The organism is Streptomyces sp. NPDC059582 (assembly GCF_042735715.1).
Taxonomy (GTDB): domain Bacteria; phylum Actinomycetota; class Actinomycetes; order Streptomycetales; family Streptomycetaceae; genus Streptomyces.
Genome location: NZ_JBHWCC010000057.1, coordinates 1 through 57287, shown reverse-complemented (window position 1 = coordinate 57287; position 57287 = coordinate 1). Strand labels below are relative to the sequence as shown.

Annotated in this window: 51 protein-coding genes; 12 read left to right on the top strand and 39 right to left on the bottom strand. The window is 72.6% G+C overall.

Translation table 11 applies throughout. From position 1 onward, the window contains the following. Nucleotides 1-7 precede the first annotated feature (7 nt). The 9 genes from trpA to hisI form a co-directional block, all read right to left on the bottom strand. Nucleotides 8-844 carry a tryptophan synthase subunit alpha gene (trpA, locus tag ACFV0T_RS34725; protein ID WP_385788240.1) on the bottom strand — a complete coding sequence of 279 codons (837 nt, stop codon included), beginning with the start codon at nucleotides 842-844 and terminating at the stop codon, nucleotides 8-10. Next, nucleotides 841-2127 (bottom strand): tryptophan synthase subunit beta, encoded by a 1287-nt coding sequence (gene trpB / locus ACFV0T_RS34720; RefSeq protein ID WP_385788237.1) that lies wholly within the window; start codon nucleotides 2125-2127, stop codon nucleotides 841-843. Before trpB ends, trpA begins: the two co-directional genes overlap by 4 nt. 110 nt (nucleotides 2128-2237) lie before the next feature. Further along, entirely contained in the window at nucleotides 2238-2411 is a 174-nt protein-coding gene (trpM, locus tag ACFV0T_RS34715) for a tryptophan biosynthesis modulator TrpM (protein WP_385788234.1), read from the bottom strand. A 22-nt stretch (nucleotides 2412-2433) separates the two neighbouring features. Further along, on the bottom strand, nucleotides 2434-3243 hold the full coding sequence (gene trpC / locus ACFV0T_RS34710; RefSeq protein WP_385788231.1) for an indole-3-glycerol phosphate synthase TrpC: 810 nt from the start codon (nucleotides 3241-3243) through the stop codon (nucleotides 2434-2436). A gap of 178 nt (nucleotides 3244-3421) precedes the next feature. Continuing rightward, nucleotides 3422-3868 (bottom strand): DUF2752 domain-containing protein, encoded by a 447-nt coding sequence (locus ACFV0T_RS34705; RefSeq protein ID WP_385788228.1) that lies wholly within the window; start codon nucleotides 3866-3868, stop codon nucleotides 3422-3424. Between the two features lie 96 nt (nucleotides 3869-3964). Next, the gene (locus ACFV0T_RS34700) at nucleotides 3965-4213 is read right to left on the bottom strand and encodes an HGxxPAAW family protein (protein WP_385788225.1); all 249 of its coding nucleotides are present in this window, start codon (nucleotides 4211-4213) and stop codon (nucleotides 3965-3967) included. A 213-nt stretch (nucleotides 4214-4426) separates the two neighbouring features. Then, nucleotides 4427-5077: a TIGR02234 family membrane protein gene (locus tag ACFV0T_RS34695; protein ID WP_385788222.1), complete on the bottom strand. Its 651-nt coding sequence runs from the start codon at nucleotides 5075-5077 to the stop codon at nucleotides 4427-4429. 52 nt (nucleotides 5078-5129) lie between these two features. After that, complete coding sequence (locus ACFV0T_RS34690) at nucleotides 5130-6608, bottom strand: anthranilate synthase component I (RefSeq protein ID WP_385788219.1); 1479 nt, start codon at nucleotides 6606-6608, stop codon at nucleotides 5130-5132. Nucleotides 6609-6619: 11 nt separating this feature from the next. Next, complete coding sequence (hisI, locus tag ACFV0T_RS34685; RefSeq protein ID WP_385788216.1) at nucleotides 6620-7012, bottom strand: phosphoribosyl-AMP cyclohydrolase; 393 nt, start codon at nucleotides 7010-7012, stop codon at nucleotides 6620-6622. A 198-nt stretch (nucleotides 7013-7210) separates the two neighbouring features. Between hisI and ACFV0T_RS34680 the strand changes: the two genes are divergently transcribed. Next, nucleotides 7211-7846, top strand: a complete 636-nt coding sequence (locus tag ACFV0T_RS34680; RefSeq protein ID WP_385788213.1) for a TIGR03085 family metal-binding protein — start codon at nucleotides 7211-7213, stop codon at nucleotides 7844-7846. A gap of 63 nt (nucleotides 7847-7909) precedes the next feature. Here the strand turns inward: ACFV0T_RS34680 and ACFV0T_RS34675 are convergent, their stop codons facing one another. The 18 genes from ACFV0T_RS34675 to hisD form a co-directional block, all read right to left on the bottom strand. Beyond that, the gene (locus ACFV0T_RS34675) at nucleotides 7910-9172 is read right to left on the bottom strand and encodes an ABC transporter substrate-binding protein (protein WP_385788211.1); all 1263 of its coding nucleotides are present in this window, start codon (nucleotides 9170-9172) and stop codon (nucleotides 7910-7912) included. After that, the gene (locus tag ACFV0T_RS34670; RefSeq protein ID WP_385788208.1) at nucleotides 9169-10332 is read right to left on the bottom strand and encodes a branched-chain amino acid ABC transporter permease; all 1164 of its coding nucleotides are present in this window, start codon (nucleotides 10330-10332) and stop codon (nucleotides 9169-9171) included. The genes ACFV0T_RS34675 and ACFV0T_RS34670 overlap by 4 nt, the downstream gene beginning before the upstream one ends. Continuing rightward, on the bottom strand, nucleotides 10325-11215 hold the full coding sequence (locus ACFV0T_RS34665; RefSeq protein ID WP_385788205.1) for a branched-chain amino acid ABC transporter permease: 891 nt from the start codon (nucleotides 11213-11215) through the stop codon (nucleotides 10325-10327). Before ACFV0T_RS34665 ends, ACFV0T_RS34670 begins: the two co-directional genes overlap by 8 nt. Beyond that, a complete protein-coding gene (locus ACFV0T_RS34660; RefSeq protein WP_385788202.1) occupies nucleotides 11212-12006 on the bottom strand; it encodes an ABC transporter ATP-binding protein in 795 nt (264 codons plus the stop codon). The genes ACFV0T_RS34665 and ACFV0T_RS34660 overlap by 4 nt, the downstream gene beginning before the upstream one ends. Next, a complete protein-coding gene (locus tag ACFV0T_RS34655) occupies nucleotides 12003-12911 on the bottom strand; it encodes an ABC transporter ATP-binding protein (protein ID WP_385788200.1) in 909 nt (302 codons plus the stop codon). Before ACFV0T_RS34655 ends, ACFV0T_RS34660 begins: the two co-directional genes overlap by 4 nt. Before the next feature lie 521 nt (nucleotides 12912-13432). Beyond that, nucleotides 13433-14689, bottom strand: a complete 1257-nt coding sequence (locus ACFV0T_RS34650) for a helix-turn-helix domain-containing protein (protein WP_385788197.1) — start codon at nucleotides 14687-14689, stop codon at nucleotides 13433-13435. A 188-nt stretch (nucleotides 14690-14877) separates the two neighbouring features. Further along, nucleotides 14878-18333, bottom strand: a complete 3456-nt coding sequence (locus ACFV0T_RS34645; protein ID WP_385788194.1) for a LuxR C-terminal-related transcriptional regulator — start codon at nucleotides 18331-18333, stop codon at nucleotides 14878-14880. Between the two features lie 259 nt (nucleotides 18334-18592). Further along, nucleotides 18593-19531 carry an alpha/beta hydrolase family protein gene (locus ACFV0T_RS34640; protein WP_385788192.1) on the bottom strand — a complete coding sequence of 313 codons (939 nt, stop codon included), beginning with the start codon at nucleotides 19529-19531 and terminating at the stop codon, nucleotides 18593-18595. Between the two features lie 324 nt (nucleotides 19532-19855). Then, nucleotides 19856-21145, bottom strand: a complete 1290-nt coding sequence (locus tag ACFV0T_RS34635; protein WP_385788251.1) for an MFS transporter — start codon at nucleotides 21143-21145, stop codon at nucleotides 19856-19858. A gap of 188 nt (nucleotides 21146-21333) precedes the next feature. Further along, entirely contained in the window at nucleotides 21334-21921 is a 588-nt protein-coding gene (locus tag ACFV0T_RS34630) for an ArsR/SmtB family transcription factor (RefSeq protein WP_385788190.1), read from the bottom strand. Nucleotides 21922-22053: 132 nt separating this feature from the next. Continuing rightward, on the bottom strand, nucleotides 22054-22809 hold the full coding sequence (gene hisF / locus ACFV0T_RS34625; RefSeq protein WP_385788187.1) for an imidazole glycerol phosphate synthase subunit HisF: 756 nt from the start codon (nucleotides 22807-22809) through the stop codon (nucleotides 22054-22056). Next, nucleotides 22806-23210 carry a RidA family protein gene (locus ACFV0T_RS34620; RefSeq protein WP_385788185.1) on the bottom strand — a complete coding sequence of 135 codons (405 nt, stop codon included), beginning with the start codon at nucleotides 23208-23210 and terminating at the stop codon, nucleotides 22806-22808. Before ACFV0T_RS34620 ends, hisF begins: the two co-directional genes overlap by 4 nt. Then, nucleotides 23207-23935, bottom strand: a complete 729-nt coding sequence (gene priA, locus ACFV0T_RS34615; RefSeq protein ID WP_385788182.1) for a bifunctional 1-(5-phosphoribosyl)-5-((5-phosphoribosylamino)methylideneamino)imidazole-4-carboxamide isomerase/phosphoribosylanthranilate isomerase PriA — start codon at nucleotides 23933-23935, stop codon at nucleotides 23207-23209. The genes ACFV0T_RS34620 and priA overlap by 4 nt, the downstream gene beginning before the upstream one ends. Further along, entirely contained in the window at nucleotides 23935-24576 is a 642-nt protein-coding gene (gene hisH, locus ACFV0T_RS34610) for an imidazole glycerol phosphate synthase subunit HisH (protein WP_385788180.1), read from the bottom strand. The genes priA and hisH overlap by 1 nt, the downstream gene beginning before the upstream one ends. After that, entirely contained in the window at nucleotides 24573-24737 is a 165-nt protein-coding gene (locus ACFV0T_RS34605) for a hypothetical protein (RefSeq protein WP_385788177.1), read from the bottom strand. Before ACFV0T_RS34605 ends, hisH begins: the two co-directional genes overlap by 4 nt. Before the next feature lie 3 nt (nucleotides 24738-24740). After that, complete coding sequence (hisB, locus tag ACFV0T_RS34600) at nucleotides 24741-25334, bottom strand: imidazoleglycerol-phosphate dehydratase HisB (RefSeq protein WP_385788175.1); 594 nt, start codon at nucleotides 25332-25334, stop codon at nucleotides 24741-24743. Continuing rightward, nucleotides 25331-26467 (bottom strand): histidinol-phosphate transaminase, encoded by a 1137-nt coding sequence (locus ACFV0T_RS34595; RefSeq protein WP_385788248.1) that lies wholly within the window; start codon nucleotides 26465-26467, stop codon nucleotides 25331-25333. The genes hisB and ACFV0T_RS34595 overlap by 4 nt, the downstream gene beginning before the upstream one ends. An 8-nt stretch (nucleotides 26468-26475) precedes the next feature. After that, nucleotides 26476-27801 (bottom strand): histidinol dehydrogenase, encoded by a 1326-nt coding sequence (gene hisD / locus ACFV0T_RS34590; protein WP_385788172.1) that lies wholly within the window; start codon nucleotides 27799-27801, stop codon nucleotides 26476-26478. A 202-nt stretch (nucleotides 27802-28003) separates the two neighbouring features. On the opposite strand from hisD, the gene ACFV0T_RS34585 reads away from it, so the two are divergent. The 4 genes from ACFV0T_RS34585 to ybaK all read left to right on the top strand — a co-directional run bounded on the left by ACFV0T_RS34585 (nucleotide 28004) and on the right by ybaK (nucleotide 32033). Next, nucleotides 28004-29581 (top strand): oxidoreductase, encoded by a 1578-nt coding sequence (locus ACFV0T_RS34585; RefSeq protein ID WP_385788170.1) that lies wholly within the window; start codon nucleotides 28004-28006, stop codon nucleotides 29579-29581. Between the two features lie 154 nt (nucleotides 29582-29735). Then, nucleotides 29736-30755, top strand: a complete 1020-nt coding sequence (locus tag ACFV0T_RS34580) for a hypothetical protein (protein ID WP_385788168.1) — start codon at nucleotides 29736-29738, stop codon at nucleotides 30753-30755. An 11-nt stretch (nucleotides 30756-30766) separates the two neighbouring features. Next, a complete protein-coding gene (locus tag ACFV0T_RS34575; protein WP_385788165.1) occupies nucleotides 30767-31507 on the top strand; it encodes an LON peptidase substrate-binding domain-containing protein in 741 nt (246 codons plus the stop codon). Nucleotides 31508-31532: 25 nt separating this feature from the next. Next, nucleotides 31533-32033, top strand: a complete 501-nt coding sequence (gene ybaK, locus ACFV0T_RS34570) for a Cys-tRNA(Pro) deacylase (RefSeq protein ID WP_385788162.1) — start codon at nucleotides 31533-31535, stop codon at nucleotides 32031-32033. Between the two features lie 174 nt (nucleotides 32034-32207). Here ybaK and ACFV0T_RS34565 read toward each other — a convergent pair whose 3' ends face one another. The 4 genes from ACFV0T_RS34565 to ACFV0T_RS34550 all read right to left on the bottom strand — a co-directional run bounded on the left by ACFV0T_RS34565 (nucleotide 32208) and on the right by ACFV0T_RS34550 (nucleotide 36131). Further along, nucleotides 32208-32882 (bottom strand): AAA family ATPase, encoded by a 675-nt coding sequence (locus tag ACFV0T_RS34565; RefSeq protein ID WP_385788159.1) that lies wholly within the window; start codon nucleotides 32880-32882, stop codon nucleotides 32208-32210. 34 nt (nucleotides 32883-32916) lie between these two features. After that, nucleotides 32917-33738: an ABC transporter permease gene (locus ACFV0T_RS34560; protein ID WP_385788156.1), complete on the bottom strand. Its 822-nt coding sequence runs from the start codon at nucleotides 33736-33738 to the stop codon at nucleotides 32917-32919. A gap of 92 nt (nucleotides 33739-33830) precedes the next feature. After that, nucleotides 33831-34805, bottom strand: coding sequence for an ABC transporter ATP-binding protein (locus tag ACFV0T_RS34555; RefSeq protein WP_385788153.1), 975 nt, complete (start codon nucleotides 34803-34805; stop codon nucleotides 33831-33833). Nucleotides 34806-34913: 108 nt separating this feature from the next. Beyond that, entirely contained in the window at nucleotides 34914-36131 is a 1218-nt protein-coding gene (locus tag ACFV0T_RS34550; protein ID WP_385788151.1) for an NYN domain-containing protein, read from the bottom strand. 236 nt (nucleotides 36132-36367) lie between these two features. On the opposite strand from ACFV0T_RS34550, the gene ACFV0T_RS34545 reads away from it, so the two are divergent. Beyond that, nucleotides 36368-36529 (top strand): hypothetical protein, encoded by a 162-nt coding sequence (locus tag ACFV0T_RS34545; RefSeq protein WP_385788148.1) that lies wholly within the window; start codon nucleotides 36368-36370, stop codon nucleotides 36527-36529. 102 nt (nucleotides 36530-36631) lie between these two features. Here ACFV0T_RS34545 and dnaE read toward each other — a convergent pair whose 3' ends face one another. Continuing rightward, entirely contained in the window at nucleotides 36632-40171 is a 3540-nt protein-coding gene (gene dnaE / locus ACFV0T_RS34540; protein WP_385788145.1) for a DNA polymerase III subunit alpha, read from the bottom strand. A 247-nt stretch (nucleotides 40172-40418) separates the two neighbouring features. Between dnaE and ACFV0T_RS34535 the strand changes: the two genes are divergently transcribed. From ACFV0T_RS34535 to ACFV0T_RS34520, 4 genes are all read left to right on the top strand, one after another. Further along, complete coding sequence (locus ACFV0T_RS34535) at nucleotides 40419-41744, top strand: DUF2252 domain-containing protein (RefSeq protein ID WP_385788143.1); 1326 nt, start codon at nucleotides 40419-40421, stop codon at nucleotides 41742-41744. Between the two features lie 68 nt (nucleotides 41745-41812). Next, entirely contained in the window at nucleotides 41813-42505 is a 693-nt protein-coding gene (locus tag ACFV0T_RS34530; RefSeq protein ID WP_385788140.1) for a hypothetical protein, read from the top strand. Nucleotides 42506-42570: 65 nt separating this feature from the next. Continuing rightward, nucleotides 42571-43419: a thioredoxin domain-containing protein gene (locus ACFV0T_RS34525; protein WP_385788137.1), complete on the top strand. Its 849-nt coding sequence runs from the start codon at nucleotides 42571-42573 to the stop codon at nucleotides 43417-43419. 114 nt (nucleotides 43420-43533) lie between these two features. Then, nucleotides 43534-45195, top strand: a complete 1662-nt coding sequence (locus ACFV0T_RS34520; RefSeq protein WP_385788134.1) for an alkaline phosphatase D family protein — start codon at nucleotides 43534-43536, stop codon at nucleotides 45193-45195. Nucleotides 45196-45257: 62 nt separating this feature from the next. Here ACFV0T_RS34520 and ACFV0T_RS34515 read toward each other — a convergent pair whose 3' ends face one another. After that, the gene (locus ACFV0T_RS34515) at nucleotides 45258-45848 is read right to left on the bottom strand and encodes a dienelactone hydrolase family protein (RefSeq protein ID WP_385788131.1); all 591 of its coding nucleotides are present in this window, start codon (nucleotides 45846-45848) and stop codon (nucleotides 45258-45260) included. Nucleotides 45849-45953: 105 nt separating this feature from the next. Between ACFV0T_RS34515 and ACFV0T_RS34510 the strand changes: the two genes are divergently transcribed. Further along, nucleotides 45954-47114: a mechanosensitive ion channel family protein gene (locus ACFV0T_RS34510; protein ID WP_385788129.1), complete on the top strand. Its 1161-nt coding sequence runs from the start codon at nucleotides 45954-45956 to the stop codon at nucleotides 47112-47114. A 3-nt stretch (nucleotides 47115-47117) separates the two neighbouring features. Here ACFV0T_RS34510 and ACFV0T_RS34505 read toward each other — a convergent pair whose 3' ends face one another. The 6 genes from ACFV0T_RS34505 to ACFV0T_RS34480 all read right to left on the bottom strand — a co-directional run bounded on the left by ACFV0T_RS34505 (nucleotide 47118) and on the right by ACFV0T_RS34480 (nucleotide 52836). Beyond that, nucleotides 47118-47858 (bottom strand): SDR family NAD(P)-dependent oxidoreductase, encoded by a 741-nt coding sequence (locus ACFV0T_RS34505; protein ID WP_385788126.1) that lies wholly within the window; start codon nucleotides 47856-47858, stop codon nucleotides 47118-47120. Nucleotides 47859-47943: 85 nt separating this feature from the next. Then, complete coding sequence (locus ACFV0T_RS34500; RefSeq protein ID WP_385788124.1) at nucleotides 47944-49530, bottom strand: Na+/H+ antiporter; 1587 nt, start codon at nucleotides 49528-49530, stop codon at nucleotides 47944-47946. Between the two features lie 85 nt (nucleotides 49531-49615). Continuing rightward, nucleotides 49616-50092, bottom strand: a complete 477-nt coding sequence (locus tag ACFV0T_RS34495) for a GNAT family N-acetyltransferase (protein ID WP_385788122.1) — start codon at nucleotides 50090-50092, stop codon at nucleotides 49616-49618. Beyond that, nucleotides 50089-51033: an RluA family pseudouridine synthase gene (locus ACFV0T_RS34490; protein ID WP_385788119.1), complete on the bottom strand. Its 945-nt coding sequence runs from the start codon at nucleotides 51031-51033 to the stop codon at nucleotides 50089-50091. The genes ACFV0T_RS34495 and ACFV0T_RS34490 overlap by 4 nt, the downstream gene beginning before the upstream one ends. Nucleotides 51034-51076: 43 nt before the next feature. Beyond that, the gene (gene lspA / locus ACFV0T_RS34485; RefSeq protein ID WP_385788117.1) at nucleotides 51077-51760 is read right to left on the bottom strand and encodes a signal peptidase II; all 684 of its coding nucleotides are present in this window, start codon (nucleotides 51758-51760) and stop codon (nucleotides 51077-51079) included. A gap of 110 nt (nucleotides 51761-51870) precedes the next feature. Further along, on the bottom strand, nucleotides 51871-52836 hold the full coding sequence (locus tag ACFV0T_RS34480; protein ID WP_385788115.1) for a TraR/DksA family transcriptional regulator: 966 nt from the start codon (nucleotides 52834-52836) through the stop codon (nucleotides 51871-51873). Between the two features lie 599 nt (nucleotides 52837-53435). Here ACFV0T_RS34480 and ileS point away from each other — a divergent pair. Further along, nucleotides 53436-56567: an isoleucine--tRNA ligase gene (ileS, locus tag ACFV0T_RS34475; RefSeq protein WP_385788112.1), complete on the top strand. Its 3132-nt coding sequence runs from the start codon at nucleotides 53436-53438 to the stop codon at nucleotides 56565-56567. The last annotated feature ends 720 nt before the right edge of the window (nucleotides 56568-57287 follow it).

The following is a 57287-nucleotide window of genomic DNA, read 5'->3' as shown; positions in this document are numbered from 1 at the left end:
CCGTACGTCACGCCTGTCCGCGGACGCCCTTCGCCAGGTCGCCCGCGAGCGCGCGGACGGCGTCGAGGCCGGCCGCCTCGTCAGGGGCGTCCAGCATCCGCTTGACGAAGGCCGAACCGACGATCACTCCGTCGGCGAAAGCGGCCACCTCGGCGGCCTGCGCCGCGTTCGACACACCGAGGCCGACGCAGACCGGCAGGTCGGTGCCGGTCGCCCGGGTACGTTCGACCAGGTTCTCGGCCTGGGCGCCCACCGAGGCGCGGGTGCCGGTGACGCCCATCAGCGAGGCGGCGTAGACGAAGCCGCTGCCCGCCGCGGTGATCTCGGCGAGCCGCGCGTCCTTGCTGCTGGGCGCCACGACGAAGACGGTCGCGAGGCCGTGCTTCTCGGCGTGCTCCCGCCACAGCGCCGACTCCTGCACCGGCAGGTCCGGCAGGATCGCCCCGGCCCCGCCGGCCTCCGCGAGCTCGGCGGTGAAGCGCTCGACGCCGTAGCGGTCGATCGGGTTCCAGTACGTCATGACGAGGACGGGCCTGCCGGTCGCCGCGTGCGCCTCGCGCACCGTGCGCATCACGTCGGCGATCCTGACGCCGCCGCGCAGGGCGATGTCGTCGGCGGTCTGGATGACGGGGCCGTCGAGGACCGGGTCGCTGTGCGGCAGGCCCACCTCCACGATGTCGGCGCCGCCGTCGAAGACGGCCTTGATCGCCTCGATGCCGCCGTCCACGGTGGGGAACCCGGCCGGGAGGTAGGCGATGAGGGCCGAACGGCCCTCCGCCTTGGCGGCGGCGAGGGTGTCGGTCAGCAGCTGACCGTTTCCGCCCGTCGGTGCGGTCGCGCTCACTTGGCGTCCCCCTCGATCTCGGCGACGTCCGCGTCGGCGTCCGCGGCCACGTCGGCGTCGGTGTCGTACAGGTCGAAGTAGCGCGCGGCCGTGTCCATGTCCTTGTCGCCGCGGCCGGACAGGTTGATCACGATCAGTCCGTCCGGACCGAGTTCCCTGCCGACCTCCAGGGCGCCGGCGAGGGCGTGGGCGCTCTCGATGGCCGGGATGATGCCCTCGGTCCGCGACAGCAGGCGCAGCGCCTGCATGGCCGCGTCGTCGGTGACCGCGCGGTACTCGGCGCGGCCGATGTCCTTGAGGTAGGAGTGCTCGGGGCCGATGCCCGGGTAGTCCAGACCGGCCGAGATCGAGTACGGCTCGGTGATCTGGCCCTCGTCGTCCTGCAGGACGTAGGAGCGCGAACCGTGCAGGATGCCGGGCTCGCCCGCGGTCAGGGTCGCCGCGTGCTCGCCGGTCTCGACGCCGTGCCCGGCGGGCTCGCAGCCGACGAGGCGGACGCCCGCGTCCGGGATGAAGGCGTGGAAGAGGCCGATGGCGTTGGAGCCGCCGCCGACGCAGGCCACGGCCGCGTCGGGCAGCCGGCCCGCGCGCTCCAGGAGCTGACGCCGGGCCTCGACGCCGATGACCCGGTGGAAGTCGCGGACCATGGCCGGGAAGGGGTGGGGTCCGGCGACGGTCCCGAACAGGTAGTGGGTGTGGTCGACGTTGGCGACCCAGTCCCGGAAGGCCTCGTTGATGGCGTCCTTCAGGGTCCGGCTGCCGGACTTCACCGCGACGACCTCGGCACCGAGCATGCGCATCCGGGCCACGTTGAGGGCCTGGCGCCGAGTGTCGATCTCGCCCATGTAGATGGTGCATTCGAGACCGAACAGCGCGCAGGCGGTGGCGGTCGCGACGCCGTGCTGGCCTGCGCCGGTCTCGGCGATCACACGGGTCTTGCCCATGCGCCGGGTGAGCAGGGCCTGGCCCAGCACGTTGTTGATCTTGTGGGAGCCGGTGTGGTTCAGGTCCTCGCGCTTGAGGAAGACCCGGGCGCCACCGGCGTGCTCGGCGAACCGGGGCACCTCGGTGAGGGCACTGGGCCGGCCGGTGTAGTGGACGAGGAGGTCGTCGAGCTCGCGCGCGAACTCGGGGTCGGCCTTCGCCTTGTCGTACTCGACGGCGACCTCGTCCACGGCGGCGACGAGCGCCTCCGGGATGAACTTGCCGCCGAACGCGCCGAAGTACCCCTCGGCGCTGGGAATTTGACCCTCCGGGTCAGGGAAGAAGTGTTCGCTGGGCATGCCAGTACCTCACGGTGAGTGTGCGGAAAAGACACTGATCGCCGTGGGGGGCGGGGATTGTCGGTCGACTGCGGGCCGTCAGTTTCTTGGCGCGTAGTTCCCCGCGCCCCTCAGGTCGGCCGCTGCCATCGCATGCCGTTCACTTGCCCCGGTTCGTCTCCGATGACGTAGCGGACCCTGCGGCCGTGGACCCGGCGGGCCGGAGCGCGGCAGCCGCGCGGGCGGCAGCCGCGCGCGAGGCGGGCGTACCGGTCCGAGGTCGTGGCGGGGGTCGTCGGAGTCATCGGAGCCAAGCCTACCGGGGTGTCAGTCCCGTCCGTGCCGCAGCGCGGGGTGCTCGCCCGCGGCCACCAGGTCGGAGACCGCGGCCTTCGGGTCGCGGCCGGTGACCAGGGACTCGCCGACCAGGACCGCGTCGGCGCCCGCGTTGGCGTACGCGATGAGGTCGTGCGGTCCGCGGACGCCGGACTCGGCGATCTTGACGATGTGGGGCGGGACCTCGGGGGCGACCCGCTCGAACGTCGAGCGGTCGACCTCCAGGGTCTTCAGGTTGCGCGCGTTGATGCCGATGACCTTGGCGCCCGCGTCCACCGCGCGCTCGACCTCGTCCTCGTCGTGCACCTCGACGAGGGGCGTGAGCCCGATGGACTCGGCGCGCTCGATGAGGGACTCCAGGGCCGGCTGGTCGAGGGCCGCGACGATCAGCAGGGCGAGGTCGGCGCCGTACGCGCGCGCCTCCCACAGCTGGTACGCCGTGACGATGAAGTCCTTGCGCAGCACGGGGATGTCCACCCGGGCGCGGACCGCTTCCAGGTCGGCCAGCGAGCCGCCGAAGCGGCGCTGTTCGGTCAGCACGGAGATGACGGCCGCGCCGCCCGCCTCGTAGTCGGCGGCCAGGGCCGCCGGGTCGGCGATCGCGGCCAGCGCGCCCTTGGACGGGCTGGAGCGCTTGACCTCGCAGATGACCTTGACACCCTCGCCGCGCAGCGCGGCCACGCCGTCCTTCGCGGCACGGGCCTTGGCCGCGCGCTCCTTGAGCTCGTCGAGGCTGACGCGCGCCTGCCGCTCCGCGAGGTCGGCACGGACTCCGTCGATGATCTCGTCGAGCACACTCACGCGAGCGGCCCCCTTCCTGACGGTTGACTCTTCAAGCGGTTGGGGGCTTGCGCCCCGACCCGCCGCTCGAACGGTCGCGATGGGCGAAACCCATGGTCACTGCGATGGTATCCGGAGGAAGGCGTAGGCCTCACATCCGGTTGACGCCGGTCCCGCTACCTGGACGTTCGCCAACCGATCAAGGATGGAGCCGGTCACCGAACGGCAGGTTCCGGACAACGGTGAAGACCAGCAGCAACGCGCCCAGCGTCCACAGCTGGGCCGGCCCGAGGTCGATCCGCAGCGGCCGTCCGCGCACCGCGCGGACCACCCAGACGGTCCACAGCACGGCGAACCCCAGATAGCCGAGCACGGCCGCCGCGTTGTCCTGGAGCGCCGCCAGGAGGTCCCCGTGGACGAAGGCGTGGGCGCTGCGCAGGCCGCCGCAGCCGGGGCAGTAGACGCCGGTGAGGCGCAGCAGCGGGCAGACGGGGTAGTGGCCGGGCTCGTTGGGGTCCACGGCGCCGACGTAGGCGAAGGCGCCCACGACGGCCGCGAGGACGCCGGCGGGTACGGCCAGCCGTCCCGCGGCGGTTCCCGGACGAGCGCTGCGCATCGGCTGGCTGTCGGCGTTCACGCCTCGCATTCTGCCCCGCGCGGGCCCTGGACGCGCGTGAGGGGCGGATCCGCGCCTCACCGGCGTCGGATCCGCCCCTCTACGGCGTACCGGGTGGTGCGGCGCTCAGCTCTCGACGCCCGCCGGCTCGCGGGTCTTGGACTGGACCACGAGGGGGGTCGCCTTCGGCTGGCCCATGCCCATGACGCGCATCGCACCGCCGACGACACCGCCGAAGACGATGATCGCCATGCCGGCCCAGAAGCCCGCCGGCTGCGCCATCACCATGAAGGCGCCGGCGACGCAGAAACCGATGAAGGCGATGATGACACCGGTCCAGGCGGCCGGGGTGTGACCGTGGCTGCTGCCCGCCATGACTTGCTCCTCGTTGCTGTGTACGTGTTGTACGTGTCTGAGTCGGACGCTCGAGGTCCATTGTCCCGTACCCGCACGTCCGCCGTGAGCGGGGGTGGCTCCCGTCCCCTCAATGATTCACCACTTCGCGGCCGGGGGCCGGGATCGGGAACCGGGACCGGGAACCGGCACCGGGACCGGAGGGTGCGGCCCGCCGACCGGCCGCGGGCCCGTCTAGGCGGGTCCGGCGCCGGTCGGGTCCTCGCCCCGGTCCAGCGCCTTCCAGAGGTCCTCCGGCCGGTCGGGATCGACGGCGGGCGCGGCGCGGCGCGGCCGGGGCGTGCCGTCGCGCTCGTAACGGCCGGACATCACGGGCCACAGCGGGCCGTAGCGCAGGGCCAGCAGTCCGGCGAGGAGGATGAGCGCGCCGCCCGCGGCGGTGACGTACGGCCACGCGGTGTGGGTGAAGACGTCCACGGCGGCCGAGGTGTCGCCGGAGGCCTCCGCGGCCTTCTCGTCGAGGGCGGAGCCGTCGGAGGCGCCGAGCAGGGCCGCGGCGACGATGCCGGCGCCGGAGAGCGTGAGCAGCGCGGAGACCAGCAGTCGTCCGGCCTTGCGGACGGCGAACACGGCGACGAGCGCGGCGAGGCCGACTATCGCCAGCGCCGCGGGGACGCCGGTGACGTCGCTGCCCCTGACGGTCAGCGGGAAGTCACCGCCGGCGACCGTCGCGGTGCCCTGCGACCAGCGCTGCCGGGTGGCGAGCAGGGCCACGGCGGCGCCGAGCGACCCGCTCAGCAGGGCGACGGCGAGGCTCCGGCGGCCGGACCGGGCGGGCGCGGCGGCTTGGGCACGAGGGTGAGGAACAGCAGTCACGTAGTCCACTATCGCCTGAACCCCGGGCGAACCGTCACCCGGGGCTCACGTGATCCGCGCCCTACTCGCCCAGCCGGTTCGCCGTGTGCACGGCGCGCAGCACCGCCGCCGCCTTGTTGCGGCACTCGGTGTCCTCGGCGACCGGGTCGGAGTCGGCGACGATGCCGGCCCCGGCCTGGACGTAGGCGGTCCCGTCGCGCAGCAGGGCCGTACGGATGGCGATGGCGGTGTCGGAGTCGCCCGCGAAGTCGAGGTAGCCGACGCAGCCGCCGTACAACCCCCGCCTGGACGGTTCGAGTTCGTCGATGATCTGCATCGCGCGCGGCTTGGGCGCGCCGGACAGGGTGCCGGCCGGGAAGCAGGCGGTGAGCACGTCGAAGGCGGTACGGCCCGCCGCGACCCGCCCGGTGACCGTCGAGACGATGTGCATCACGTGCGAGTACCGCTCGACGGACATGAAGTCGACGACCTCGACCGAACCGGGCTCGCAGACGCGGCCGAGGTCGTTGCGTCCGAGGTCGACGAGCATGAGGTGCTCGGCGCGCTCCTTGGGGTCGGCGAGCAGTTCGTCGGCGAGGGCCTGGTCCTCCTGCGGGGTCGCCCCGCGGTGCCTGGTGCCGGCGATGGGATGGACCATGGCCTGCCCGTCCTCGACCTTGACCAGGGCCTCGGGCGAGGAGCCGACGACGTCGAACCCGTCGAAGCGGAACAGGTACATGTACGGGGAGGGGTTGGTGGTCCGCAGGACCCGGTAGACGTCCAACGCGCTGGCCGTGCACGGCGTTTCGAAGCGCTGCGAGGGGACGACCTGGAATGCCTCGCCGGCCCGGATGCGCTCCTTCACGTCCTCGACGGCCGCCCGGAAGTCCTCGCCGCCCCACCGGGCGCTGTACTCGGGGAGTTCGGACGGCGGGAGCACGGCGGGCGGCTGGACGACCGCGCGGGAGAGATCCGCCTCCATGGCGTCCAGGCGGGCCACGGCGTCGGCGTGGGCGTCGTCGACGCCGGTGTCGAGGTCGTTGTGGTTGATCGCGTTGGCGATCAGCAGGACGGAGCCCTCCCAGTGGTCCATGACGGCGAGGTCGCTGGTCAGGAGCATGGTCAGCTCGGGCAGCCGGAGGTCGTCGCGCCCGCCGGGGCCGATCTTCTCCAGGCGGCGGACGATGTCGTAGCCGAGGTAGCCGACCATGCCGCCGGTGAAGGGCGGCAGGTCGTCCTGGCCCGGGGTGTGGAGGGTCTCGATGGTGGCGCGCAGCGCGGCGAGCGGGTCCCCGTCGACGGGGACGCCGACGGGCGGGGTGCCGAGCCAGTGGGCCTGGCCGTCGCGCGTGGTGAGCGTGGCGGAGCTGCGGACGCCGACGAAGGAGTAGCGGGACCAGGACCGTCCGTTCTCCGCGGACTCCAGCAGGAAGGTGCCGGGGCGCTCGGCGGCGAGCTTGCGGTACAGCGCGACCGGGGTGTCGCCGTCGGCGAGGAGCTTGCGGGTGACCGGGATGACACGGCGGTCGGTGGCCAGCTTGCGGAAGGTCTCGAGGTCCATGGCGGCTGACCCTACTGATCCGCGGCCCGTACGCCGGAATCGGCGTCCGCGACCAGTACGTCCTCGTCGAAGCAGGTCCGCGCCCCGGTGTGGCAGGCGGCGCCGACCTGGTCGACCTTGACCAGGACGGTGTCGGCGTCGCAGTCGAGGGCGACGGACCTGACCCACTGGAAGTGGCCGGAGGTGTCGCCCTTGACCCAGTACTCCTGGCGGCTGCGGGACCAGTACGTGCAGCGTCCGGTGGTCAGGGTGCGGTGCAGCGCCTCGTCGTCCATCCAGCCGAGCATGAGCACCTCTCCGGTGTCGTACTGCTGGGCGATGGCGGGCACGAGTCCGTCGGCGCCGCGCTTGAGGCGGGCGGCGATCTCGGGGTCGAGGCTGCTGGGCGGGGGCGTACTGGTCATGAGTGCCATTGTGCCGCGCGGCGGGCGGTACCCGACGCGGCGTCCACCGACCGGAACGGGCGGCGGGCGGGCGGGTGAGGGGGCCGTCCCGGTGGGCGGCCTCGCGGTGGGCGGAGACGGACGGACGGACCCGGCGGGCGGCCTGTCGGCGGGCGGTGACGGGTGGGCGGACCGGGCGGGCGGTCGTAGGCTGACGGTATGTCGACCTTTGCCAAGCGTGAACGGCTTCTGCTCGCCGACCTCTTGGAAACCGCCGGTCCCGAGGCCCCCACCCTGTGCGAGGGCTGGGTGACCCGCGATCTGGCCGCCCATGTGGTGGTCCGGGAACGCCGCCCCGACGCCGCCGGCGGCATCCTCGTCAAGCAGCTCGCGTCCCGGCTGGAGCGGACGATGGAGGAGTTCGCGGCCAAGCCGTACGAGGAACTGATCCAGCTGATCCGCACCGGCCCGCCGCGCTTCTCGCCGTTCGCCCTGAAGCAGATCGACGAGGCGTCGAACACGGTGGAGTTCTACGTCCACACGGAGGACGTCCGCCGTGCCCAGCCCGACTGGGCCCGCCGTGAGCTCGACCCGGTGTTCCAGGACGCCCTGTGGTCCCGGCTGGAGCGGACGGCCCGGCTGATGGGCCGCGGGGCGCCGACCGGGCTGGTGCTGCGCCGCCCGGACGGCCAGACGTCGGTCGCGCACAAGGGCACGCCGGTGGTGACGGTGACCGGCGAGCCGTCGGAGCTGCTGCTGTTCACGTACGGCCGGCAGAGCGCCGCCGAGGTGGAGCTGGACGGCGACAAGGACGCCATCACCCGACTGCACGAATCCCCGGAGCTGGGTATCTGAGGCGGGCGCGCGGCCCGCGGGGCGGCTCGGTGAGCGGCCCCGCGGACCGGACGCGGCCGGGGGTCACTGCTTGGGCGAGTCCAGGTACTCCTGTTCCGCGGGCAGGGTGCGGGCGTCCTCGACCAGCACGGTGCCGCCGACGGCCTGGGTGTCCGGCTTGGTCACGTAGACGGCCGTGCCCGCCGGGCGGGCCGCGTCGGAGAAGTCCTCCGGGGTGCCGAGGCCGTTGTCCACCGCCTTCTGCGTGCGGTGCGCCTTCACCAGGCCCTCCCGGCTGAGGTCCTTGGCCCGGCAGGCGGCCGTCAGGTCGCGGCCCATCAGCTCGGCCGCGTTGTAGCCGGAGAGGGTGCCCGCGTCGACGAGCTCACCCGGGTACTTCTTCTGGTACGAGGCGACCATCTTCTTGACGGCCGGCAGGTCGGAGCTGACCGGCGGGGCCGCGCTGACGACGTGCAGCATGGCGATCAGCGCGGGCGCCGCCGGGGTCTTGAGCAGCTGCGGGGCGAAGCCGGGGGCGCTGGTGACGACCGGGACCTTCAGCCCGCGCGAGGCGGCGACGCCCACCAGGGAGGCGGTCTGGCTGGGACCCGCGCTGATCAGGATCGCCTTGACCCCGGCCTTGCGCAGGGCGGTGACCTGCGCCGACAGATCGGTGTCGGTGGCCTTGATCTTCTGTCCGACGACCGTGAGGCCGGCCTGCTTCGCGGCCCAGGTGGAGCCCTGCAGGGCGTTGTTGCCGTAGTCGCCCTCGAAGTAGACGTGACCGATCTTGTCGCCCTTGCGCACGCCCTGGGTGCGGGTGAGGAAGTCGACGGCGCGCACCATGTCGATGTCGTACGTGGTGCCGAGCACCTGGACGGCCTGCTTGCCGAGCAGGGAGGCGGCCCAGGCCTGCGGGAAGGTGAGCATGTGGTCGCTTTCGACGTCGTCGAGCAGGGCGGCGACCACGGGCGAGCCGATGACCTGGGGCAGCGCCAGGACGTTCGGGGAGATCTCGGTGTAGGCGGCCACGGCCTTCTGGACGTCGTAGCCGTGGTCGCGGACGACGATCTCGACCTTGCGCCCGCAGATCCCGCCGCCCTTGTTGGTCTCGTCGGCCCACATCTGCTGGGCCTGGACGATGCTCTTGCCGAGGGTGGCGTAGGGGCCGCTGAGGTCGGTGAGCGCGCCCAGTTTGATCGTGTCGGCGGTGACGCCGGGGCCGGTCTTCACCCCGTCCGCGGCGGCCTTCCCGCCAGAGTCGGCGGCCTTGCTGCTGCATCCGACACCGGCCAGCAGCAGGGCGGCGAGGGTCGTGGCGAGTGCTGTGCGTCCCGTGCTGTTCACGAGGTGCGCTCCTTGGGTCGTTGATCCGGTGCGGACGCGGCCGTGGGTGAGGAGGCCGGGGAGGAGGAGTCGGCGGAGTCGGGCCGGGCGGCGGCGTCAACCGGCGAGGCCGGGGGGCCGGTGCGGCGGCGTCGGACCAGCGCGCCGGCGCGCCGGGCGAGTCCGCTGAGCCCGTCGGGGGCGAAGAGCAGGACGAGGACGACGGCGGCGCCGTACAGGTAGCGCGAGGCCTCGGTGGGGCCCACCGCGTGGCCCGGCGCGCCGGGCGCCGCGACCAGCGGCAACTGGTCGGCGTACCGGGCCATGAGCAGCGGCAGCGCGGTGACGAAGACGGCTCCCGCGGCGGCGCCCGCCACCGAGCCGAGGCCGCCGATGACGATCATCGCAAGGTAGTCGATGGACAGGGTGAGGCCGAAGTAGTCCGGCACGATCCTGCGGAAGACCAGCGCGAGCAGGACCCCGGCCAGGCCCGCGTACATGGAGGAGACCACGAAGGCGGCCGAGCGCCGGCGGGCGACCGGGACGCCCAGTACGGCCGCGGCGGTCTCGCTGTCGCGCAGCGCGGTCAGGGCCTGGCCGGGACGGCCGTTCAACAGGTTGCGGGCGGCGAACCAGCCGAGGCCCAGCAGCGCCAGCGCCGGGTACCACAGGCGCTCCTCGGCGCCGAACGGAACGCCCAGCAGGGTCAGTTGCGGATCGGTCGCGGTGAAGGTGAAGCCACCGACGGACAGGGGCGGCACGGACCGGCCGTTGAAACCGCCGGTGAGGGAGTCGGCGTTGAGCATCACATGGTGGCCGAGGAAGACCAGGGCGAGGGTCGCGACGCCGAGGTAGACACCACGCACCCGGCCGGCGACCGGGCTGAACAGCCCGCCCACCACGCCACTGAGACACACCGCCAGTACCAGGGCGAGCAGGGGCGGCAGGCCCGGTCCGGGTTCGCCGGCCAGCCAGACGTATCCGTAGGCGCCGACCGCGAGGAAGAAGGCGTGGCCGAGGGAGAGCTGGCCCGCGGTTCCGGTGAGCAGGGTGAGTCCGACGGCGCCGAGCGCGGCGGCCATCGAGAACAGTCCGACCTGGAGCCAGAACGCGCCCAGGTAGAAGGGCAGGGCGCAGAGCAGGAGGACGGCCGCGACGGCCGCGACGGCACGCCTAGACACGGGCCGCCTCCCGGCTTCCGAAGAGACCCGCGGGCCGGACGAGGAGCACCAGCACCATCACGGCGTACGGCACCACGTCGCCGAAGCCCTCGCCGAGCGCGGAGAGTTCGGACTGGTAGCCGGCCGCCAGCGCCTCGGTGACGCCGATCAGCAGGCTGCCGGCGAGCGCGCCGGGCGGTGAGGCCATGCCGCCGAGGATCGCGGCGGGGAAGGCGTTCAGCGCGATCTGTCCGGTGGTGCGTTCCAGGCCGGGTGCCGGGAAGGCGGCCAGGAAGACGGCGGCGAGCGCGGCGAGCGCGCCGGCCAGGCACCAGGCGAGGGTGCGGATCCGGGCGAGCCTGATGCCCATCAGCGCGGCGGCCTCGTGGTCCTCGGCGGCGGCGCGCAGGGACAGGCCCCACCGGGTGAACCGGAACACGGCGAAGACGGCCGCGATGACGACCACGGACACCAGGATCGAGGCGATCCGGCTGTCGGCGACGGTGACCGGGCCGAGCCGGGTCACGTCGGAGCCCCAGGGGTCGCCCAGGGCGAGCAGGTCCCCGCCGATCCGGCGGGTGAGGTCGGTCATCAGCAGGATGTCGACGCCGATGGTGACGATGGTCAGCACGTGCGCGGCGCTCGGGTCGACGCGGCGCAGCAGCAGCGCGTCGATCAGTCCGGCGGCGGCCGCGGTGGCGAGCACCGCGAGGGCGAGGGCGCCCGCGAAGCCGAGCCGCTCGTGCAGCACGGCGGTCAGATAGCCGCCGAGCAGCAGCAGGGAGCCGTGCGCGAAGTTCACCACCGCCGACGCCTTGAAGATGATGACGAAGCCGAGGGCGACCAGGGCGTAGACCGAGCCGAGGGCGAGCCCGTTCAGCGCGGTGTCCAGGGCGGTGCTCATGCGATGTGCTCCTGGGGGGTGGTCGGGGTGCCGAGGTAGGCGCGGCGCACCTCGGGGTCCTGGCGGACCTGGTCCGGGGTGCCGGCGGCGATCCGGCGGCCGAAGTCGAGGACGGTGACCTCGTCGGCCAGCCGCATGACGATGCCCATGTCGTGCTCCACCAGCAGCACGGACAGGCCCAGTTCGGCGCGGACCGTGCGCACCACCTCGACGGTGCGGGCGCGTTCGCCGGAGTTCATGCCCGCCACCGGTTCGTCGAGCAGCAGCACCCGTGGCTCCAGGCACAGGGCGCGGGCGAGCTCGACCCGTTTGCGGTCGCCGTAGGACAGCAGGGCGACCGGGGTGTCGAACAGGGCTCCCAGGCCGACGAGTTCGGCGATCTCGCGGGCCCGGGCGCGGTGCTCCCGCTGCTCGCGCACGGTGCTGGGCAGGCGTAGGGCGGTCGCCGTGAAGCCCGCGCGGCACAGGGCCTGCCGGCCGAGCATCAGGTTGTCGCCGACGGTGCCCGCCGTGGTGACGATGTTCTGGAAGGTACGGGCGACGCCGAGCAGGGCGATCCGGTGCGGGGGCAGCCGGGTGAGTTCGCGCTCACCGAGCCGCACCCCGCCCTGCGCGGGCCGGCAGAGCCCCGACACGACGTTGAAACAGGTCGACTTACCCGCTCCGTTGGGCCCGATCAGGGCGTGCACGCTGCCGGGGGCGACGGTGAAGCCGACGGAGTCCAGCGCGATCAGCCCGGCGAACCTGACCGTGACGTCGTCCACGTGGAGGGGCGGGGGCGAGGTGCTCATACGGCGCCCTGCCCGTGCGCCGGGGTGTCCCGCTCGTCGGCGGTGGTGGGCCCGGGGTCGGGGTCCGCCGGCTGCGGGGCCGCGTCCTCCCCCAGGTACAGGCGGCGTACGGCGTCGGTCGCGGCCAGTTCGGCGGCCGGGCCGCTGAGGCGCACCTCGCCCACTTCGAGGACGTACGCGTGCTCGCAGAGCGCCAGGGCCATCGCGGCGTTCTGTTCCACGAGCAGGATCGAGGTGCCCTGGCCGTTGATCTCCCGGATCACCTCGGCGATGCGCTCGACCATCAGCGGTGCCAGGCCGAGTGACGGTTCGTCGAGGAGCAGCAGCCGGGGTGCGGCCATCAGGGCCCGCCCGATGGCGAGCATCTGCTGCTCGCCGCCGGACAGCAGTCCGGCGCGCTGCCCACGGCGTTCCGCGAGCCGGGGGAACAGTCCGAAGACCCGTTCGCGGGCGGCCCCGACGACCGCCGGGGCCCGGCGGCCCAGGCCCAGTCCCCCGGCCCGCAGGTTCTCGTCCACGGTGAGTCCGGCGAACACCCTGCGGCCTTCGGGAACCTGTACGACACCGGCGCGCACGGCGGCCACCGGGTCCTGTCCGTTCAGGCGCAGTCCGCCGTAGTGGACGCTGCCCGCGGTGATCGCGCCGCGGTGCAGCCGCAGGGTGCCGGAGATCGAGCGCAACAGGGTGCTCTTGCCCGCGCCGTTGGCGCCGAGCAGGGCGACGGCGCCGCCCGCGGGCACGTCCAGGCGGACGCCGCGCAACGCGGTCAGGGCGCGCCCGTAGGCCACGTCGAGATCGCGCACGCGCAGCACCGACGACCCGTCCGGGGGCGGGTCGTCGGGGGCGGCCGGTCCGCCGGGCAGGGGTATGTCCTGCCGGGCACCGTCCGATGACAGAGAGGGCATCACGACTCCTCGTTCCGCACGACGCGGACATACGGGGGAAGTGGCCCTACGAGAGCACGCGCACCGCGCCGCGTACAGCGTGCGGCGACGGCACAGGACCCGCTCCCAGCCTCGGAGGCGCAGGCTTGTGCCGCTGCCCAGCGACCCGTGCTTGACGCGGCAGCCGGGCGTCCGCTTCGTGTGGTCTCTGATGGGGGTGGGACGCGGGAGGTGACGGCCGCGCATCCGGCGGTGGGACCCGTGGGCCGGCCCGGGGCCGGGGCGCCTGCGTGTCCGGACCGGGGCGCCTGCGTGTCGGGGGCGACGGGCAGGTGAGCCGGGACCGTCGGGGGCGGCCGTGGGTGTCGGCGGGAGTGGGGGAATTGGGGGAGTGGGGGAATTGGGGGAAGTGGGGGAATTGGGGGAAGTGGGGGAAGCGGGGGTGGTGCCGGCCGCGTCGGTGGGGCGCGGCCGGGAATGCGTCCGCTCGGGGCGTCGTCGGGCGTCGTCGGGCGTCGTGGCGGTGGGCCGCCGCGGTGGGGTCAGCTGCCGAGCAGGCGCCGGGCGGTCAGGGCGAGGGAGGTGTCGACGACGTCCGCGGGCCGGGTGAGGCAGCGGCCGGTGAGCTGTTCGAACCGCCGCAGCCGGTTGAGGACCGTGTTGCGGTGACAGTACAGCCGGGTCGCCGCGCGCTGGGCGGAGCCGTCGCTGTCGAGCCAGGCGCTGACGGTGTCCAGCAACAGGTCCCGGTCGCCCGGATCGAGGCTCAGCAGCGGTCCCAGGACCCGGTGGACGAGCGCCGCGCCGAGGGCGGGCGCGGACACCAGCAGCGCCGCCGGCAGATGCTCGTCGAGCAGGACGGTGCCGCCGGCCTCCGGGCAGGCACGCAGCGCGGTCTCGGAGAACCGGCGCGCGTCACCGACCGCCGCGAGGCCGTCCACGGCGCGGCTGATGCCGACCCGGGACCCGACGGGCACGGTCACCCGCTCGACCAGGTCGGCCGGCTCGCCCTCGCCGAGATGGACGATGCCGTGTTCCGCGTCCGCGCCGGTGTGCCAGTGCACCCGCATGCCCGGTGGCACGGACAGCAGCCGGATGCCGGTGTGGGCGGCCGGGTGGGCGGCGGCCACGCTCACCACCGCGTACCTGCCGTGCTCCGGCAGATCCAGTGCGGCGGCGACGTCCGGGAGGTCGGCGATGCGGGTCGTACCGTCGAGGAGGGCGGTGGTCATCAGCCGCTGCCGGTTCTCGCGGCGCCAGGCGAGCTGCCGTTCCACCTGCCGGTAGGCGTCGGCGACCAGGGTGCTGTGCTCGTCGACGAAGTTCCACACGTCGGAGGCCACGTGCACGAGCAGGCGTACGTCGTCCGGGTCGCGCCGCGCGGCCTCCTCGACGAGCCCGCGCCACACCAGGGCTCCGCCGAGCCGGAAGGCGTGCAGCAGCGCGTCCAACGGCAGTCCCTGCTCCGCCCGTTCGGCGCCGATCCGCCAGGAGCAGCGGCGGGCGGCGTCCCGGGACTCTCTGGGGCGCAGCAGCGAGCCGACGTTGTGGCGCAGCGAGCGGTGCACCTCCTGCCACAGGCCGGAGGGGTCGGATTCGAGGGCCGCGCGGTAGGCCGGTTCCTGTTCCTGGAGCACGGCGACCAGCCGGTCGGTGAGTTCGGGGAGGTCGTCCATCAGGACGGCGGCCGCACGGTGCAGCACGGCGAGGGCTTCCGCGTCGACGGAGGAACGCAGGGGCGCAGAGGGGGGCGGCAGCTCGGGCACCACCCGGACACGGGCTCGTACGGCGTTCGGCATCGCGGTCCTCCACCGGGTCGGTTCGCACCGGTGCGCAGCGCGGCGTTCGTCCCCCGCCGGCGGCTCCGGAGCAGTCCTTGGTCCCGAAGGATGGCATACCGTCCGGTCGGTCCCCAGGGTGCGAGCCAAATTCCCCCCAGCGGGCCGCCGCCCGGTGCCCCGCGCCCGTCGCTCCTGGTGTGCCCGGCTCACTCCCGCAGCGGGATCTCGTGCCGTGCCGGGTCGGGCTCCCGGGGAGGCGCGGCGGGCGCGTCCTCGCGGTCGACGAGCCGTGCCAGTTCCATGCGCGAGCGCACCCCGAGGAGGGCGAACACATTGCGCAGATGGTGGTCGACGGTGCGCGGGCTCACCGAGAGCCGCATCGCCACCTCCCGGTTGGTCGCGCCCTCCGCGACGAAACGGGCGATCCGCTGCTGCTGCGGGGTCAGCCGGGTCAGCGGCCCGCCGGAGTCGGCCGCCGCCGGGGCCTCACCGGTGGCACGCAGCTCGGCGCGGGCCTGCTGGGCCCAGGCGCGGGCTCCGCAGCGTTCGAACGCGACCAGGGCGTCGCGCAGCCGGCCCCGGGCCTCGCCCGGCCGTCGCCTGCGCCGCAGCCAGTTGCCGAACAGCAGCTGGGTACGGGCGCGTTCGAAATCGCCGCCCACCAGGTCGTGGCGGGCCAGCGCCTCGGCGTAGCAGGCCTCCGCAGGGTGGGCGCCGGTGCGATCGTCGTCGCCGGGTTCGGCCCTGCCCTCGACGGTCCACAGCAGGGCGCGGCAGCGCGCGAGCAGGGCCGGGGCGGCGGCGTCGATGCGCTGTTCCGCCCAGCCGGCGAACTCGTCGACCACCGCGGGCGCGGCGTCCGGTTCACCGGCCAGGACGGCCGCCTCGACGTAACAGGGCACGGCGAGCATCCGTACCGCGAAGTGGCCGGCGCCCGGACCGGGCCGCACCACGGGACCGAGGCGGGCCGCCGCCTCGGGAGCCCGGCCCCGGCTCAGGTCGGTCCGGGCCAGGGCCCACTGGGCGAGCGTGGCGGCCAGGGTGAGGCCGTGCGCGTCGGCGATGGCCGAGCAGGCGGCGGCATGCTCGGCCACCGTGTCGGTGTCCCCCTCCAGGGACGCGACCAGCGCGAGTACGGCGTGCTGGTGCGCGGCGATGTTGCGCTGTCCCGTGCGCAGGGCGGCGCGCAGTCCTTCCTCGGCGTGCACCCGGGCCCGGAGGTGCCGACCGGCCCGTAACTCGCCGTACGCCAGCCGCTCCAAAGCCAGCGGTACGAGCGTGGCGTGGCCGTGTGCCCGCGCGACGGCGAGCGCCCGTGCGTGCACCCGGCACGCGGCCGCGAGGTCGCCCACGACCAGGGCCGCGGCACCGGCGCACACCAGCAGCCCGGGGTCGCCCGCGTGCTCACCCCGCGCGACGAGCCGGCGGAGCACGTGCCTGCCCCGCGCGGTCCGTCCGCTCAGCAGGTCCGCCATGCCGCCGCGGTACTCCTCGACGAACATCCGCGCCGGCACGGCCGCCCCGCCGCCCGAAGCCCCGCCCAACAGGACGACGTCCCCGGCCCCGCCGAACGACGAAGAACCCGGCGCGCGAGACGCGACCACACCATGTGGACCGACGGCGACGGACCGGCCCCCGGGCCCGGACTGGCCGACGGTACCGGCGGGACCGACGGGACCGGCGGGACCGGCGGGACCCGACATGCCTGCGGAACCGGACCAGTCGGCCCGGCCGAGGGGATCCCCGGGACCGGAAGCACCGTCAGAACCCGACAGGCCGACGACACCGGACCGGACGCCGGAACCGGCAGGACCAACGGGACCAGCAGAACCGGCAGAACCGGCGGGACCGGCGGGACCCGACATGCCTGCGGAACCGGACCGGTCGGCCCGGCCGAAGGGATCCCCGGGACCGGAAGCACCGTCAGAACCCGACAGGCCGACAACACCGGACCGGACGCCGGAACCGGCAGGACCAACGGGACCAACGGGACCAGCAGGACCAGCAGGACCGGCAGGACCAGCAGGACCGGCGGGACCGGACCAGTCAGTCGGGTCCGCCGGACCTGACCGGTCGGCCGGGCCCGCCGGAGCCGACCGGTCGGCGGGCGCCGGGGTGCGGGCAGGCCCGTGCCACGCGGTGATCCGTAGATAGGTCTCCGCGTCGCCCGCCGCCCACGCCGCCTCCAGGCCGGCGAGCAGCGCCGCGTCGGTGCGTGGCGGGTCGTAGGGGGCCATCAGGTCCGCCGCCAGCCGCAGCGCCTCGCAGGCGTCGGCGACCGGGCCGTCCTGTAGTTCGAGCAGCCCGCGGACGAGTTCGGCCCGGCCGCGTACCGCGTCGTGGGCCGGCCACGGCCGGGCCGCGGTCAGCAGCTCGCGCGCCCGGGCCGGTCGGCCGGCCAGCCGGGCGTGGTCCGCCGCGGCGGCGAGCCGCGCGACCCGGGCTCCGTCGTGTTCCGTGAGGACGGCCGCGTGTTCCAGGGCCACGGACCGTTCGGCGTGGGTCCGGCCCGGGTCGTCCTCCGCGGTGGACGCGAGTTCGGCGGCGAGGCGCGGGTCGGGGCCCGGCGCGGCCAGCGCCCGGTGCACCAGGCGCGGCAGCCGCCGCCGGTCACCGGCGAGCGCCAGCGCCAGCAGGGTGTGCGCCTGCCGGCGCCGGGAGCGTGACACCCCGTCATGGACGGCACGGCGCAACGGCTCACCGGCGAACACCACGCGCTCCCCCGCGACGCGCAGCAGCCCGGCGTCCTCGGCCTCGCCGAGCTGCGCGCGGCCGACCCCGGCGGCACCGGCCGCCCGCAGGACGAGGACGAGGTCAGCTCCGTGCCCGTACGGGTCCTGTTCCTGCGCGGCCGCGGCCAGCAGCAGGAGCAGCCGGGTGCCGGGCGGCAGGTCGCCGGGGCCCGCCCCGCAGGCCCGTACCAGGACCTCGGGCGCGACCAGCGGACTCGGCAGCGGCACATCGCCGCCGAGCTGCCGGAGGCTCAGCCCCGCAAGTACGTCGCTCAGCAGCCGCGGGTTGCCCGCCGTCCCGCGGACCAGTTCCCGGCGGACGGCGGGATCGAGGGCGCGCGGAGCGAGTTCGTCCGCCAGGGCGTTCGCCGCGGCGGGGTCGAGCGGGCCGAGCCGTACCAGGGGCAGCCCGGCGAGTTCGTCGTCCGGGCCGCCGCGGGCCGCCGCGGACAGCAGCAGCCCGATGGGGCGCACCGTGTCCAGCCGCCGGGCGACGAATCCGAGGGCCGCGCGGGACGGCCCGTCCCACAGGTGTACGTCGTCCACGCACAGGAGCAGTGGCCGCCCGGCGGCCCGCTCGCCCAGCAGCTCCAGCAGCGCGGCCGGTTCGAGGCCGGCCCCGAGCACCCGCAGGGCCCGCAGCGGAAGGCCCGCGGCTCCGGTGCTGAGCAGGGCGTGCAGTCCGCCGTACGGGATGCGGCGCTCGGCCGGGGTCGCCCGGGTGTGCCATACGGTGCCGTCGTCGAAGCTGCGGCTGACCTGGGCCAGCAGCGCGGTGCGGCCGAGGCCGGGGGTGCCGCTGAGGACGAGGGCGCCGCCGCGGTGGGCCCGCAGGCGGGCCAACAGCGCCGCTACGGCTTCCAGTTCCGCGCTCCGGCCGTGGAGTCTGGGCGGGCGGAGCGGACGTGGGGGGATCTGCTGTCCGGTCACGGCGGTCAGGTTACGACCGCGTAACCGACGGCGGAACCAGGCGCCCGGGAGCCCCGGACAGGCCCCTGAGGGCCGTGCGACCTCGGGAAACGTGCCTGCCGGCCGGGGTTCGCGCTGGGCACGCTCCTACCGGGCGCGAGCCATCCTTGTGCGGCCGCACACGCGACGGCGGCGGCCGCGAGGACGCGGACGCCGCCGTGCGGGGGTGCCGGAGCGAACGATGACGAGCGGTGTCGACGACGGAGACGGTGACGAGGGGTCAGGAGGTGTGCGGGCAGTTGCCCCGGTACTCCTCGATGGTGATGCTCGGCTGGGGCAGCGGGCACAGGAACTGCTCGTAGCGGGTGTCGTTGTCGATGAACCGCTTGAGCCAGGAAATGCTGTACTTCGCGATGGTGGTGTTCGACGAGATCGGCGTGAAGTGCGTCGCGTTGTTCAGCTTCAGGTACGCCTTGTCCAGGGAGCCGGGCAGGCTCTGGTAGAAGGGTTCGGCATGCTGGCCGGCGGGCGCGACGGTGTCGCCGTCCGCGCCGAAGACCAGCGTCGGGGTCCGCACCTCGGGCCAGGTCTTGTCGAGGTCCCACGGGGTGAGCGGGATCGCCGCCTGGAGCGAGGGCCGGGTCTTGGCGGCTTCGAGTGTGCCCCCACCGCCCATGGAGTGCCCGATCACGCCCAGGCGGCTGCTGTCGATCCGGGCGCGCACAGAGCTGCGCTGCGTGAGGTGGTCCAGGGCGGCGAGGAGCTGGCGGCCCCGGCTGTCCGGCTGGTCGAGGGTGGTGAGGGTGTCGATGGTGAAGACCACGAACCCCTGGGAGGCCAGGCGCGGTCCGAGCCAGGAGATCGACGACTGCGTTCCGGTGTAGCCGGGCGAGACGGCCACCGCGCCGAAGGTGCCGTCGCCGGTGGACGTGGGGTAGTAGATGGTGCCCCCGCCGAAGTCGGTGACGCTCGCGGACGACACGGTCGACCGCGACACCGCGTACGGCCCGGTCGCCGCCTCGATGCTCGACTGCGTCGGCGCCGGCCCGCGTTCGTAGGGGTTGTCGGCGGCCTGCGCGCCGACGGTCTGCGCGGTGACCAGACCGCCCGCGGCGAGCAGGGTCGCGAGCACCGCCCGGGTCAGACGCGCGCTGGTCCGGCTCACCCGCGGTCCGCCCGGGGCCGGTTCGCTGTGCAGCTGTGTCTGCTGCTGTGCCATGTGGGGCTCCTCGAATGGAGGGCGCGGCGACGGCCGTGCGGCGGGCCGCGCCTCGTTCGGCTGACAGCGGCAACTGTGCGGCGCGGCTTCGGAGCCACGCATCGGCAGAACCACCGGTTCCGGCAGCCTCAACCGACCACCCGACCACCCGAGCTGCCTGGACCACTCGACCGTCCCCGAGCCCAACCGACCGGACCACCCGACCGTCCGAGGGCCCGACCGTCCGAGCGCCGTGGGATCCGTCAGGACCGGTTCAGCCGGGCAGCGGGGCGCGGGGTCAGCCCGGCAACCGCACGCTGAGCGGTCCCGCGACCGCACGCGGACTCAGCCCGGCAGTTGGGCGCGGCGCAGCGCGCCGGAGCACAGGACGACCACGCCGCCGAGGCCGCAGACCGCCGCGCTGGTGACGAAGACGGGCCCGGTGCCGCACCAGCCGATGGCGGCCGCGCTCACCGGCATGCTGAGCGGCACGAGGCCGAGGCTGACGGTGCCCGCGACGGAGCTGACGCGGCCCAGGTAGGCGGGCTCGGTCTGGGTCTGGAGCAGCGCGCCGCACAGGGCGCCGCTGAGCCCGGCGAGCAGACCGACGAGGAGGGCCACACCGACGGCCGCGGGCAGACTCGGTACGAAGGCGAGCGCGCCGATCGCGACCGAGCCGCACAGTATCGCCGCCGCGGCGACCCGCGCCGCGTGCGGCAAGCGCCCCCGTACGGTCAGCAGCAGGCCGGCGATTCCCGCACCGGCCCCGAACCCGGCCAGCACGGCGCCCATGCCGGAGGCTCCCCAGCCGCGCTGGTCGGCCAGCAGGGTGAGCCCGACGTTCAGCGGTCCGACGAAGCCGAGTTCGCCGAGGGCGATGGCGACGAGAAGCGGCGCGAGGACGCGGTGCCGGCGGATGTAGCGCAGCCCGTCGCGGAGGTCCCGCCAGGGGCTGCCGGGCGGAACCGCCTCCTGGACGACGGTGGAGCCCTGATCCGGATCGGGCGCACCGAGCACACCGGTCGCACCCGACGCACCAATCGCATCAGACGCACCAGACGAACTGGCCGCACCAGACGCACCAGGCACCCCGGCGTCACCCTCGGCACCCGCATCCGTCGTCAGGTCCCTCATCCGCACGGACACCAGCAGCGGCACGGACACCGCGATCAGCAGTCCCGCCAGGCCGAACGCCCCCGCCGCTCCGCCCAGGGCCACTCCCAGGCCACCGAGCGGCGCGCCCACGACGTTGGCGAAGCGGATCGCGAGACCGCGCATGCCCTGGACGCGGGCGAGCTGGTCCCGGCTGGTCACCCGCGCCGGGAGCGCGCCCACCGCGGGCATGAAGACGGCGTCGACGATCCCGAAGACCACGGCGAGCACGACCAGCGGCCACAGTCCGGGGCCGGCCGCGAACAGCACGGCGGCGACCGCGAGGACGGCCGCACAGCGCACGGCGTCGCTGCCGATGACGACCCGGCGCGGCCCGAACCGGTCGGCGACCACACCGCCGCCCAGCATGAGCAGTGCGCGCGGCACGGCGCTGACGGCCATCACCAGTCCGGCCTGGGAGGGGGTCCCGGCCTGGACGGCGGCCCAGGACAGCGCGAGGTAGTAGACGTTGTCGCCCACCATGGACGCGGTGTAGGCACCGAGCCAGCGCAGGACGTTGCCGTCGCGGTGGGCCGGGCGGGAGGTGCCTTCGGCCGGGGCCGCGCGCGTGCCGGTCGCACCAGGCGTGCCGGACGTGGCGGTCGAACCCGGGGCGGTCGTGCCGGGCGTGGCGGTCGTGCCGGGCGTGGCGGTCACGGGAGGTCGTCCTCTCAGAGACGGAACGGGAATCCGTACACGTGCACGGCGACGGACTCGCGCCCTTCGGTGTCGCCGGCGGCCTCGGCCGCCCGGCCCTTCTCGTCGTACTTCCTGACCAGGGCGAGCAACTCCTCGCGGAGTCCGTCCAGTTCCGCCGCGGTCAGCCGGAACAGGGATTCACTGTCGGGGGCGGCGGCGTTCCACTCGGGCCCCCAGGTGGCGCGTTCGTCGAGGTAGCGGCGGTACATCTCGGCGCGCTGGTCGTGGAAGAGCCGGGTGGCCGCCAGGTGCGCCGCCGCCCGGTCGGGCTCGTCCCGGAAGTCCCGGTCGCGGACGGTGACCCCCTCCGAGGAGGGCTGCCACCACCGCTCCCGGCCGTCCGCGCTCTGCGCCTCGGTCTCCTCGATCAGCCCGTGCTCGGCGAGCTTGCGCAGGTGGTAGCTGACCAGCGAGACGGCCTCGTCGACCTGCTCGGCGAGCTGCGACGCGGTCGCCTTCTCCGCCACGCACAACCCCCGGTACAGCCGCATCCGCAGTGGATGCGCCAGTGCCTTGAGCGTGCCCACGTCCGTGATGGGACGGCTCCCCTTGGCTGTCATGCACCCCACCGTAGATACGAAGGAAAAGTTGCGCAACGCATTTTGCGCAACTTCTCTTTCCTATCTGGGCGAAGCGAAGCCCCGGCCACCCAGTGACCGGGGCCGAGCGGGGCGCTCACCCCGAGCGCGCTCTCACCGCACCGGGTGACCCGCCTCCCGCAACGCCTGCTTCACCTCGGCGATCCGCAGATCGCCGAAGTGGAAGACGGAGGCCGCCAGCACCGCGTCCGCCCCCGCCGCGACGGCGGGCGGGAAGTCACCGAGCCGGCCGGCGCCGCCGGAGGCGATCACCGGGACCGTCACGTGCGCCCGGACGGCCGCGATCATCTCCAGGTCGTAGCCGTCCTTCGTGCCGTCCGCGTCCATCGAGTTCAGCAGGATCTCCCCGGCGCCCAGCTCGGCGGCCCGGTGCGCCCACTCGACGGCGTCGATGCCGGTGCCCTTGCGGCCGCCGTGCGTCGTCACCTCGAAGCCGCCCGACGGCGTGCGCCGGGCGTCGACCGACAGCACCAGGACCTGCCGGCCGAACCGCTCCGCGATCTCCCGGATCAGGTCGGGCCGGGCGATGGCGGCCGTGTTCACCCCGACCTTGTCGGCACCGGCCCGCAGCAGCTTGTCCACGTCCTCGGCCGTGCGCACCCCGCCGCCGACCGTGAGCGGGATGAACACCTGCTCGGCCGTGCGGCGCACCACGTCGTACGTGGTCTCGCGATCGCCGGAGGACGCGGTGATGTCCAGGAACGTCAGCTCGTCGGCGCCCTCGGCGTCGTACACCTTCGCCATCTCGACGGGGTCGCCCGCGTCGCGCAGGTTCTGGAAGTTGACGCCCTTGACGACCCGGCCGTTGTCCACGTCCAGGCAGGGAATGACTCGGACCGCCAGGGTCATGAATCCACGGCTCCTCTGAATGCTTCTATTTCCACTTCGACCAGGATGCGCGGGTCGACAAATCCCGCCACGACCAGCATCGTCGAGACCGGGCGCACCGGATCGAAGAGCTCCTTGTGGGCCCGGCCCACGGCGTCGACGTCCCGCGCGTGGGTCAGGTACATCCGGGTGCGGACCACGGACCCGACGTCCAGCCCGAACGCGCCGATCGCCTCGACCGCGCTGGTGAAGGCCACCTTGGCCTGCTCGTACGGGTCGCCCTCCCCGTACAGCACGCTGCCCTTGAAGGAGGTCGTGCCCGCCACCAGGACGCGGTCGCCCGCCGCGACGGCACGCGCGTAACCGAAGGACTCCTCCCAGGGGCTCGCGCTCTGCACCCGCCGTACGGCATCGGACGTCATCGAGACACAGCCTCCAGGGCCTCTTCCAGGGTGAACGCCTTCGCGTACAGGGCCTTCCCGACGATGGAGCCCTCGACACCGACGGGTACCAGTTCGGCGATGGCCCGCAGGTCGTCCAGCGACGACACGCCGCCGGACGCCACGACCGGCCGGTCCGTGGCAGCGCAGACGTTCCTCAGCAGCTCCAGATTGGGGCCCTGGAGCGTGCCGTCCTTGGCGATGTCGGTGACGACGTACCGCGCGCAGCCCTCCTTGTTCAGCCGGTCCAGCGTCTCGAAGAGATCACCGCCGTCGCGGGTCCAGCCGCGCCCGCGCAGTGTCGTACCGCGTACGTCGAGGCCCACCGCGATCTTCTCGCCGTGCTCGGCGATGACCTTGGCGACCCACTCCGGCGTCTCCAGCGCGGCCGTGCCGAGGTTCACCCGGGTGCAGCCGGTGGCGAGCGCGGCGGCGAGGGTGTCGTCGTCGCGGATGCCGCCGGACAGCTCCACCTTGATGTCCATCGCCCCCGCGACCTCGGCGATCAGAGCCCGGTTGTCGCCGGTGCCGAACGCCGCGTCCAGGTCGACCAGGTGCAGCCACTCGGCACCCGCGCGCTGCCAGGCGAGGGCGGCCTCAAGCGGCGAGCCGTACGAGGTCTCCGTGCCGGACTCGCCGTGCACGAGCCGGACTGCCTGGCCGTCGCGGACGTCGACTGCGGGCAGGAGTTCGAGCTTCGAGGCCATCAGAGGGTTCCGATCCAGTTGTTCAGCAGCTGCGCTCCGGCGTCGCCGGACTTCTCGGGGTGGAACTGCGTGGCCCACAGGGCGCCGTTCTCCACGGCCGCCACGAAGGGCTTGCCGTACGTCGACCAGGTCACCCGGGGGGCCCGCAGGGTCGGGTTGTGCGTTTCGAGGGCCCAGTCCTGGACGGCGTAGGAGTGCACGAAGTAGTAACGGGCGTCCGCGTCCAGGCCGGCGAACAGCCGGGAGTCGGCGGGCGCGTCGACGGTGTTCCAGCCCATGTGGGGCACGACCTCGGCCTGGAGCGGCTCGACGGAGCCGGGCCACTCGTCGAGGCCCTCGGTCTCGACGCCGTGCTCGATGCCCCGCGCGAACAGGATCTGCATGCCGACGCAGATGCCCATCACCGGGCGCCCGCCGGAGAGACGGCGGTCGATGATCCAGTCGCCGCGCGCCTCGCGAAGGCCCTTCATGCAGGCGGCGAAGGCGCCGACGCCCGGCACCAGCAGGCCGTCCGCGTTCATGGCCCGGTCGAAGTCACGCGTGATCTCGACCTCGGCACCGGTGCGCGCGAGGGCCCGCTCCGCGGAGCGGACGTTGCCGAAGCCGTAGTCGAAGACCACGACCTTCTTGGGGACGCTCAATTCCACACCTCCAGCCGCACGACACCGGCCACGAGACACATGGCGGCGGCGATGGACAGCAGCACGATGAGGCTCCTGGGCATCTCCTGCTTGACGAACGAGTAGATGCCGCCGGCGAGGAAGAGCCCCACGACGATCAGGATGGCGGACAGACCGGTCATGGGTTAGAGCGCGCCCTTCGTGGAGGGGAGGATGCCGACCGCGCGCGGGTCGCGCTCGCTCGCGTAGCGCAGCGCCCGGGCCAGCGCCTTGAACTGGCACTCCACGATGTGGTGGGCGTTGCGCCCGTACGGCACGTGCACGTGCAGCGCTATCTGCGCCTGGGCCACGAAGGACTCCAGGATGTGCCGGGTCATCGTGGTGTCGTACTCGCCGATCATCGGCGCCATCGTCTCAGGCTCGGTGTGCACCAGGTACGGGCGGCCGGAGAGGTCGACGGTGACCTGGGCGAGGGACTCGTCCAGCGGGACCGTGCAGTTGCCGAAGCGGTAGATGCCCACCTTGTCGCCGAGCGCCTGCTTGAAGGCGGCACCGAGCGCGAGGGCGGAGTCCTCGATGGTGTGGTGGGAGTCGATGTGCAGGTCGCCCTCGGTCTTCACGGTCAGGTCGAACAGACCGTGCCGGCCGAGCTGGTCGAGCATGTGGTCGTAGAAGCCGACGCCGGTGGAGATGTCCGTCCTGCCGGTGCCGTCGAGGTCGATCTCCACCAGGACCGAGGTCTCCTTGGTGGTCCGCTCCACGCGTCCAACGCGGTTCATGCGCTCTGCTCCTTCGGGGGTGCGGGGGTGTCCCCCGCAGAGCCCATTAGTTCACGTACCGCGTCGAGGAACGCGTCGTTCTCTTCGGGAGTTCCGGCGGTGACCCGCAGCCACCCGGGCACGCCGTTGTCCCGTACCAGCACACCCTGGTCGAGGATCTTCTGCCAGGCGGCCCGGGAGTCCTCGAACCGCCCGAACTGTACGAAGTTCGCGTCGGACTCGGTGACCTCGCAGCCGAGCGACCGCAGCTCGGTGACCAGCCGGTCCCGTTCCGCCTTCAGCTGCTCGACGTACTTCAGCAGCGTGTCGGTGTGCTCCAGGGCGGCCAGCGCGGTCGCCTGCGCGACGGCCGACAGGTGGTACGGCAGCCGCACGAGCTGGACGGCGTCCACCACCGCCGGGTGCGCGGCGAGGTAGCCGAGACGCAGCCCGGCCGCGCCGAAGGCCTTCGACATCGTGCGCGAGACGACCAGATTCGGCCGTCCTTCGATGAGCGGCAGCAGCGAGTCGCCGTGGCTGAACTCCACGTACGCCTCGTCGACGATCACCATCGACGGCTTGGCCGCCTGGGCGGCCTCGTACAGCGCGAGCACCGTCTCGCGCGGGACCGCGTTGCCCGTGGGGTTGTTGGGCGTGGTGACGAAGACGACGTCCGGCCGGTGTTCGGCCAGGGCCCGCTCGGCGGCGGCGAGATCGATCGTGAAGTCGTCGTTGCGCGGGCCGGAGATCCAGCCGGTGCCGGTGCCGCGCGCGATGAGCGCGTGCATCGAGTACGACGGCTCGAAGCCGATCGCCGTGCGGCCGGGTCCGCCGAAGGTCTGGAGCAGCTGCTGGATGACCTCGTTGGAGCCGTTGGCGGCCCAGACGTTGGCGAGGCCCACCGGGTGGCCGGAGGTGTCGGTCAGGTAGCGGGCGAGCTGTGTGCGCAGCTCCACGGCGTCCCGGTCCGGGTAGCGGTTGAGGTCGCGGGCGGCCTCGCGCACCCGCTCGGTGATCCGCTCGACCAGCGGCTCGGGCAGCGGGTACGGGTTCTCGTTGGTGTTCAGCCGGACGGGGACGTCCAGCTGAGGGGCGCCGTAGGGGGACTTGCCGCGCAGTTCATCCCGTACGGGAAGATCGTCGATGCCGGTCACGTGCTCGGTCACTTGCCCTCGGGGACCTTCCATCCGAACCTCGCCCGGACCGCCGCGCCGTGCGCCGGCAGGTCCTCGGCGTCCGCCAGCGTCACCACGTGCCGTGCGACCTCGGCCAGCGCGTCCCTGGTGTAGTCGACGATGTGGATGCCGCGCAGGAAGGACTGCACGGACAGGCCCGAGGAGTGGCAGGCGCAGCCCCCGGTCGGGAGCACGTGGTTGGAGCCGGCCGCGTAGTCGCCCAGCGACACGGGCGCCCAGGGGCCGATGAAGATCGCGCCGGCGTTGCGCACCCGCTCGGCCACGGCGGTCGCGTCGGCCGTCTGGATCTCCAGGTGCTCGGCGCCGTAGGCGTCGACCACGCGCAGGCCCTCGTCCACGCCGTCGACGAGCACGATCGCGGACTGCTTGCCCTTGAGTGCCGGGACGATCCGGTCGTCGATGTGCTTGGTGGCCGCGACCTGCGGCTCCAGCTCCTTCTCCACCGCGTCCGCCAGTTCGACGGAGTCGGTGACGAGGACGGCGGCGGCCAGCGGGTCGTGCTCGGCCTGGCTGATCAGGTCGGCGGCGACGTGCACCGGGTCGGCCGTGGCGTCCGCGAGGATCGCGATCTCGGTCGGCCCGGCCTCGGCGTCGATGCCGATCCTGCCGGTGAAGTAGCGCTTGGCGGCGGCGACCCAGACGTTGCCGGGGCCGGTGACCATGACGGCGGGCGGGCAGGACTCGGTGCCGTACGCGAACATCGCGACGGCGGTGGCACCACCGGCCGCGTACACCTCGTCGATGCCGAGCAGCGCGCAGGCGGCGAGGATCGTGGGGTGCGGCAGCCCGCCGAAGTCGGCCTGCGCCGGGGAGGCGAGCGCGATCGACCCGACGCCGGCCTCCTGGGCGGGCACGACGTTCATGATCACGGAGGAGGGGTAGACGGACCGGCCGCCGGGGGCGTACAGCCCGACGCGCTCGACCGGTACCCACTTCTCGGTCACCGCGCCGCCGGGCACGACCTGGGTCGTGTGCGCCGTACGGCGCTGGGCGCGGTGGACGAGCCGGGTGCGCCGGATGGACTCCTCCAGGGCGGCGCGCACGGCCGGGTCGAGCCCCGCCAGCGCGTCGCTGAGCGCCTGGGCGGGGACCCGTACCGACTCCAGGCGTACCCCGTCGAACTTCTCGGCGAAGTCGATCAGCGCCGCGTCGCCCCGATGATGCACGGCCTCGCAGATCGGACGCACCTTCTCCAGGGCGGCCGAGACGTCGAAGTCGGCTCGGGGCAGCAGGTCGCGCAGGGCGGGTCCCTCGGGGAGGGCGTCGCCGCGCAGATCGATTCGGGAGATCACGTCGTCAATTCTCTCAGACCGGGAATGCGCGCCGTCCGCGCGTATCAATGACTGATACGCGCGGACGGCGCCGCACGATGGCGCATATCAGCGGAACCCGGAAGATCCCCTTCACGTCCTGCGTTCGGGGCGTCACCCAGCGGGCATGAACGCCAGTGCGATGAAGCGAACCCGCGAGTAGCCGGGGAGGAAGTGAAGGACCGTGACCGAGGGGGCCGGTGTGCGCGCCGGTGAGCTGCCGGACGATCTGACCGCCGCCGAGGCCGGCATGTGGCAGGCCTTCCGTAACGGCACCGTGTACGACCTGAGCAGCGGGGACCCGGTCGTCGACGATCCGCACGGCGGGCATCCCTGGGGGCCCGAGCGGTCCGTGCGGGCCCGCATCCTGGCCTGGCTGCTGCTGGACGGGCCGCCCGCGCTGTCCGGGCGGGTGGCGTCGCTGAAGCTGACCGGTGTGCAGATCGGCGGGGTACTGGACCTCGCGGGCGGCACGGTGGTGCCGTACGTCGAGCTTAAGGGCTGCCGCTTCGAGCGGGAGGTGCTGCTGCCGGAGGCCCGCTTCACGACCGCGCGCCTGGTGGACTGCTCGGTGCCGCGCCTGGAGGCGGCCCGGGTGCACACCGAGGGCGATCTGCATCTGCCGCGCTGCCGTTTCCACAACGGGGTGCGGCTCACCGACGCCCACATCGGCACCGACCTGCTGCTCAACCAGGCGATCGTCCACCGGGACCGCAGCGGTCGCTCGATCGCGGCCGACGGCATGTCGGTGGGGCAGGATCTCCAGGCCGAGCTCCTGGAGTCGCACGGCGAGTTGAGTCTGCGCGGCGCGACGGTGGGCGTCTCGCTGAGCCTGCGCGGGGCGCGGCTGGTCAACCCGTACACGCGGCTCGCCCTGAACGCGCCCCAGCTGACCGTCGGGCGCACCCTGTATCTGACCCCGGCGGGCGTCGGAGCCCAGGTGCCGAGCGGCGCGACCCCGCCGCAGGGCACGCTCGTGCGGCGGTTCGAGTGCCGGGGCGGGGTGCGGCTGGACGACGGGCGGTTCGGGGACGCCGTCGACCTGGAGCGGGCCCGGTTCGTGTTCACCGAGGAGCAGTCGCTGTCGCTGCTGCGCGTGCAGACTCCGGAGCTGCGCTTCCTCGGGGAGCGGCCCCAGCGTGGCAAGGTGGTGCTGTCGGGGGCGCGGATCGTCAACCTGGTCGACCGGTCGGCCAGCTGGCCGGGTCCGGGCAATCTGCACATGGGCGGGTTCTCGTACGAGAACCTCGTGCCGCACGGACCCTTCCCGCTGACCGAGCGGCTGGAGTGGGTGGCCGCGGCGACCGCCGAGTACAACCCGGAGCCGTACGAGCGGCTCGCGGCCGTGCTGCGGGCCGGCGGCGAGGACGAGGACGCCCGTGAGGTGCTGCTCGCCAAGCAGCGCCACCGCCGGGAGACCCTGCCGCCCGCCGCCAAGTTCTGGGGGTACGCGCAGGACTGGACGGTCGCCTACGGGTACCGGCCGGGCCGGGCCGCGGTGTGGATGGCGGTGCTGTGGGCGGCGGGGACGCTCGCCTTCGCCCGGGCGGGCCGTCCGCCGGTCAACGGCGACGGGCATCCGGAGTGGGACCCCGCGCTGTTCGCCCTGGATCTGCTGCTGCCGGTCATCGACCTGGGGCAGGTCGGCCAGTGGCAGCTCGGCGGGGGCCGGCAGTGGCTGGCCGCGGTGATGATCCTGCTGGGCTGGATCCTGGCGACGACGGTGGCGACGGGAGCCTCACGGATGCTGCGGCGGAGCTAGGGCGCCCGGCCTTACTCGCGGTAGACGTACAGCCGTTCGACAGGTGAGCGGCCGTCACGTTTTACCCTTCCTTGACCACTGGACGTACAACTTTCCGGAGGTTCCGTGGAGCCACTGGCGCGCCCGCGACCAGCGCGTTTTCAATGGTCGAACCATGGCTCTGCTGCCCCCCTTCATCCGTGCGTCGCGGATGAGATCAGCCGCCCCCCGCCCCGTCGCCGCGACCCACGCCGACGACGAGGTCCTCCTCGACGCGCCCGACGAACGGCTGGGACCCGCGCTGGTCGCCGCCGCGCGGGGCGAGTACGGGCCGGCCGCGCGGCTGCTCGCCGACACCCGCGCGCACGCCGAGTGGGAAGGCCGCGACCGCTACGTGCGACGGCTGGCGTCCTTCGCCGGCGCCCGCGGCGAGTGGTTCGAGAGCTGGCGCGCCGCCGCCCCGCGCGACCCGGACGTGCTGCTGGTCGGGGCCCAGCTGGCCGTGGACCGCGACTGGGACTCCCCGGCGAGGGCCGAGTTGCTGCGGGCCGTCAGCCCGTCGATCACGGCCGCCGCGCGCAGCGACGACCGCGACCCGGTGCCCTGGCGGCTGGCGCTGGACCACGCGCGCGGCGCCCGCGCCGGACACCGCTACTTCGAGGAGCTGTGGGAAGCCGCGGTGCGCCGCGCGCCGCATCACCACGGCTGCCATGTGGCGGCCCTGAAGTACCTCGCGGGCGCCTGGCACGGCTCCCACCGTGAGTGTTTCGACTTCGCCGAGCGAGCCGCGCAGGACGCGCCGCCCGGATCGCTCGTACAGGCCCTGCCGCTGCGGGCGGCCTTCGTCTACCTGACCGACGGCTGCGGCCCCGAGGTGCCGCGCGAGCGGCTGGAGGCCGCCGCCGACCGCGCGCTCGCGCTGTCCGCCCGGTACCCGGCGATCGACCCCTGGCCTGCGGAGATCCGCAATCTCGCGGCCTATGTCCTGGTCCACCTCGAACGCTGGCCGGAGGCCGGGGAACAGCTGCGGCTGACCGGCCCGTACGTCACCTCCTTCCCCTGGGACCGGGTCTCCGACGACCCGCTGGGACGGTTCCTGGAGGTGCGCGACGAGGTCCGGAGGAACCTGGCCGGGGAGCCCGCGTGGCATCCACGAAGTGGGCACGGCGACCGTGCCCGCTCCGGCGGCCATTAGGCTTCTGCGCCGTGACCACCGTCCGGCTTCCGCTCTTCCCCCTGAACTCGGTGTTGTTCCCCGGGCTCGTCCTGCCGCTCAACATCTTCGAGGAGCGCTATCGCGCCATGATGCGCGAGCTGTTGAAGACCCCCGAGGACGAACCACGCCGGTTCGCCGTCGTGACCATCCGTGACGGCCATGAGGTGGCGCCCAGCGCGCCGGGCATGCCCGATCCGACCGCCGTGCCCGAGCGCGGGGCGACCGCGGGCTTCGGCGCGGAGCCGTCGAAGGCGTTCCACACGGTCGGCTGCATCGCCGACGCGGCGACGATCCGGGAGCGGGCGGACGGCACCTTCGAGGTGCTGGCGACCGGCACGACCCGGGTGCGGCTGCTGTCGGTGGACGCGTCGGGCCCGTTCCTGACGGCCGAGCTGGAGGAGCTCGGGGAGGAGCCGGGCGACGAGGCCGGGGCGCTGGCCGAGGGCGTGCTGCGCGCCTTCCGGCAGTACCAGAAGCGTCTGGCGGGTGCCCGGGAGCGTTCCCTGGCGACGGGGGCCGAGCTGCCCGACGAGCCGTCCGTGGTGTCGTACCTGGTGGCCGCCGCGATCATGCTCGACACGCCCACCAAGCAGCGGCTGCTCCAGGCCCCGGACACGGCGTCCCGGCTCCGGGACGAGCTGAAACTCCTTCGCTCCGAGACGGCCATCATCCGTAATCTGCCGTCGTTGCCCGCGTCGGAGCTGACGCGCGGCCCGACGAGTCTCAACTGACGCACGACCCGAGGAACCAGCCGGCATGGCGAAGAAGGCGAAGAAGCAGCAGCCGGGCGGCACGCCCGCGACGGTGGCGCTGACCGCGGCGGGCGTGGACTACACCGTCCACGCCTACGACCACGACCCCTCCCACCCGTCCTACGGCGAGGAGGCCGCGGAGGCGATGGGCGTCTCCCCCGAGCGCGTCTTCAAGACGCTGGTGGCGGACGTGGACGGCGCGCTGACGGTGGCGGTGGTCCCGGTGGCGGGCCAGCTCGATCTGAAGGCACTGGCGACGGCGCTCGGCGGCAAGCGGGCGGCGATGGCCGACCCGGCCCTCGCGGAGCGCACCACGGGTTACGTCCGCGGCGGTATCTCCCCGCTCGGCCAGCGCAAGAAGCTCCGCACCGTCCTGGACGACTCGGCCATCGCCCACACCACGATCTGCGTCTCGGCGGGCCGCCGAGGCCTGGAGGTCGAACTCTCACCCACCGACCTGACCACCCTCACCGACGCGGTCCTGGCCCCCATCGGCCGCCCCTGAGCCCGTCCGGCCCGGTCTTTTCAGCCCTTCAGCCCTTCAGCCCGTCCGGCGTTCGAGGACGAGGCCGTCAAGGCCGAAGCGGGGGCTGGGGGCGGCAGCCCCCAGGGACGGGATAGGGAAGGGGCGGCGGGGGCGAACACCACCCCACCGCACCCACGGCGCCCCGCCCGGCCGCTACGCCTTGGGCCCGGACGCCCCGTACGCCTGCGGATACGGATCCGGATCCCGCGGCCCGAACAGCGCCGTCAGCCCCATATGCACCACCAGCCCCGCGAGCGGCCACGCCAGCAACGCCCCCTTCGCCCCCAACTTCAGCGGCGCGGAGAACGTCACCCCCTTGCCCACGGCCTTGGCATGCGCGATGACGTCCGACTCGGGCCCCAGCCACACCCCGACCCGCCACGCCAGCAGTGCCCCGAGCAGCCCGCCGACGCCCAGCGCGACCACCAGCGGCACACCCCCGCGCCGGCGCCACAGGAACACCCCGAGCGCGCTCACCGCCCCGAAGGCGAGCGCCAGCAGCGTGAACGTTCCGTCCACGCCGATCGCCTGCTCGCCCTCGGAGTCCTTGAGGTAGACGGCCCAGCCGATGGCGGACTCGTCGCCGACCAGCGGCACGTGCGGCGCCAGCCACCACCACAGCACGCCGAGCAGCGCACCGGCGACGGCGACCACCACGGTGACGACGACGGCCTCGATCACCTCGGCCCTCATGCCCGGCCCGTCCTGTCCGTACAGGCTCTCGGGCGGCGCGGGAGCCACGCCGCCGTACGCGCCGGGCGAAGGCGGCCACGCGTGCTGCGGGGGCTGTTCGTGCGGCGGCGGAGGGGGAGTCAGCGGTGCGGTCACCCTGACATCGTGCCAGGCCCCGCTGCGCGGCGCGTCACCGGACGGCTGCCCGGCGGAACGCCCAGGTGGCGACGGCCAGCGAAACGACGCCGACGAACGCGCACACGGCCAGGTCACCGAGGACGAAGGCCCAGTCGGGATGCGGCCCGAAGGTCCGCGCGTAGGCCTCCACGCCGTACGTCGACGGCAGCAGATCCCGTGCGAACCGCACGGCCTCCGGCATACGGTCGGCCGGCAGCACGCCGAGCAGCAGCGCCGCCGACATGCCCAGCTGCCCGAGCACGGTCGCCAGCTCGGGCCGGGGCGCGAGCAGTCCGAGCGCGGCGCCGAGCCCGGCGAGGGCGGCCCCGGCGAGCGGGATCACCGCGGCGAGGATCCAGAGGTTGCCCATGGGCAGCCCGAAGAGCACACAGCCGAAGACGGCGGTGACCACGGTCCCCGGCACGGTGAAGGACGCGTACGCGCCCGCCGCGCCGAGCACGACCGCGGCGGGCGGCACCGGAAGGGTCGCGTAGTGGTCGAGGCCGCCGTTGGAGCGCAGCTGCCCGAAGTACTGGGCCAGCAGGTTCAGCGCGACGAAGGCGACGACGAGGACGGACGAACCGGCCACCACCGACTCCGCCTCGCTGCCGCCGTCCACGACCCCGCGCATCATGATCAGGATGCCGATCGACTGGAAGGTCGCCACGAACAGCAGCGGGATCCGCGCCACCCGGGCCCGGGACAGCTGCGCCCGGTACACGGCCGCCAGCGCCGGCCACAGCCGCGCGCGCGGCGCCAGCTCGGCCGCCTCCCGGACCGTCTCCTCCACGGCCAGGACGCTGCCCGGCAGAACCTCGGCGGGTACGACACTCACGTCGAGCTGCTCCCCTTCGCCTTCACTCTGGTTCGAGCCGGCGCCCGTCCCGGCGCTCCTCCTGTTGGGTACGGACGCGGCGGTGTGCGCGCTCAAGCTTTCACCAACCCCTGCCGCGCGGCCCCGCCCAGCGCCAGGTACACGTCCTCCAGGCTGGGCGTGGCGAGGGTGAAGTCGTCCAGGGCGGCGAAGGCGGCGCCGCCGGTGACGGTGGCCACGACCGCGCGCGCCTCCTCGGGGGCGAGCCGCAGCGTCCAGCGGCGCCCGGACTCCACCACCCGGTCGCGCAGCGCGGCCACCTCGGGCACGTCCAGCGGCGGGCGCTCCCGCCACACCAGCTCGACCCGCACCTCGCCCGCGACCTGCTCCTTCAGCCCGGCCGGACTGTCGCAGGCGATGACCCGGCCCCGGTCGAGGACGGCGACCCGGTCGAGGACGGTCTCGGCCTCGATGACGTTGTGGGTGACCAGCACGACGGTGGTCCCGCGTTCGGCGCGGCGCCGGTCGACGGCGCCCCACACGGCACGCCGGGCGACGGGGTCCATGCCGGTGGTCGGCTCGTCGAGCACGAGCAGCGGCCGCTCCCCCACCAGCGCGGACGCGAAACAGGCGAGCCGCCGCTGTCCGCCGGACAGTTTCTTCAGCGGCCGGCCGGCGATCGACGTGAGCCCCAGTTCGTCGAGTACGGCGTCCCGTTCGGCGCGCGCCCGGCGTACGTCGAGTCCGCGCAGCCGCCCGGTGGTCTCGGCGGCGAGCGACACGGTGAGTTCGTCGAGGGCGGTGGACTCCTGCCCGAGGTAGGCGAGGATGCGCGCCGCGCGCTCCGGGTGGCGCACGATGTCGTGCCCGAGGATCTCGACGCTGCCCGTGTCGGGCCGCATCAGCCCGGTGAGCTGCCGTACCAGGGAGGTCTTCCCGGCCCCGTTCGGCCCGAGCAGCCCGAAGATCTCACCGCGCCGCACCTCCAGCCGTACGTCGTCGGTGGCCCGCACCTCCGGGGTCCCGGGCGTGCCGCGCCGGGCACGCACCGCCGGATAGGTCTTGGTCAGTCCACGCACGGCACACACGACCCCACCCTTGTCCCGATATGCCGGTGCCGCGCGCGTACTCACAAGGAACGAGACTACGGGGTCCGGGACGTCACCCGGCGCTCGGGGCGGCCGTACGACCCCCGTTCACTCCCCGGCCTGGGCGTGCTCCGCGGCCGTACGGACGTCGATCTCGCGCCAGAATCCCGCCCGGATGGCGTACCGGTCGTGTTCGTCGATCTGGTCGTCCTTGTGGGCCAGCAGGCCGAAGCGGGCCGCGTACCGCAGCAGCTCGCCGTCGATGCGGTGCGGGATCCGCGGATACATCCCCGACAGCTTCTGCCGGTGGCCGCCCTGGTCCCCGAGCCGCTCCATCCAGCGGCGCGCGAAGACCTGTCCCACCTCGTAGGGGTCTCCGCCGACCGTGGTGATGTCCTCCTCGCGGTCGGCCCAGCGCTGCTCTGCCGTGGTCAGCTGGGCGAGCGTGGGCATCGAGGCGGCCTCGGGCGGTTCGGTGGCCCCGCCGGGGCGTTCGATCCAGCCCTTGTCGGAGGACCAGCGCAGGGTGGCGGTCGCGGGATGCTGGACGGCGTGGACACCGGGGGCCCGCAGTGCGGCCAGGTCCTTGGGGGTGGGCACGCCCTTGGGCGCGGGCACCCGCTCCTCGGCGCCGTTCTGCGCGCCGGCCACCGCGTGCTCCGGTTCCTCGGCGGCCGGCTCGGGCGCCGCCGTGAGTCCCGAGTCCGGCAGCGGCGCGGAGAGGATGGCGGCGATCTCCGGGCGCGGCACGGGCGGCGGCGCGCAGATCCCGCCCAGATCCTTGGCGCGGACGGCCTTCGTGATCCAGGTCCGGTCCAGCACGCGGCGCTCGTCGGCCTCGGCGACCAGGTCCTCGGACTGGTTGTAGTCGCCGTCGGCGGCCTGCACGGCCCACAGGTGTACGGCGACGCCGTGCTCCTTGGCGGCCATCATGCCCGGCAGCAGGTCGCCGTCGCCGGTGACCAGGACGACGTCGGAGCAGGCGCGGTTGCGGGCCAGCTCGGTGAGCTCGGCGTGCATCGCGGCGTCCACTCCCTTCTGTGCCCAGCGTCCGTCGCTGCGGGTCAGGGCGCCGAGCCGGACCGTGACCCGGGGCATCACGCGCAGTCGGCGGTGTTCGGGCTGCGGGACGCGGTCGGGGGCGCCGTCGAACCAGTAGATGCGCAGCAGCGGCCGTTCCGTGTCGGACTCGGCGCGCTCGCGCAGCCCCTGGATGAGGGCGGCGTGGTCGACGGTGATCCGGGATCGCGAGGGTTCCCCGGCGAGGAGACTGGCCGCGGCCCCCAGGAGATACCCGGCGTCCACCAGGACGATGCAGCGATCCACGCGACTCACCCTCTTCCCGGGAGGTTTGCTTCAGGCTTCCTTCGAGTCTGCCCGACCACGCGGAGGTTAACGGCCCGAACTCGATCTTCGGCGTGGCGTTTCGGGAGTTGGTTCGCCGGTGTCGCTCTCCGACCTCCCTTGTCACACACGGTAATTATCCGAAATGCGTTCATTGTCAGCCTATGTGAATCTGGTCCCGGCCCTGGCCCCTAATCCCCCTCAGGAGGCAGATCACCATGGCCAAGAACAAGAACCGTGAGCGGAAGCAGCCGCAGGCCGAGCGCAGCCAGCAGGCGGCCCACCAGTCCTCGATGGAGTCGCACGAGCAGCGCACCACGCAGGCGACCCCCGGCGACATCGCACGCAAGGGCCGGACGAAGCGCTTCGGCCACAACTGACCTCTTCACAAAGGGCCGTTGGGCTCCGCGGGCCGTCGAAGCCCGGGCACACACCGAGGGGCGCATCCGTGCACGGATGCGCCCCTCGCGTCCTTCGGTCGCTCAGCCGGCCAGGCACGCGGGGCCGAGCAGCACCTTCAGGTCGCCGAACAGCGCCGGGTCCGGCTTCACCCGGTGCCGGTCGAGGCGCAACACCGTGGTCTTCGTCGGCCCCTGGAGCTTGATCCGGACCTCGCTGTCGCCCTTGTGATGGCTGAGGATCTCGCCGAGGCGGCTGATCATCGGCGGGGTGACCCGGGTCGCCGGGATGGTGAGGACGACGGGCGCGTTGGTGCCCGCGTTGGACAGGTCGGGGACCTGGAGTTCCATCGCGACCAGCCGCGGCACGTCCTCCCGCTTGTCGAGTCGGCCCTTGACGAACACGACCGCGTCCTCGACGAGTTGGGTCGAGATGAGCTGGTACGTGGCCGGAAAGAACATGCACTCGATGGAACCGGCCAGGTCCTCCACCGTGGCGATCGCCCAGGCGTTGCCCTGCTTGGTCATCTTGCGCTGGAGGCCCGAGATGATGCCGCCGATGGTGACGACCGCGCCGTCCGCGTGCTCGCCTCCGGTGAGCTGGGCGATGCCCGCGTCGGCCTTGTCGGACAGCACGTGCTCCAGACCGAACAGCGGGTGGTCGGAGACGTACAGGCCGAGCATCTCCCGCTCCTGGGCGAGCAGATACGTCTTGTCCCACTCGTCGGTGGTGAACTCGACGTCCAGCCCGAAGCCCGGCTCGCTGGTGTCCTCCTCGCCCATCCCGCCGAAGAGGTCGAACTGTCCCTCGGCCTCCTTGCGCTTGACCGCGACCACGTTGTCGATCATCGGCTCGTACTGCGCGGTGAGGCCCTTGCGGGTGTGCCCCATGGTGTCGAACGCGCCCGCCTTGATCAGCGACTCCGTGGTGCGCTTGTTGCACGCGACCGCCTCGACCTTGTCGAGGTAGTCGGGGAAGGAGGCGTACTTCCCCTTGGCCTTGCGGCTCCTGATGATCGACTCGACCACGTTGGTGCCGACGTTGCGCACGGCCTCCAGGCCGAAGAGGATCACGTCGTCGCCCTGGGCGGCGAAGTTGTGCACCGACTCGTTGACGTTCGGCGGGAGCACCTTGATGCCCATACGACGGCACTCGTTGAGGTAGACGGCCGACTTGTCCTTGTCGTCCTTGACCGAGGTGAGCAGCCCGGCCATGTACTCGGCGGGGTGGTTCGCCTTCAGGTACGCGGTCCAGTAAGAGACCAGGCCGTACGCGGCGGAGTGCGCCTTGTTGAAGGCGTAGCCGGCGAAGGGCACCAGCACGTCCCACAGGGCCTGGATCGCCTCGTCGCTGTAGCCGTTCTTCTTCGCGCCGGCCTGGAAGATGGTGAAGTTCTTCGCCAGCTCGTCGGGCTTCTTCTTGCCCATCACGCGGCGCAGGATGTCGGCCTCGCCGAGCGAGTACCCGGCGATGATCTGGGCGGCCTTCTGCACCTGCTCCTGGTAGACGATCAGGCCGTAGGTGACGGCCAGGACCTCTTCGAGGGGCTCCTCCAGCTCCTTGTGGATCGGGGTGATCTCCTGGAGCTTGTTCTTGCGCAGCGCGTAGTTGGTGTGCGAGTCCATGCCCATCGGGCCCGGACGGTAGAGCGCGGAGACGGCGGAGATGTCCTCGAAGTTGTCGGGCTTCATCAGGCGCAGCAGCGAGCGCATGGGGCCGCCGTCGAACTGGAAGACGCCGAGCGTGTCGCCGCGCTGGAGCAGGTCGAAGGTCGTCGGATCGTCGAGCGGCAGGGCCAGCAGGTCGAGATCGACGCCCTTGTTGGACTTCACCATCTTGACGGCGTCGTCCATGATCGTCAGGTTGCGCAGGCCGAGGAAGTCCATCTTCAGCAGGCCGAGCGACTCGCACTGCGGGTAGTCCCACTGCGTGATGGTCACGCCGTCCGTGTGCCGGACCCAGATGGGGGCGTGGTCGACGATGGGCTCGCTGGACATGATCACGCCGGCCGCGTGCACACCCATCTGCCGGACCAGCCCCTCGACGCCCTTGGCGGTGTCGATGACCTTCTTGACGTCCGGCTCGTTCTCGTACATCGCGCGGATCTCGCCCGCCTCGCTGTAGCGCGGGTGCGAGGGGTCGGTGATGCCGTTGAGGTCGATGCCCTTGCCGAGGACGTCGGCGGGCATGGCCTTGGTGAGGCGGTCGCCCATCGCGTACGGGTAGCCCAGCACGCGCGCGGAGTCCTTGATCGCGTTCTTGGCCTTGATCTTGCCGTAGGTGCCGATCATGGCGACCTTGTCGGCGCCGTACTTCTCCGTCACGTACCTGATCACCTCCACGCGCCTGCGCTCGTCGAAGTCGATGTCGACGTCGGGCATGGAGATGCGCTCGGGGTTGAGGAACCGCTCGAAGATCAGGCCGTGCGGGATCGGGTCGAGGTCGGTGATGCCCATGGCGTAGGCGACGATCGAACCGGCCGCGGAGCCTCGGCCGGGGCCGACCGCGATGCCGTTGTTCTTGGCCCACATGATGAAGTCGGCGACGACGAGGAAGTAGCCGGGGAAGCCCATCGAGATGATGACGTCCATCTCGTAGTCGGCCTGCTTCTGGCGGTCGTCGGGGATGCCGCCCGGGAAGCGGCGCTCCATGCCCCGGCGGACCTCCTCCTTGAACCAGGTGACCTCGGTGTAGCCGTCGGGGATGTCGAACTTCGGCATGAGGTTCTTCGCCTCGAACATGCCGGAGGTGTCGATCTGCTCGGCGACGAGGAGGGTGTTGCGGCAGCCCTCCTGCCAGGCGTCCGAGGAGTCGACGGCGTACATCTCGTCCGTGGACTTCAGGTAGTAGCCGGTGCCGTCGAACCTGAAGCGGTCCGGGTCGGAGAGGTTCTTGCCGGTCTGGATGCACAGCAGGGCGTCGTGGGCGGTCGCCTCGTGCGCGTACGTGTAGTGCGAGTCGTTGGTGACCAGCGGCGGGATGCCGAGCTTCTTGCCGATCTCCAGCAGGCCGTCGCGGACCCGGTGCTCGATCTCGATGCCGTGGTCCATCAGCTCCAGGAAGTAGCGGTCCTTGCCGAAGATGTCCTGGTAGTCGGCGGCCGCCTTCAGTGCCTCGTCGTACTGGCCCAGGCGCAGCCGGGTCTGGAGCTCGCCCGAAGGACAGCCGGTGGACGCGATGAGCCCCTCGGACCACTGGGAGATGGTCTCCTTGTCCATCCGCGGCCACTTCTGGAGCCAGCCCTCGGCGTAGGCGTCCGAGGACAGACGGAAGAGGTTGTGCAGGCCGGTCGCGTTCGCCGCCCAGATCGTCTTGTGGGTGTAACCACCCGAACCGGACACGTCGTCCCGCTTCTGGTGCGGCTGACCCCACTGGATCTTGCGCTTGTTGCGCCGCGACTCGGGCGCGACATACGCCTCGATGCCGATGATCGGCGTGACACCCGCCTTCTTCGCCGTGTGGAAGAAGTCGTACGCCCCGTGCAGGTTGCCGTGGTCCGACATGGCGATGTGGGTCATGCCCATCTCGTTGCACGCGTCGAACATGTCCTTGAGCCGCGCGGCACCGTCCAGCAGCGAGTACTGGGTATGGACGTGCAGGTGCGTGAACGGCGGCTTTGACACGGCTGCGGCCTCCTGGGGAAACGGATGTCGACGTGGGTCCGACCGGCTGCGGACAGTCAGGCGGACAGCGTCGAAGTCTATGCCTCGGCACTGACACGCCGCGGGCTTCCGCGCGTACCTTCATGCGGAGGACGCGGGCACTCCCGCGTACCTTCGCACGTTGGTGAGGTCGGACGATCCCTGCGCCACGTGCGGATGAGATCCGCCCCACATGTCATGCACCACCTGCACCAGGAGGCACCCAGCGATGTCGGTCCCGCAGCTCAGCGCCGAGCAACGCGGCGAGGAGATCCTCGCCGTCTTCGACACCGCCTTCGGCCAGCTCCTGGCCGCCGACCCGGCCGCGTTCCGCGTGAAGTTCCGGAAGATGGCGGCCTCGGCCTTCGCGTTCTACCGCGGCACGGCGAGCCTCTTCTACCACGACCTCGAGGCCGAGAAGCGGGGCGGCCCGTTCCTGGACGAGCGCACCTCGCGCGTGTGGATCCACGGCGACCTGCACGCGGAGAACTTCGGCACGTACATGGACGCCAACGGCCGGCTGATCTTCAACGTCAACGACTTCGACGAGGCCTACGTCGGCCCCTTCACCTGGGACATCAAGCGCTTCGCCGCCTCCATGGCCCTCATCGGGTACGCGAAGGCGTTCGGCGACGACCAGATCACCGAGCTGGTGGAGGTGTACGCGGGCGCGTACCGCGAGCGCATCCACGCCCTGGCGACCGGCGCCAAGCGCGACGAGGTGCCGCCCTTCACCCTGGACACCGCCCAGGGCCCGCTGCTGGACGCGCTGCGCGACGCCCGCTCGCTGACCCGCTTCGAGCTGCTGGACTCGATGACCGAGATCCGTGACTTCGAGCGCCGCTTCGCGCCCGGCGGCGGCTCCATCGAGCTGGACGCAGCCACCCGCTACAAGGTGCTCGCGGCCTTCGACGGTTATCTGGAGACGCTGCCGGAGACCTCGCTGGCCCGCCCGGACTCCTACCGCGTCAAGGACGTCGTGGGCCGCCGCGGGATCGGCATCGGCTCGGCCGGCCTGCCGTCGTACAACATCCTCCTGGAGGGCCACAGCGACGCCCTGGAGAACGATGTGGTGATCTACATCAAGCAGGCCCAGACCCCGGCCGTCTCCCGTCACATCACGGACCCGGCGATCCGCGACTACTTCCAGCACGAGGGCCACCGCACGGTGATCTCCCAGCGCGCCCTCCAGGCGCACGCCGACCCGTGGCTGGGCTGGACCGAGCTGGACGGCTCCGGCCAGCTGGTCGCCGAGGTCTCGCCGTACGCGGTCGACCTCGACTGGGGCGACATCGACGACCCGGACGAGATCGCCGCGGTCGTCGCCGACCTGGGCCGCGCGACGGCCACGATGCACGCGGCCGCCGACGACCAGTCCGGCGAGTCCCTGGTGCCCTTCTCCACGGAACGGGCCATCGACGCGGCGATCGCGGCCGACGAGGACGGCTTCGCCGACCTCCTGGTCGACTTCGCGCACGCCTACGGCGCACGCGCGCGTGCCGACCACCAGATCTTCGTCGACCTCTTCCGCAACGGCCGGATTCCGGGTCTGTGACGGACCGGCCGCTCACAGGGAGCCTTTAGGGGTCTTTTACCGGAGCACGTGACACACTCTCCTCCGCTATGGACATATCCGGGACCCACCTCAGAGCCGTACGCGCGGCGCTGTTCACGGCTGTCGTCGTGACGCTCAGCAGCGCGTCGCACGTGCTGCTGTCCCGGGCCCCGCTGCCGGTGAACACGGTGGCCGCCGTCGCGGTCGCCGTGTTCGCCCTCGCGTACGCGCTGGCGGGCCGCGAGCGGGGCTTCGGGCGGATCGCCGCCCTGCTGATCCCGCTGGAGCTGGCCGCCGACACCGTCTTCACCACCGGCCAGCACGTCTGCTACGGCCGCGCGGGCGGACCCGTCGCCGGACCGCTGCGCTCGGTCGGCTTCGACGTGCTGTGCGGTGGCGGCGCCGACGTCGGCCTCCCGCTGGCCCACGTGGCCGGCGCCGGCACCGACCGGGTGTCGGTCCTGCTCGCCCACGCCGACCCGGCCACGGCCTGGCTGCTGCTCGGCACGCACCTCGCCGTCGGCCTTCTCGCGACCGCCTGGCTGCGCCGTGGCGAGCGGGCCCTGGCCCAGCTGCTGGGGGCCGTGACCGCGACCACGTTCCGGCCGCTGCTGCTCGCCGTACGCGCGGTGACCGTGCGGCGCGCCCCGGCGGTCCGCCGCCTGCCGCGCCCGGTCCGCCGTACGACGGCCGCCCGTGGCCCGCTGCTCGCACACTCCCTGGGACGGCGTGGACCGCCGTGCTCGGCCGCCCGCGCCTGAGCACATCCAAGTCCCCCACACGTATCCCCGCGTACGACACGTGCGCGTCCCACATGGAGATCAGCATGAGCAAGCGCAACAGCCAGTCGGCGAAGACGGCGGCCAGGGAGCGGCTGCGCCAGGAACGCGAGCGCCAGGCCAAGCAGGCCAAGGTCAAGCGGCAGATCATCGTGGCCTGCACGGTCGTCGGCGTGCTGGCCGCGGCGGGCGGCATAGGTTACGCCGTCGTCCAGGCCAACAAGCCCGGCCACTGGGAGGCCGTGCTGGACGAGAAGGTCGTCGCGCCGGCCAACACCACGGGCACGGACGGCACGACCGTGGTCCTCGGCAAGAGCAGCGCGCAGAAGACGCTGAAGCTGTACGAGGACCCGCGCTGCCCGATCTGCGCCTCGTTCGAGCAGACGGTCGGCCCGACGCTCAAGAAGGACTACGACGACGGCAAGTTCAAGATCCAGTACGTCGGCGGCACGTTCCTCGACGGAGACACCGACGGCGACGGCAAGGTCAAGGTCGGCTCCCGCGGCGAGGGCTCCAAGAACGCGATGAGCGCCCTGGGCGCCGCGCTGAACGTGAGCCCCGAGGCCTTCCTTGAGTACAAGACGGCGCTCTACTCGGCGAAGTACCACCCCGACGAGGCCGACGACAAGTTCAAGAGCGACGACTACCTGATCAAGGTGGCGGACACGGTCTCGGCGCTGAAGAACAACACCACGTTCCGGAACGCCGTCAAGAACGGCACCTACGACGCGTGGGCGCTGGCCATGTCGCAGACCTTCAACACGAACAAGGACGGCGTCGACGGCACGCCGAGCCTGGTCATGAACGGCAAGAAGCTGACCGGTTCGGACGGCAAGAACGCCCCCATGACGGTGGCCGACTTCACCACGGCGATCGAGGCGGCCCTCAAGGCCTGACCCACCGCACGGAATCGACCCGCCGCGGGTCGGATCCGACGAGCGCGAGAAGAGCGGGCGAACTTTTGCGAGTTCGCCCGCTCTCGTGCGTACCGATCAGTAACCTGATCGCTCGTGACCAGTCGATACAGATCCTCCGAGGGCGTCAACTCCCTTACGCCCCGCCGCCGTACGGTCGTCAAGGCCGCGGCGGCCACCGCCGTTCTGGCCGGCCCGCTCGCCGCCGCGCTGCCCGCCCGCGCCGCCGCCGAGGCCCCCGCCTTCCTGCACGGCGTCGCCTCCGGCGACCCGCTGCCCGACGGCATCCTGCTGTGGACCCGCGTGACGCCCACCGCCGAGGCGATACCCGGCTCCGGACTCGGTCCGGACACCGAGGTGAGCTGGACCGTCGCCAAGGACAAGGCGCTGACGAACATCGTCGCCAAGGGCTCCCTGACCGCGACGGCCGCCTCCGACCACACCGTCAAGGCCGACATCCGCGGCCTGGAACCGGCCACCGACTACTGGTTCCGGTTCTCGGCCGGCGGCACCGACTCCCCGGTCGCCCGCACCCGCACCACGCCGGCCGCCGGCGCTGCGGTCCCCGGCCTCCGCTTCGGCGTGGTCTCCTGCGCCAACTGGGAGGCCGGCTACTTCTCCGCGTACCGCCACCTCGCGGCCCGGGGCGACCTCGACGCCTGGCTGCACCTCGGCGACTACATCTACGAGTACAAGTCCGGCGAGTACGGGACCCGCGGCACGGTCGTCCGTCCGCACGCGCCCGCGAACGAGATCCTCACCCTCGCCGACTACCGCATCCGGCACGGCAAGTACAAGACCGACGCCGACCTCCAGAGCCTGCACCACAAGGCGCCGGTCATCGCGATCTGGGACGACCACGAGTTCGCCAACGACACCTGGTCCGGCGGCGCGGAGAACCACACCGAGGGCGCCGAGGGCACCTGGGCGGCCCGTCAGGCGGCCGCCAAGCAGGCCTACTTCGAGTGGATGCCGGTCCGGCCTGCGATCGCGGGCACGACCTACCGCCGGCTGCGCTTCGGCAAGCTCGCCGACCTCTCCCTGCTCGACCTGCGGTCCTTCCGCTCCCAGCAGGCGTCCACGGCGAGCGGTTCGGTGGACGACCCGGACCGTACGCTCACCGGCCGCGCCCAGCTCGACTGGCTGAAGGCGGGCCTGAAGTCCTCCGACACCACCTGGCGGCTGGTCGGCAACTCGGTGATGATCTCGCCCTTCGCAGTCGGCTCGCTCACCGCGGACCTGCTGAAGCCGCTCGCCAAGCTGCTCGGCCTGCCCCAGGAGGGGCTGGCCGTCAACACCGACCAGTGGGACGGCTACACCGACGACCGGCGCGAACTGCTGGCGCACCTGCGCTCGAACGCGATCGGCAACACGGTCTTCCTGACCGGCGACATCCACATGGCGTGGGCGAACGACGTGCCGGTGGACGCCGGCACGTACCCGCTGTCCGCCTCCGCCGCCACGGAGTTCGTCGTCACCTCGGTGACCTCCGACAACCTCGACGACATCGTGAAGGTCCCCGAGGGCACCGTGTCCGCGATCGCCTCGCCGATCATCCGCGCCGCCAACCGGCACGTCCACTGGGTCGACACCGACCGCCACGGCTACGGCGTCCTGGACATCACCGCCGAGCGCGCGCAGATGGACTACTACGTCCTCTCGGATCGCACCAAGGCGAACGCGACATCGTCCTGGACCCGTTCGTACCGCACACGCACCGGCACCCAGAAGGTCGAACGGACGTACGACCCGGTCTAGGTGCCGCACAGGCCGGGTCCAGGCGCGGTCCAGGCCCGGTCCAGGCCCGGTCCAGGCCCGGTCTAGGCCCGGTCCAGGTCCCGCCGGAGCGAGTCGAGGAAGCCGAGTGCCACCCGCCAGGTGGCCTCGGCGGCCTCCTCGTCGTAGTCCGGCAGATCGGGGTCGGTGTAGAGGTGCCCGGCCCCGGCGTACCGGTAGACCTCGACGTCGGCGCCGGTCCGGTTGATCTGGAGGTACCAGGCGGCGAGCCAGTCGTCCGTCTCGAACGGGTCCGGCTCGGCCACGTGCAGCTGGACCGGCAGCTCGTCCGCCCGGGCGTTGGGCGCGATGTCCGAGGTGCCGTGCAGCAGCAGCAGTCCGCGTGCCTTGTCGTCGCCGAGGGCCAGCGTCTGCGCGATGGAGGCGCCGAGCGAGAACCCCGCGTACACGAGCCCGCGCTCGGAGTAGGGAGCGGCGGCCAGGACGGCCCGCTTGAGCAGCTCGTCCTTGCCGAGCTCCGCGCTGAAGGCCGTGCTCTCCTCGACCGTATCGAACGTGCGTCCGTCGAAGAGATCCGGCGTCCACACCTCGTGCCCGGCCGCGCGCAGCCGGTCCGCCGCCGCACGCACCGCGGGACGCAGTCCGTAGGTCGAGTGAAAGAGCATGATGTTCATGAGGCCATGGTGCCAGCCGGGTACGCCGACACCCGCGCGCACGGACCCAGGACGACACGGAACTCACATGTTCATGACCGCCCCGCCCCGGTTAGGTTCGAAGGCATGGAGAACATACTCCGCCCGCTGATCGTCATCGGTGGCTCGGTCGTCCTCACGCTGGCCCTGGGCTGGGCCACGGACCGGCTGCTGCGCAAGGCCGACGAACGGCACAGCGAGACCCCGCTGTGGGATCTGCTGCGCCGTGGCCGCATCCCCTACCAGCTCGTGCTCTGCGCCGCCCTGCTCAGAGGCTCGTACGACGCGGCGAAGGTGCTGGAGGAGCACCGGGTCGGGGTCGGCCGGACGCTGACCCTGGTGCTGATCGGGTCCGCCGCCTGGCTGGTGATCCGGATCGCGGCCGCGATCGTCGAGACGTCGTACAGCCGCTACGCCCGCGTCCATCGCGATCCGGCCCGGGTCCGCCGGGTGCGCACCCAGGTGTCGCTGATCATGCGGGTGGTGTCGGCGGTCGTCGGCGTGGTCGCCGCGGCCTCGATGCTGCTGACGTTCCCGGCGATGCGCGCGGCCGGCGCCTCCCTGCTGGCCTCGGCCGGCATCCTGGGCATCGTGGCCGGTGTCGCCGCCCAGTCCACGCTCAGCAACCTGTTCGCGGGCCTTCAGATCGCCTTCGGCGACATGGTGCGGATCGGCGACACGGTCGTGGTGGACGGCGAGTGGGGCACGGTCGAGGAGATCACCCTGACCTTCCTGACCGTACGGACCTGGGACGAGCGCCGGATCACCATGCCGGTGTCGTACTTCACGTCCAAGCCGTTCGAGAACTGGTCGCGCGGCACCCCGCAGATGACCGGCATCGTCTACTGGCACCTCGACCACTCGGCGCCCGTCGAGGCGATGCGCGAGAAGCTCCGCGACATCCTCCGCGAGTGTCCGGCCTGGGACGGCCGGGACTACGGCGTCGCGGTCACCGACTCGACGCCCAACACCCTCCAGATTCGCGCCCTGGTGACGGCCAAGGACGCCGACGACATCTGGACGGTACGGGTCACGGTCCGCGAGCAGATGATCCGCTGGCTGTCCGCGGAGCACCCGCACGCGCTGCCCCGGGTCAACACGGCGGACGCGGTGCTGCCGCCGAGCCGCCGCTCCCCCGACGGGCGCTCCCTCGACGGCCGGTCCCCCGGCCGGCCGGACCGTGACGGGGAGTCCCGTGACGGGGCGCTGCCCCGCGTCCACGAGCCGCCGCGGACCGGCCGCGGCTGACCGTCACCGCCCGCGCTCGGCGCCGCCGTTGACCTGGACGACCTGCGAGGTGACATGGCCGGCGCCGGGGGACGCGAGCCAGTGCAGGGTGGCCGCGACGTCCCCCGGCGTGCCGGCCCGCCCGGTGGCGGTGTCACGGATGAGCCGTTCCCGCCGGGCGGCCTCCATCGTGTCCCCGAAGAACTCGGTGTCCTCGACGTAGCCGGGGGCGACGACGTTCACGGTGATCCCGCGCGGCCCGAGATCGCGGGCCAGGTCGTGGGCGTACGGGTGCAGCGCGGCCTTGGCACCGCCGTACGCCCCGCTGCCCGATCCCCGGTAGGCGGCGATGGAACTGACGAACAGCACCCGCCCGCCGGGCTCGGCGAGCCGGTCCCGCAGCGCCTCCGTGAGGAGGACGGCGGTCAGGGTGTTGATCCTGAAGTTGACGGTCCAGTTGTGCGCGACGACGTCGAGCGGATCGTCGCTGTCGCTCCCGGGCTCCAACTGCCCGTTGCCACCGGCGCTGTGGACCAGGACGTCCACGGTTCCCCACTCCCGGGCCACGAGGTCGGCGACCCCGCGCACCTCGCGCGGCTCACTGAGATCCGCCGCGTGGGTCGACGCCCCCGGCACCCCGGCCTTCGCCAGCACCTCGGGCCGCCGCCCGAGCAGCAGGACCCGGTCCCCGTCCGAGGCGAAGACGCGCGCCGCCGCGAGCCCGATCCCCGTACCGCCACCACTGATCACCACATTGCGAGCCATGATCCGATGGTAGGAGCGGAGGGCCCCCGACGGTGCCGATCCCGGCCGGACACGGCCGAACCCGTGCCGTCGCGCAACGGTGAACTCAGCGAAGGCTTCGCACATCCAGGTGCCGCAGCACTCGGTCCACCACCTCCGGATCGGCCCCCGGCTCGCTGCGCGCCGCCAGCACCTCGTGCCGCGCGGCACTCATCAGCTCCCCCTGGAGCCGCCGCAGCCGCTTGACCCTGCGCGTCCGCTGCTCGTGCGCCTCCCGGCGCTCCTCCTCCGCCATGTCCGGGCTGATCCGCACCCCGATGTCGAAGGCCCGCCGCAGCATCTGCTCCAGCAACTCCTCGGGCAGGTCCTCGACCTCCTCGATCTCCCGCAGCCGCCGCTTCGCCGCCTTCGCCGCCCGGATCGCCAGCTCCCGCTCGAACTCCTTCTCCCGGTCCGGGTCCGCGCGCACCCCGAGCCGCTTCACCAGCCACGGCAGCGTCAGCCCCTGGAGCACCAGCGTCGCCATGATCACCCCGAACGCGATGAACACGATCTCGTCCCGGTCCGGAAAGGGCGACCCGTCCTCGGTCTTCAGCGGGACGGCCAGCGCCAACGCGACCGAGGCCACCCCGCGCATCCCCGCCCACCACATGATGACGGTCTCCCGCCAGCTCACCGGGATCTCCTCGTCGTAGTCCCGCTTCGCGTGCAGCCGCTTGGTCAGCCAGGTGGCCGGCAGCAGCCACGCCAGCCGCACCAGCACCACCACGGCCACGATGATGCCCGCCCACCCGAGCAGTTCGCTCCAGCGGCCCGACGCCGTGCGGATCGCGTTGTGCAGTTCGAGCCCGATCAGCCCGAACGCGACCCCCGTGACGAGCGTGTCGACGATGTCCCAGAAGGTGTGGCCGGCCAGCCGCCTCGCCACGTCGTCGGCGTCGGCGGCGTACTCGGCGATGAAGAGCGCGGCGGTGAGCACGGCGAGCACCCCGGACCCGTGCAGCTCCTCCGCGAGGACGTACGCGGCGTACGGCACCAGCAGCGTCAGGCTGATCTGGAGGGTCGGGTCGTCCAGCCAGGCGATCAGCCGCTGGGTGCCCCAGCCGAGCGCGAGCCCGATGACGACCGCGACCACGGCGGACAGCACCAGGTCGAGCCCGGCCTCCCACGGTGAGAACGCCCCGCTGACCACGGCGGCGATCGCCACGTGGTAGAGCACGATGGCCGTGACGTCGTTGAACAGGCCCTCGCCCTCGAGGATCGACACCAGGCGGCGCGGCAGTCCCAGCTGTCCGGCGACAGCGGTCGCGGCCACCGGGTCGGGCGGGGCGACCAGCGCGCCCAGTGCCACGGCGGCGGCGATCGGCAGTCCGGGCACGATCGCGCTCGCGACGGCCGCCACACACAGCGTGGTGACGAACACCAGCGCCACTGCCAGCAGGAAGATCGGCCGCTTGTTGGCCGCGAACTGGCGCCACGACGTCCGCCGCACCGCCGCGTACAGCAGCGGAGGCAGCAGCGCGGGCAGGATCAGATCAGGCGGAATGTCGACGTTCGGCACGAAGTCCGGCACCGCGAGGGCGATACCGAGCAGCGTCATCAGCACCGGCGCCGGCAGTCCGACCCGGTCCCCGACCGGGACACTCACCACGGCCCCGAGCAACAGCACGAACAGCAGGGCCAACTGATCCACGGTCAGCGCTCCGGGAGTCGACGTTCACACAGCAGGCCTCAAGCCTGCCATGCGGCTCTCGCCACCGGCCCGTTCGCCGCCCCGGCTACAGAGCGCGCCGCATCGCCCGGTGCGGGATCCCCGCGTCGGGGAACTCCGGGCCGTACGCCACGTACCCCAGCCGCTCGTAGAACCCCAGCGCGTGCGTCTGCGCGTGCAGGTCCACCGCCGCCAGCCCACGCGCGCGTGCCGCCTCCTCGATGCCCCGCACCAGCGCGGCCCCGACGCCCAGCCCGCGGGCCGCCTGCGCCACGGCCAGCCGTCCCAGCGACCCGACCGACAGGTCACCGCCGGTCTTCGCCGCGGCTTCCTCGCCGTACAGCAGCCGACCGGTGCCCAGCGGCACCCCGTCGTCACCGATCGCCAGCACATGCAGCGCCACGGCGTCGTATGCGTCGTACTCGATGTCCTCGGGCACGCCCTGCTCGACGACGAAGACCTCCTTGCGGACCGTGAAGCAGGCCTCACGGTCGGCGGACTCCTCCGCGACCCGCACGTCGTACGAGACGACCGACAGACTCATGCGTAGGTCTCCTCTCGCACCTGGTCCAGGGCCTGCAGAAGGTCCTCGGGGTAGTCGCACTCGAACTCGACCCACCGGCCGTCCCCGGGGTGCTCGAAGCCGAGCCGCACGGCGTGCAGCCACTGGCGGGTCAGGTGCAGCCGCTTGGCGAGCGTCGGGTCGGCGCCGTACGTCAGGTCGCCCACGCAGGGATGCCGGTGGGCGGCCATGTGGACGCGGATCTGGTGGGTGCGCCCGGTCTCCAGCTTCACGTCGAGCAGGGAGGCCGCGCGGAAGGCCTCGATCAGGTCGTAGTGGGTGACGGACGGCTTGCCCTCGGCCGTGACCGCCCACTTGTAGTCGTGGTTCGGGTGCCGGCCGATGGGCGCGTCGATGGTGCCGCTGGTCGGGTCCGGGTGGCCCTGCACCAGGGCGTGGTAGCGCTTGTCGACCGTGCGCTCCTTGAACTGGCGCTTGAGCGAGGTGTACGCGCGCTCGGACTTGGCGACCGCCATCAGGCCGGAGGTGCCGACGTCGAGGCGGTGCACGATGCCCTGGCGCTCTGCGGCGCCGGAGGTCGAGATGCGGTACCCGGCGGCCGCGAGGCCACCGATGACCGTCGGGCCGGTCCAGCCGGGGCTGGGGTGCGCGGCGACGCCGACCGGCTTGACGATGACGACCACGTCCTCGTCGTCGTACACGATCTCCATGCCCTCGACCGGCTCGGCCACGATCTGCACGGGCGCCGGCGCCTGCGGCATCTCCACCTCGAGCCAGGCGCCCCCGTGCACCCGCTCGGACTTCCCGACCACCGAGCCGTCGACCGTGACCTTCCCCGCCGCCGCGAGCTCGGCAGCCTTGGTACGGGAGAAGCCGAACATGCGGGAGATGGCGGCGTCGACACGCTCGCCCTCCAGGCCGTCGGGCACGGGCAGGTTTCGGATCTCGGGAATCGTGCTCACTCGTCGAGTATGCCGGACAGGTCCGACAGTCCCGAACGCGTGCTCAGTCCTTGTGGACGGTTCCGTCCGGATCCAGGCCCCGGAAGGACAGCAGCACGATCAGGATGCCGCCGCACACGATCGCCGAGTCGGCGAGGTTGAAGACGGCGAAGTGCTTGGGCGCGATGAAGTCGACGACCGCCCCCTCGAAGACGCCCGGCGAGCGGAAGATACGGTCGGTGAGGTTGCCGAGCGCGCCGCCGAGCAGCAGGCCGAGCGCGATCGCCCAGGGCAGGCTGTAGAGCTTGCGCGCGAGCCGGGCGATCACCACGATCACCGCCGCCGCGATCACCGTGAAGATCACGGTGAAGGCCTCGCCGAACCCGAAGGCGGCACCCGCGTTGCGGATGGCCTCGAACTTGAGCCAGTCGCCGACGATCTCGATCGGCGCGTGGTGCTCCAGCTTGGCCACCACGATCATCTTGCTGGCCAGGTCGAGGGCGTACGCGAACGCGGCGACCGCGAACAGCACGGCGATCCGCCGCTTTCCCCTGGACGGCTCGGCGGGGGCCCGCGAAGCCCCCGGTCCGGCCGTCGTCTCGTCGGTGCCGGACCCGCCGGCCGGGGCCGTGGCCCCCTCGGAACCGGAGCGCTCGCCCGACGCCGCGTCGTCACCGGGCTGTTCCTGCCCGGTCCGCGCCGCGTCCGGAGTGCCCGGCGTACCGATGATCCGCTCCGCCTCTGCCACGTGAGTCCCTCAACCTAGGTGCCTGACTGAGCACGAGGGTACGGCACGCCTCCCGGGACCCCGGTGCGCAGGAGGCGGTACGACAAGTCGCCGCGTCGCCCGCGTACCGATCAGTAGCGGCGTTCCTGCTTCTGCTTGCACTCGACGCACAGGGTGGCCCGCGGAAAGGCCTGCATACGGGCCTTGCCGATGGGGTCGCCGCAGTTCTCGCACAGGCCGTACGTGCCCGTGTCCAGCCGCTGGAGGGCACGCTCGGTCTGGGTCAGCATCTCGCGCGCGTTGGCGGCCAGCGCCATCTCGTGCTCCCGCGTGATGTTCTTGGTGCCGGTGTCCGCCTGGTCGTCGCCCGCGCCGTCCCCGGAGTCCCGCATCAGGCCCACGAGCGACTCCTCGGACGAGGTGATCTCGGCACCCAGCCGCTCCGCCTCGGACAGCAGCTCGGCCCGCGCCTCCTCGACCTCCTCCGGCGTCCAGGGGTCCTCCCCAGGGCGTACGGCGAGCTCGCCGGGCTCCGCCGCGGCGAACCGCGCCTTGGGGACGGCACTCGTCGCCGCCGTGGCCGTGCCAGGAGTCTTCTTCGCAACCACCGTCGTGGCTCCCGTCTGCTCCGCGGCCTGTGCCGCGCCGACCTTCTTGGCCGTGCTCTTCCCGGCCGCGCTCTTCGCGGCGGCGGTGCTCTTGCGGGCCGTGCCGTTCTCGGCGGCCGTGCTCCCGCGGGCCGTGCTGTTCTCGGCGGCCGCGCTCCCGCGGGCCGTGCTCTCGGCGGCGGCCCGGCCTCTCGTGGCGGCCGCGGTCCTCGTGCCGTTCTTCGCGCCGGCGGTCTTCGTCGCCGCCTTCTTCTCGGTCTTCTCGGTCTTCTCGGCCGCCTTCTCGGTCTTCTCGGCCGCCTTCGCGGTCGCGTTCGCGGCCGCCGCCTTCTTCGTGACCGTCTTCTTCGAAACCGCCTTCTTCGAAGAAGACGGTTTCACCTGCACACTCTTCTTCCCGCCCACGTCCTTGGCCGCGCCGTCGGAGGCCGCCGCGCTCGTGGACCTGCCGGACGCCGACTGCTGTACGGCGGTCTTCTTCGCCACCATGGTCGCGGCCCCTTCACATATTGTGATCTTGCTCGCGAATCGTGCTGGGACGATAAATCGACTTGAGTCCCGCGGCAACGGGGCACGCCGCCCGATTCGCCCGCCTCGCGAGTGCCGCGCGGCCGGCATGCAAGCGTTGTGCCCAGCTCCTCGCCGGGTAATCCGCTCAGCCCGCCGTCCCCGAATCCGAACACGCGTACCTCGCCATTCGGGGCATCCCGGACGTCTCGCGCGCCCGCGTCCCGGGCCCGGAAAACCGGTCGGCCACTGTCCGCGCGGCGCCGTACACTGGGCGGAGCGAAAAGCATGGATGGGGACGAGTAGCGGCGGACGCAGCCCAGAGCGACCCGGGGACGGTGGGAGCCCGGGGGCGAGCGCGACGCGAAGATCACCCCGGAGCCGCCGGAAGAACGCCGCAGCAGGACAGCAGCGACCAGTAGAACCGGCTCGCGACCCCAATGAGGGGGCTCACCGGCGCACAGGGCGCATCGGGGAGCCAAGGAGGGTGGTACCGCGGGAGCGCGCCGCACACGGCGTAGACAGGCAACAAGGCTCTCGTCCCTCCGACGGAAGGCAGCACGTCCGCCGGAGGAAGATCGATGACGTCGTACCGCCAGGTGCCCGCCCAGGTCGACCTGCCCGCGCTCGAGCACGAGGTGCTCGATTTCTGGCGCGAGCAGAAGATCTTTGCCAAGAGCCTGGACCAGTCCGAGGGCCGCCCCGAATGGGTGTTCTACGAGGGCCCGCCCACCGCGAACGGCATGCCGGGCGCCCACCACATCGAGGCGCGCGTCTTCAAGGACGTCTTCCCCCGCTTCCGCACCATGCGCGGCTACCACGTGGCCCGCAAGGCGGGCTGGGACTGCCATGGCCTCCCGGTGGAGCTGGCGGTCGAGAAGGAACTCGGCTTCAGCGGCAAGCAGGACATCGAGGCGTACGGCATCGCCGCGTTCAACGCCAAGTGCCGCGAGTCCGTGACGCGCCACACCGACGCCTTCGCCGAGCTCACGACCCGCATGGGCTACTGGGTCGACCTGGACGACGCGTACCGGACCATGGACCCCGAGTACGTCGAGTCGGTCTGGTGGTCGCTGAAGGAGATCTTCGACAAGGGGCTGCTGACCCAGGACCACCGTGTCGCCCCCTGGTGCCCGCGCTGCGGCACGGGCCTGTCCGACCACGAGCTGGCCCAGGGCTACGAGACGGTCGTCGACCCGTCCGTGTACGTCCGCTTCCCGCTCACCTCCGGTCCGCTGGCCGGCGAGGCCGCGCTCCTCGTCTGGACGACGACCCCCTGGACGCTGGTCTCCAACACGGCCGTCGCCGCGCACCCCGAGGTGACGTACGTCGTCGCGACGGACGGCGCGGAGAAGCTCGTCGTCGCCGAACCGCTGGTCGCCAAGGCGCTCGGCGAGGGCTGGGAGACGACCGGCCAGACCTTCACCGGCGCCGAGATGGAGCGCTGGACGTATCAACGTCCGTTCGAGCTCGTGGAGTTCCCGGCACCGGCCCACTACGTGGTGAACGCCGAGTACGTCACGACCGAGGACGGTACGGGTCTGGTCCACCAGTCCCCCGCCTTCGGAGAGGACGACCTCAAGGTCTGCCGCGCCTACGGCCTGCCCGTGGTGAACCCGGTCCGCCCGGACGGCACCTTCGAGGAGGGCGTCCCCCTGGTCGGCGGCGTCTTCTTCAAGAAGGCGGACGAGAAGCTCACGGAGGACCTCAAGGACCGCGGTCTGCTCTTCCGGCACCTGCCGTACGAGCACAGCTACCCGCACTGCTGGCGCTGCCACACCGCGCTCCTCTACTACGCGCAGCCGTCCTGGTACATCCGCACCACGGCCATCAAGGACCGTCTCCTCCAGGAGAACGAGAAGACCAACTGGTTCCCGGAGACCGTCAAGCACGGCCGCTTCGGCGACTGGCTGAACAACAACATCGACTGGGCGCTGTCCCGCAGCCGTTACTGGGGCACCCCGCTGCCGATCTGGCGCTGCGAGGACGACCACCTCACCGTCGTCGCCTCCCGCGCCGAGCTCACCGAGCTGACCGGCACCGACCAGTCCGAGCTGGACCCGCACCGCCCGTACATCGACGAGGTCACCTTCGCCTGCCCGCAGTGCGAGAAGACGGCCACGCGCGTGCCGGAGGTCATCGACGCCTGGTACGACTCGGGTTCGATGCCGTTCGCGCAGTGGGGCTACCCGCACAAGAACAAGGACCTCTTCGAGTCCCGCTACCCGGCGCAGTTCATCAGCGAGGCCATCGACCAGACACGCGGCTGGTTCTACACGCTGATGGCCGTCGGCACGCTGGTCTTCGACAAGTCGTCGTACGAGAACGTCGTGTGCCTCGGCCACATCCTCGCCGAGGACGGCCGCAAGATGTCCAAGCACCTGGGCAACACCCTGCAGCCGATCCCGCTGATGGACCAGCACGGCGCGGACGCCGTGCGCTGGTTCATGGCGGCCGGCGGCTCCCCGTGGGCGGCCCGCAGGGTGGGCCACGGCACCATCCAGGAGGTCGTCCGCAAGACGCTCCTGACGTACTGGAACACGGTCGCCTTCCAGGCCCTGTACGCCCGTACGACCGGCTGGGCGCCGAGCGAGGCGGACCCGGCCCCGGCCGACCGGCCGGTCCTCGACCGCTGGCTGCTGTCCGAACTCCACGCGCTCACCGACCAGGTGACGCAGGCTCTGGAGGCCTACGACACCCAGCGCGCCGGCAAGCTTTTGTCGGCGTTCGTCGACGATCTGTCCAACTGGTACGTACGCCGCTCCCGTCGCCGCTTCTGGCAGGGCGACAAGGCGGCGCTGCGCACGCTGCACGAGGTCGTCGAGACGGTCACCAAGCTGATGGCGCCGCTGACCCCGTTCATCACCGAGCGGGTCTGGCAGGACCTGGTGGTGCCGGTGACCCCGGGCACCCCTGAGTCGGTGCACCTGGCGTCCTGGCCGGAGGCGGACCTGTCCGCGATCGACCCCGAGCTGTCGAAGCAGATGGTCCTGGTCCGCCGGCTGGTGGAGCTGGGCCGTGCCACGCGCGCGGAGTCGGGCGTCAAGACACGGCAGCCGCTGTCGCGCGCGCTGGTCGCGGCGACGGGCTTCGAGTCGCTCGACCGTGAGCTGCACGCGCAGATCACGGAGGAGCTGAACGTGAGCGCGCTGGCGTCCCTCTCCGAGGTAGGCGGCTCGCTGGTGGACACCACAGCGAAGGCCAACTTCCGCGCGCTGGGCAAGCGGTTCGGCAAGCGCGTCCAGGACGTCGCCAAGGCGGTCGCGAACACGGACGCGGCGGCGCTGTCCCTGGCACTGCGTGAGGGCACGGCGTCGGTGGAGGTCGACGGCGAGACGATCACCCTCGGCCCGGACGAGGTGATCATCACCGAGACCCCGCGCGAGGGCTGGTCGGTGGCCTCCGACTCGGGCGCCACGGTCGCCCTCGACCTGGAGATCACGGAGGAGCTGCGGCAGGCGGGCCTGGCCCGAGACGCGATCCGGCTGATCCAGGAGGCCCGCAAGAACAGCGGCCTCGACGTGGCCGACCGGATCGCGCTGCGCTGGACGTCCACCGACCCGGCGGTCATCGCGGCCCTGGCCGAGCACGCCGCCCTGATCGCCGACGAGGTCCTCGCCACGGACTTCGCCCAGGGCGAGGCGGACGACTCCTACGGCGAGCCGTTCACGGACGAGGGCCTGTCCCTGACGTTCCACCTCCACAAGGTGTAACCAAACCCACAGAGGGCCCGGTCTCCCACCGAGGGAAACCGGGCCCTCACCCGTCCCGCGCCTCAGCCCGGCACCCGCCGCTTTCCGGCCCACCCCCGTCGTGCCGGCCCCGGTCCCTTCCCGACTTCGCCGGCCCCGGTCCGGCCCCACACCCGCCGGCCCTGGGTCCAGGAGCCCGGCACCCGGCACCCCGCCCAGAGTGCCGTCCCTCACATCGCCCGACTCGGGCCAGGCGGCCTCGCCCATCGGCCCAGGGCCCGGCCCCTCACCCGGCCACCCGGCCACCCGGAACGCAGTCCCTCTTCGCCGGTCCCGCCGGACTGGGCTCCTCGGCCGTCCGCCCCACGCCCAGCCTTCGCCCGTCCCCCGGACGCAGCCTCCTCCGCCGTCCCCACGGGTTGGGCCGCCCCGCCCGCCCGTCTCGGGATCAAGCGCCGGCGCCCGTCCTCCCGTCCCCCTGGGTGTACGGCGTGGAGCTTGCCCGAGGCGGAGTCGTCCGGGCGCTCGCCCGGTGAGAAGCCGCCCGGTATGAAGCCCCCCCAGGTTGAAGCCGCCCCGGCGTGAGGACGACCACGACGGACCGCGTCACCGCTTCCCCCACCGCCCGCCGTGCCGCAGCACACACAGGTCCGCCGGATCCCGGTCGACGCCCCGCAGGCTCGTGCCCCCCTGAACGTGTTCCGCGTCACCGTCGTCAACACGCGTAAAAAGGGCGAGGCC

Bases quoted from the DNA above. Each gene is read 5' to 3' on its own strand.
- hisB (WP_385788175.1), bottom strand. From the start codon at position 25,334: ATGAACCGCGTTGGACGCGTGGAGCGGACCACCAAGGAGACCTCGGTC.
- ACFV0T_RS34630 (WP_385788190.1), bottom strand. From the start codon at position 21,921: ATGACAGCCAAGGGGAGCCGTCCCATCACGGACGTGGGCACGCTCAAG.
- ACFV0T_RS34535 (WP_385788143.1), top strand. From the start codon at position 40,419: ATGTCGGTCCCGCAGCTCAGCGCCGAGCAACGCGGCGAGGAGATCCTC.
- ACFV0T_RS34665 (WP_385788205.1), bottom strand. From the start codon at position 11,215: ATGAGCACCGCCCTGGACACCGCGCTGAACGGGCTCGCCCTCGGCTCG.
- ACFV0T_RS34530 (WP_385788140.1), top strand. From the start codon at position 41,813: ATGGACATATCCGGGACCCACCTCAGAGCCGTACGCGCGGCGCTGTTC.
- ybaK (WP_385788162.1), top strand. From the start codon at position 31,533: ATGGCGAAGAAGGCGAAGAAGCAGCAGCCGGGCGGCACGCCCGCGACG.
- hisI (WP_385788216.1), bottom strand. From the start codon at position 7,012: ATGACCAGTACGCCCCCGCCCAGCAGCCTCGACCCCGAGATCGCCGCC.
- priA (WP_385788182.1), bottom strand. From the start codon at position 23,935: ATGGCCTCGAAGCTCGAACTCCTGCCCGCAGTCGACGTCCGCGACGGC.
- ACFV0T_RS34580 (WP_385788168.1), top strand. From the start codon at position 29,736: ATGGCTCTGCTGCCCCCCTTCATCCGTGCGTCGCGGATGAGATCAGCC.
- ACFV0T_RS34620 (WP_385788185.1), bottom strand. From the start codon at position 23,210: ATGACGTCCGATGCCGTACGGCGGGTGCAGAGCGCGAGCCCCTGGGAG.
- ACFV0T_RS34680 (WP_385788213.1), top strand. From the start codon at position 7,211: ATGTCGACCTTTGCCAAGCGTGAACGGCTTCTGCTCGCCGACCTCTTG.
- ACFV0T_RS34650 (WP_385788197.1), bottom strand. From the start codon at position 14,689: ATGCCGAACGCCGTACGAGCCCGTGTCCGGGTGGTGCCCGAGCTGCCG.
- ACFV0T_RS34705 (WP_385788228.1), bottom strand. From the start codon at position 3,868: ATGCGAGGCGTGAACGCCGACAGCCAGCCGATGCGCAGCGCTCGTCCG.
- ACFV0T_RS34640 (WP_385788192.1), bottom strand. From the start codon at position 19,531: ATGGCACAGCAGCAGACACAGCTGCACAGCGAACCGGCCCCGGGCGGA.
- ACFV0T_RS34690 (WP_385788219.1), bottom strand. From the start codon at position 6,608: ATGGACCTCGAGACCTTCCGCAAGCTGGCCACCGACCGCCGTGTCATC.
- ACFV0T_RS34515 (WP_385788131.1), bottom strand. From the start codon at position 45,848: ATGAACATCATGCTCTTTCACTCGACCTACGGACTGCGTCCCGCGGTG.
- ACFV0T_RS34525 (WP_385788137.1), top strand. From the start codon at position 42,571: ATGAGCAAGCGCAACAGCCAGTCGGCGAAGACGGCGGCCAGGGAGCGG.
- ACFV0T_RS34510 (WP_385788129.1), top strand. From the start codon at position 45,954: ATGGAGAACATACTCCGCCCGCTGATCGTCATCGGTGGCTCGGTCGTC.
- ACFV0T_RS34660 (WP_385788202.1), bottom strand. From the start codon at position 12,006: ATGAGCACCTCGCCCCCGCCCCTCCACGTGGACGACGTCACGGTCAGG.
- hisF (WP_385788187.1), bottom strand. From the start codon at position 22,809: ATGACCCTGGCGGTCCGAGTCATTCCCTGCCTGGACGTGGACAACGGC.
- ACFV0T_RS34545 (WP_385788148.1), top strand. From the start codon at position 36,368: ATGGCCAAGAACAAGAACCGTGAGCGGAAGCAGCCGCAGGCCGAGCGC.
- ACFV0T_RS34505 (WP_385788126.1), bottom strand. From the start codon at position 47,858: ATGGCTCGCAATGTGGTGATCAGTGGTGGCGGTACGGGGATCGGGCTC.
- trpM (WP_385788234.1), bottom strand. From the start codon at position 2,411: ATGACTCCGACGACCCCCGCCACGACCTCGGACCGGTACGCCCGCCTC.
- trpB (WP_385788237.1), bottom strand. From the start codon at position 2,127: ATGCCCAGCGAACACTTCTTCCCTGACCCGGAGGGTCAAATTCCCAGC.
- ACFV0T_RS34480 (WP_385788115.1), bottom strand. From the start codon at position 52,836: ATGGTGGCGAAGAAGACCGCCGTACAGCAGTCGGCGTCCGGCAGGTCC.
- ACFV0T_RS34700 (WP_385788225.1), bottom strand. From the start codon at position 4,213: ATGGCGGGCAGCAGCCACGGTCACACCCCGGCCGCCTGGACCGGTGTC.
- ACFV0T_RS34495 (WP_385788122.1), bottom strand. From the start codon at position 50,092: ATGAGTCTGTCGGTCGTCTCGTACGACGTGCGGGTCGCGGAGGAGTCC.
- ACFV0T_RS34605 (WP_385788177.1), bottom strand. From the start codon at position 24,737: ATGACCGGTCTGTCCGCCATCCTGATCGTCGTGGGGCTCTTCCTCGCC.
- ileS (WP_385788112.1), top strand. From the start codon at position 53,436: ATGACGTCGTACCGCCAGGTGCCCGCCCAGGTCGACCTGCCCGCGCTC.
- ACFV0T_RS34635 (WP_385788251.1), bottom strand. From the start codon at position 21,145: ATGGTGGGCGACAACGTCTACTACCTCGCGCTGTCCTGGGCCGCCGTC.
- ACFV0T_RS34655 (WP_385788200.1), bottom strand. From the start codon at position 12,911: ATGCCCTCTCTGTCATCGGACGGTGCCCGGCAGGACATACCCCTGCCC.